Below are 40,582 nucleotides of genomic sequence, written 5' to 3'. Positions count from 1 at the left end.
CCACCCTCACCGGCCTCCACGTCTACGCAACCGCGCACGGCATCGCTCTCACGACAGAGACAAAACCACCGTGTTGATTCTTTACGAGCCCTTAGGGGCAGGCGCCCTTCGGGCTGCCCTGCCGGGAGGGCGGATTCTGGGTGCACGCGCGTCGTGGCTGGGCGCGCAGTTCCCCGCGCCCCTTGGGGGGCGGGCGTGCACGGTCGTCTGCGGGTGCGTCGTGGCTGGCCGCGCAGTTCCCCGCGCCCCCTGACGGGGCGCCCGGAGCCGCGCGCTACGCCAGTACCGCCGCGCCCGGGAGCGCGAGGTCCATTTCGATGGATCGGTTGTCGCCGGGGTGGCTCGCGCCGGAGGCGAGCGGGCCGTGGCCGCCCGCCGTGACGGCCAGGACGTACGCGCCTGCCGTCGGTACGGCGAGCGCGTACCCGCCGTCGGCCGCGGACAGTGTCGCCCCCGCCTGCCGCCCCCGTCGGTCGATCAGCGTCACCTTGGCCCGAGCGACCGGCTCACCGTCGGAGGTGAGGACCCGGCCGCGGAAACCGGTCGGCGCCGGGCCTGCGGGCGCAGGCTCGGACAGAGGGTCGCTGGAAGCGACCAGGTGCGGCTTCGCCGCGTTCGCCGCCGCCCGGCGCCCCGGCAGGAACGCCGCGAACACCAGCCCGAGCAGCACCGCACCCGTAGCGATCATGAACGACACCCGGAACCCGTGCATCGTGGGAACGGCGACGCCACCCACCTGGTTCGCGGTGTTCGCGAGGACCATGCCGATCACGGCGCTCGACACGGACGTACCGATGGAGCGCATCAACGTGTTGAGCCCGTTGGCCGCCCCGGTCTCGGACGCCGGAACGGCGCCGATGATCAGCGCGGGCAGCGAGGAGTACGCGAGACCGATGCCCGCGCCCAGCACCACCGCGATGATGATGGTCTGCCAGGCGGCACTCATCAGGCCGAGCCCGGCCCCGTACCCGACCGCGATGATCAGCATGCCGGTCATCAGGGTGACCTTGGGTCCGTACTTGGCGGAGATACGGGCGTACACCGGCGCCGTGAACATCATCGTCAGGCCGAGCGGCGCCACGCACAGACCCGCCACGACCATGGACTGGCCGAGGCCGTAACCGGTCGACGCGGGCAGCTGGAGCAGCTGGGGCAGGACGAGGGAGACGGCGTAGAAGGCGACACCGACCATGATCGAGGCGAGGTTGGTGAAGAGGACGGCAGGGCGGGCCGTGGTGCGCAGGTCCACCAGCGGGGCCTTGATGCGCAGCTCCATCACGCCCCACAGGAGCAGGACGGCCACCGCCGCGCCGAACAGGCCGAGGGTCGTGCCGGACGTCCAGCCCCAGTCGCTGCCCTTGGTGATCGGCAGGAGGAAGAGGACGAGACCGGCGGACAGGCCGAGCGCGCCGAGCACGTCGAAGGTGCCCACGGCACGCATCGGCGACTCGGGTACGAAGATCAGGGTGAGCGCGATCGAGACGACGCCGAGGCCCGCCGAGCCGAAGAACAGCGCGTGCCAGTCGGCGTGCTGTGCGACCAGTGCCGCGACCGGCAGCGCGAGTCCGCCGCCGACGCCGATCGAGGAGCTCATGAGGGCCATCGCCGAGCCGAGCTTCTCGCGCGGCAGTCCGTCGCGCATCAGGCCGATGCCGAGCGGGATGGCGCCCATCGCGAAGCCCTGCAGGGCCCGGCCGACGATCATCACGAGCAGTTCGCTGGTGAATCCGGCGACGAGGGAGCCCACGACCATGACGGCGAGGCTGGCTATCAGCATGCGCCGCTTGCCGTAGAGGTCACCGAGGCGGCCCATGATCGGCGTGGACACGGCGCCCGCGAGGAGGGTGGAGGTCATGACCCAGGTGGCGTTGCCGGGGGAGGTGCCCAGCAGCTCCGGCAGGTCCTTGATGACCGGCACGAGCAGGGTCTGCATCACCGCGACGACGATGCCCGCGAAGGCCAGTACCGGGACGATTCCGCTGCCGCTCGGCCTTCGGGTGTGCGGATCCGTCGTGGTCCGGGTCATACGTGCGGCCTCCAGAGGCATGGGACAGGCAGATGGGTACTGCTACAGGTAGGTGCAGGGTGAACCCCGTGCGCCTAGGCAACTATTCCGTTGCTTCGAGCCGCTAACGAATTCTTGACCTTCTCATTACATCCGGCCTTCGAACACCTCCCCGCGAGAAGCTTCCATCCGACTGGAACGTGTTCTAGTCTTCCGCGGCGTCGGAACCGGTCCCGGACCATGGGGAGAGCCATGAGGACGAAGGCGTACGTCGTCGGTGTGGGCATGACCAGGTTCGAGAAGCCCGAGACACGGGACTGGCAGTACTGGGACATGGCGCGGGAGGCGGGCACCGGCGCCCTCACCGACGCCGGCATCCCGTACGACGCGGTCGAGCAGGTCCCCGTCGGCCACTGCTTCCAGGCCTCCACGGCCGGACAGCGGGCCGCGTACGAACTCGGCCTGACCGGCGTGCCCGTCTACAACGTGAACAACAACTGCGCGACCGGCGCCACCGCGCTGATGCTCGCGCGGCAGTTCGTCGAGGGCGGCGCGAGCGACTGCGTACTGGCGCTGGGCTTCGAGAAGATGGCGCGCGGCGCGCTGGGCGGCGGCGCCGACGGGGGCGACTTCGCGACCTCACCCGTCGCCCGCCACTACGCCGTCATGGCGGCCCGGCACGGCTTCGAGATGACGCCGCCCACCGCCCAGATCTTCGGGAACGCGGCGCGCGAACACATGGAGAAGTACGGCACGACGGAGGCGCAGCTCGCGGCCGTGGGCGCCAAGAACCACCGGCACTCGGCGAACAATCCGTACGCGCAGTTCCAGGACGCGTACACGGTCGACGAGATCCTCGCCGCGCGTACCGTCCACTCCCCGCTGACCAAGCTCCAGTGCTCGCCCACCTCGGACGGGGCGGCGGCGGCCGTCGTCGTGTCGGAACGATTCGTCGAACGGCGCGGGCTGGGGGAGCGGGCCGTGGAGATCGTCGCGCAGGCGATGACGACGGACACGGAGGAGTCGTTCGCGTCCGGGTCGTGCATCGACGTCGTCGGCCGGCCGATGTCACGGGCCGCCGCCCGGCAGGTGTACGAGAGTGCCGGGCTCGGCATCGACGACGTGGACGTCGTGGAACTGCACGACTGCTTCTCGATCAACGAACTGCTGACCTACGAGGCGCTCGGCATGTGCGCGCCCGGGGAGTCCGGCAAGCTCGTCGAGTCGGGCGCCACGACGTACGGCGGGCGGTGGGTCGTGAACCCCTCGGGCGGGCTCATCTCCAAGGGGCATCCTCTCGGGGCCACCGGCATCGCCCAGATCGCCGAGCTGACCTGGCAGCTGCGGGGCGAGGCGGGGGCCCGGCAGGTGGGGGACGCCCGCGTGGGGCTCGCGCACAACATCGGGCTCGGGGGTGCGGCGGTGGTGACACTGCTCAGACGCGCCTGACCGGCCACCGGACCGGTAGGCACGGGAGCCTTTCGCCGGAGGCGCTGACGGAGGGGACGTTTTCGGGTGCGGGTCCGTGGGGGCTGGCCGCGCAGTTCCCCGCGCCCCTGAAGGCCTGACGGCCAAAAGATCGCGCCGTTCCCCGCGCCCCTAAAAGCCGAAAGCCGAAAGCCGTGCCGGTCCCGTGCCCCCGAGGGTGAAGGCAGGGGCGCAGCCCCGCTTTCAGGGGCGCGGGGAACTGCGCGGCCGGCCCCCACTCACCTGCACCCGAAAACCCGCCCCCCGGCCCCCCGCCCCCGCGGCACCCGTGCCAAAAGGACTACAGCCACCCCTGGTGGCGAGCCTCCCGCATCGCCTCCATGCGGTTGCGCGTCGCCGTCTTGCCGATCGCGGAGCTGAGATAGTTGCGCACGGTCGACTCCGACAGATGCAGCTTCGACGCGATGTCGGAGACCGTCGCACCGTCCACGGACGCCTTCAGCACATCGCACTCACGCGCCGTGAGCGGATTCGGCCCCGCCCCCAGCGCGGCCGCCGCGAGCGCCGGATCGATGACGGTCTCCCCGGTCAGCACCCGGCGAATCGCCTGCGCCAACTCCTCCACGGGCCCGTCCTTGACGAGGAACCCCGCGGCACCCGCCTCCATCGCCCGCCGCAGATAGCCGGGCCGCCCGAAGGTCGTGAGGATCAGCACCCGGCAGTCGGGCGTCTCGTCCCGCAGCAGCGCGGCGGCGTCGAGCCCGCTGATGCCGGGCAGTTCGATGTCGAGCAGTGCGACATCGGGCCGGGACTCCAGGGCCGCCCCCACGATGGCGTCCCCCGTCCCGACCTGCGCCACCACCTCGATGTCGGGCTCCAGCCCGAGGAGCAGCGCCAACGCGCCCCGCATCATCCCCTGATCCTCGGCGAGCAACACACGAATGGACTTGGCGGGCCGATGATCCCGGGGCATCTCGTTCACCCCCCAACATTAGGCCGCCCCGGCTCCAGAGTTCAGGGGGCGCGGCCCCGCAAGGGGCGGGGGGAGATTGCGCGGTCGGCCACGACGCACTCGCCACTCGAAAACCAACCCCCGACCCCCTCAGGCGGCAGCCACCTCCACCGGAAGCTCCGCCATCACCACGAACCCGCCCCGAACCCCGGGCCCCGCCTCCAGCAGACCCCCCGCCGCCGCAAGCCGCTCGGTCAGCCCCTTCAATCCGGTCCCGCCGATACCCGGCAGAACGGCCGGTGAGGCCCCGGTGGGCGCGGACACACCCCCGCCGTCGTCCGACACCCGCACCCGAACCTGCTCCGACCCCCCGTCCACCGTGATCGAACACCGGCGGGCGCCACTGTGCCGCACGGCGTTGGTGACGGCCTCCCGCACGACCCATCCCAGCAACGCCTCCGCCTGCGCGGACAACGGCGGCCCCGACTGCCGTACGACCGGTTCGATGCCCGCGGCCAGCAGTGCCGACCGCGCCCGGTCCAGATCCGTGGCCAGGCTGCCCTCGCGATAGCCCGTGACCGCCTCACGGATCTCGGTGAGCGCCTGCCGGCCGACCGACTCGATGTCGGAGACCTGGACGAGTGCCGCGTCCAGGTCCCGGTGGGCGAGGCGCCGGGCCGCCTCCGACTTCACGACGATGACGGAGAGTGTGTGGCCGAGCAGGTCGTGCAGGTCGCGGGAGAAGCGCAGACGCTCCTTCTCGACGGCCTGGTGCGCCAACTCCTCCCGCGCGGCCCGCAGTTCACGTACGGCGTCGGACAGGGACAGGATCGCGGCGGTCACCATGGTGGACAGGAACGTGCCGTACGCGACGTTCACCGCGCCCCAGCCGTCCCGCAGCCCCGCCACGACACCGGCGAGCACGCTCAGTCCGATACCGGTCCTGCCGAGCCACGGTCCCCGGACGATCGCGCCCGCGGCGAGCCCGAGCAGGGGGAAGAAGAGGAGCCAGCTGCCCCCGTACAGCCCGCCGAGGAGGCAGGTCACCACGCCCAGTGCGATCAGCGCGCCCCGGGTGGAACGGGCCTCGCGGGCCTCCTTGGTGAAGGCGCGGAACACCACGTGGATGTAGAGGGAGTTGAAGACGAGGAGTCCGATGCCGCCGATCCACGGGTTCGGGGTCCTGCCCTGGAAGAGGTTGGAGAACGCGCCCATTCCCATGAGGAGCCAGGGCAGCAGCGCGAATCCGCTGGGCGGCGGGCCCAGATGCTCGGGGAGCCTCCCGGTCCTCTGCCCGGCCCGCTCCTGCCGCCGGGCGGCCGTCCGGCACCTGACGCTCCGCAACCAGGACATCTCCCCAGCTCCTGTTCCCGTACCTGTGCCTGTGCCCGTGCCCGTGCCTGAACCTATGCCCGGTTCCGTTTCCGGTTCCGTTCCCGTTTCCATTCAGACGGTCCGTGCGGTCCTGCGGTACGAGACCACAGCGTACGAGCCGAAGAGCAGCAGCCAGCCGGTCAGTACCAGCACGGCCGCGAGCGCGGGTGCCCGTCCGTCGGCGACGGCCGTACCGAGCTGCGCGAAGCGGTTCGTGGGTGTGTAGGACGACAGCGACCGCAGCCAACCGGGGAAGAGGGCCAGGGGGAACCACAGTCCGCCGACCACCGCGAGCGTCAGGTTGCACACCATGTTGACCACGCCGGTGGCCTGCGCGGTCAGCCGGTAGCCGTTGCCGAGTCCGAGCAGGGTGAAGGGGACCGAGCCGAGCCACAGCGTCAGTGCGATCACCGCCCACTTCCAGGCGTCCAGCCGTACGCCGTTGACCAGGCCGCCCGCCGCGAGGACCGCCACGATCGCGGGCAGGACCGTCACCGCGCCCGTCAGCGCCCGCCCGGCGACCACCTGGCGCGGGCTCATCGGAGTGATCCGCAGCTGCCGCAGCCAGCCGATCGTGCGGTCCTCGGCGACGCCGCCACCGGTGTTCAGGGCCGAGCCCATCGCCCCGTACGCGGCCATACCGATCATGGAAGCGGTCTTCCAGTCGCCGTCGGCGCCGCCACCGAGGTTCGTGAACAGCAGGTACATCACCACCGGCATCACGACCCCGCCGATCATGAAACCGACGTCGCGCAGCGTCCGGCGCACTTCGAGCCGCAGATAGTCGAGCATCATCACACCGTCTCCAGGGAAGCGGGCCGGGCCACCGTGGCGGAGGCCGAGGCCGAGGCGGAGGTCGTGGCGGAGGTCAGGGCCAGGAACGCGTCGTCCAGTGAGGCCGGAGCGACCTCCAGGCCCCGTATCGCACCTCGTTCGGCCAGCGCGATCACCGTCGCGTCCGGGTCGTCGGTCCGCAGCCGGGCCCGGTCCCCGCGGATCTCCAGCGAGACCACGCCGGGCAGCAGCGACAGGCCTTCCGTACCGGCGCCCGCGAGGTCGAAGGCGACGAGGCTGCCGCCCGCGGCCCGCCTGAGCTGCTCGCCGGTGCCGTCGGCGACGATCCGCCCGTGGTCGACGACCACGATCCGGTCGGCGTTGGCGTCCGCCTCCTCCAGGTAGTGCGTGGAGAAGAGGACCGTGTGGCCGTGGCGCGCGTACGACCGCATCGAGTCCCAGAAGGCGTACCGGGCCTCCACGTCCAGTGCGGCGGTCGGTTCGTCGAGCACGATCAGCGCGGGGTTCCCGACGAGGGCGACCGCGAACCGCACCCGCTGCGTCTGGCCCCCGGAGAGCCGATCGACGCGCCGCCCGGCCAGTTCGGCGATGCCCGCCAGCGCCAGCGCCTCCGCGACGGGCATCGGCGCGGGATAGGTACGGGCCACGAACCCGACCAGCTCACCCACCGTCACCCGCGGCACGGGCCGCCCGTCCTGCAGCATGGCACCGACCCGGCCGGCGCGTACGGCGTGCTCCGGAGCGGCGCCGAAGAGGCGGACCGTGCCCTCGTCGGGCTCGTCCAGGCCCAGCAGGAGGGAGATCGCGGTGGACTTGCCCGCGCCGTTGCGGCCGAGCAGCGCGACCGTCTCGCCGCGGGCGATCTCCAGGTCGACCCCGTCGACGGCCCGTACCGCACCGAAGGCCTTGACCGCCCCCGCCATCCGCACAGCAGCCGCGTTCGTCCCCGCCATCGTTTCCGTCCCCGTCCCCGTCCCCGTTTTCTTCATGGGTACGACGCTACGGAGGCGTGGGCGGGGCACGGCAGATGCGCATGTACGGACTCGGGCAGGACAAATGTCACTGCCGGGGCGCTGCGGGGGCACTGTCGGGACCTTGCCGGGGCCCGGGAGTGTATGCGGCCCCGCCGCTATCTGACATGGCGTCAGGAGTCTTCACATGTGCCCGGGGCTCGGCTATACAGGGGATCGCCGGTACTGGAACGCGTTCTAGAACGGGCGGGTTCCAGGCCCCCGGCCCAGAGTCGACCTCGGTGCGACCGACGGTGCGGACGGCCGCACCGAGGTCTTCCCGTGTTCTCCCGTGCCCGTCCGTGTTCTCCGCGCGGCAGTCAGGAGCCCCATGCCCATCGACGTTGCCCAGGCCCTCGCGGCCGAGCCCCGGTCCGCCGGGATCGCCTGGGGTCACAAGGACGTCCAGCTCTACCACCTCGGCCTCGGCGCCGGCGCGAACCCCGACAGGGACACCCCCGCGACCGACCCCGACGAGCTGCGCTACACCCTGGAGTCCCGGCTGCACGTCCTGCCGAGCTTCGCGACCGTCGCGGGCGCGGGTTCCCCGGGCGTGATCAGCGGTCTCTCCATGCCGGGCGTCGACGTCAACCTCGCGCACGTCCTGCACGGCGGCCAGGCCGTCACACTGCACCGGCCGATCCCGGTCACGGGCGACGCGGTCGCCACCGCCCGGATCGCCGCCGTGTACGACAAGGGCAAGGCCGCCATCCTCGTCGTACGCACCGAGGTCGCCGACGCTGACGGGCCGCTCTGGACCAACGACGCCCAGATCTTCGTACGCGGCGAAGGCGGTTTCGGCGGCGACCGGGGCCCCTCCACACGCCCCGAACCGCCGACGGGCGCGCCGGACCGGACCGTCGAACGCCCGATCCGCGCGGACCAGGCCCTCCTGTACCGGCTCTCCGGCGACTGGAACCCGCTGCATGCCGACCCCGAGTTCGCCAAGCTCGCCGGCTTCGACCGCCCGATCCTGCACGGACTGTGCACGTACGGGATGACGCTGAAGGCGGTCGTGGACACCGTGCTCGGCGGCGATGTCACCCGGGTCCGCTCCTGCGCCACGCGCTTCGCCGGGGTGGTGTACCCGGGCGAGACCCTGCGCGTCCGCATGTGGGAGGAGGACGGCCGGGTCCGGGTGACGGTGGGCGCGGCCGAACGCGACGACGCGCCGGTCCTCACCGACACCGTCGTCGCACACACCTGAGCGTCCCGAGGACGAGGGGCGCGTGTCGTACGTACGTTCCGCACGTTTCCGAGGGGAGCCGCACCATGCGCGCAGCCGTACTGCACGAGATCGGCCAGGACAAGCTGGAGATATTCGACGACGTCGAGTCGACGGGCTTCGGACCGGGCCGGGTACGCATCCGGGTGCGGGCCACCGGGCTGTGCCACTCGGACCTCTCGGCGATGGCCGGGGTGCTGCCGCAGCCCGCGCCCTTCATCCCCGGGCACGAAGGGGCCGGCGAGGTCCTGGAGGTCGGCGAGGGCGTCACGAACGTCAAGGCCGGCGACCGGGTCGTCGTCTGCTGGCTGCCCGCGTGCGGCGCGTGTCCCGCCTGCAAGCGCGGCCAGACCGAACTGTGTCTCGCCGGATTCATGAACGCCGGCACGCCCAACTTCAAGCGCCCCGGCGGCGACGTGTTCGGCTTCGCGGGCACCGGGACCTTCACCGAGGAGGTCGTCGTCGACGCGGGCTGCGCCGTAGCGATTCCGGACGACGTGCCCTTCGACATCGCCGCGCTCATCGGCTGCGGGGTCACCACCGGGCTCGGCGCCGCGCTCAACACCGCCGACGTGGAAGCCGGTTCGTCGATCGCCGTCATCGGCTGCGGAGGCGTCGGCATCTCCGCGATCCAGGGCGCACGGCTCCGGGGCGCCGCCGAGATCGTCGCCGTCGACCCCGTGCTCTCGCGCCGGGAGGCCGCCCTGAAGTTCGGCGCCACCAGGGCCGTATCGCCCGACGAACTCCCCGACGCCAAGCAGTCGGTCACCGCGGGCGAGGGCTTCGACTACGTCTTCGAGGTCGTCGGCCGCTCCGCCACCGCCCGCACGGCGTACGAGAACACCCGCCGCGGCGGCACGCTGGTCGTCGTCGGCGCGGGCGCCATGGACGACTTCCTCCAGCTCAACATGTTCGAGCTGTTCTTCGACGAGAAGCGGATCCTGCCCTCCATGTACGGCGGAGGGGACGTCCTGCGGTCGTACGAGCGGACCATCGCGCTGTGGCGCGCCGGACGCATCGACCTGGAGGGCCTGATCACGCACCGGGTACCGCTCGGCGACATCAACGAGGCGCTCGACCAGATGCGTACGGGAGTTTCGCTGCGTACGTGCATCGAGATCTGACGCCGCCCCGCCCCGCCCCGAACCTCCGGTCACGGCCGGTCGAGCCGAAGGGACTTCCATGTCACTGCCACGTCTGCCGCACCCGCCACGTCCGCCGCTTGAGGGGCGGGTCGCGGTCGTCACGGGGGCCGGGCGCGGGCTCGGCCGGGCGGAGGCGCTGGAACTGGCCCGGCTGGGGGCCGCTGTCGTCGTCAACGACTACGGACAGCCCGGCCGGGACGGTTCCGGTGACGCGTCGGCCGGGCCCGCCGAGGAGGTCGCCGCGTCGATCCGGGCGGCGGGCGGCCGGGCGGTCGCGCACACCGGAGATGTGGCCGACCACGAACAGGCCCGGGAACTGGTGGAGTTGGCGATCGCCGAGTTCGGGCAGCTGGACATCCTCGTCAACAACGCGGGCATCCTGCGGGACCGGATGGTCTTCTCCATGTCCGAGGACGAGTGGGACTCGGTGATCCGCGTCCATCTGAAGGGCCACTTCAACACCACCCACTTCGCGTCCGCGCACTGGCGGGCCCGGTCCAAGGCGGCGGACTCGCCGGTGTACGGGCGGATCGTGAACACCTCCTCGGAGGCGTTCCTCGCGGGCTCCGCGGGACAGCCCAACTACGCCGCGGCTAAGGGTGGGATCGTCGGGCTGACGACCTCGACGGCGCTGGCGCTGTCCAAGTACGGCGTCACGGCGAACGTCATCTGCCCACGCGCCCGGACCCGTATGACGGCGGACGTCTTCGCGGGCTTCCAGCAGCCGGGGGAGCAGCCGGGGGAGGGGTCGGGGCAGGGGCAGGATGCCGGCGAGCGGCGCGGTCCGCTCGGCTCGCTCGGCCCGCTCGACGCACTCGATCCGCTCGCGCCCGAGCATGTCGCCCCGCTCGTCGGCTACTTGGCCTCGCCGGCCGCGGCACACGTCAACGGCCAGCTGCTCGTCGTGCACGGCGGGATGGTCGCCGTCGTCGAACGGCCCCGGGTGGCGGCGAAGTTCGACACCAAGCAGGACGCCTTCACCTACGACGAACTGGACGCGCTGCTCACGCCGTACTACGCGGACCGGCCGCGGACGGAGACGTTCGCGGCGGCGGAGGTGCTGGCCCTGAAGCACGAGTAGGCAAGGATTTCGTGCCCCCATGCGGAACGGCCCCGCCCGACGAGTGTCGGACGGGGCCGTGTCGTGTCGCGGCCCGAGGTCTGGTCAGACCCCCGTGTCGTACTGCTCGGCCGGCCTGCGGTGCCGGCCACGGGGGATCGCCCCGTCCTCCTGTGCGGAGACGGGCCCCCGGTGCCGGCCCTGGCCACCGTCGTCGTCGGCCTGCGCCGACGTTCCCCGCAGGTCGGTGGCCGTCGTCTCCATGGTGTTCGTTTCGCTCATCTGGAATTCACCCCGTCAGCAAGATCCTTCGGTACAGCGCCGGAGATTCTAACGGTCGGTCGTGACCGGCCTGAGGGGTGGTGGGGGCTACTCGGTGGTCACTTTGAGAGAACTCGGAGACGACCCGCCCCCGGCACCCACCCGAAGCCCCCGAAAGTCAGCCGGCGCCTCACAACTGACCCGCTCGACGCGTAGCGGCTGCATCGGCTCGGAGGGTGTCGGGGGAGGGGTGTGGTGCGTGCGGGGTGCAGGGGGTGTGGCCACCGGGAAGGGCCCGTCCCCGGCCCCGTCCCCGGCCCCGTCCCCGGAAAAACCGGCACCGAGGCGGAGCCCGTCACCGGCCCCGGAAGAACCGGCACCGAGGCGGAGCCCGTCACCGGTCCCCACGCCCGGGTCTCCGTCCGGCGCCCCACTGAGAACGCCCCCCGAAACCGCGCCCGGACTTCCCGCCCCCGCCAAGCCGAAAGCCCCACCCGGACCTTCACCCGGCGTCCCGCCACTGCCCGGACTGCCTTGGGCCGCAGCGACCGGCTCCTCGTCCGTGGTCCCGATCACCCTGCCCGGATTTCCTTCGGCTGTCCTGCTGGGGACCTCGTCCGGCGTTCCGCTGGGGTTCTCGTCCGGCGTTCCGCCGCGGACCAGACCCGTCACCCTGCCCGGACTTCCTCCGGTCGTCCCGCCGGGGACCTCGTCCGGTGTGCCGCTGGGGGTTGGGCCCGGAGCCGCACTGCGACCTCCCTCGGGGGCCGTGTCCGGGATTCGGCCCGGCATCCAGCTATCAGCGATGCCCGACGCCCGGCCCTGACTTCCCTCCGGCGATCCGCCAGAAGCCAGGCCCGGGGCCGCACCACGAGCCCCGTCGGGGGCCTTGTCCGGGATTCGGTCCGGCACCCAGCCGTCAGCGATGCCCGGCGCCCGGCCCTGACTTCCCTCCGGCGTTCCGCCAGAAGCCAGGCCCGGGGCCTCGGCCGGCGCCCTGTCGCGGGCCACGCCTTGACCGACCTCGGGAGCCCTGCCGAGAGTCCGGCCGGGGGCGCCGTCCGGCGTGCTGCCCGGGTCTCCTTCGGAAGCGCTGAGGGAAGCTCCGCCCGGAGCCACAGGGGCTGCCGCGCCGCGAGCCGGTCCCGGAGCCGCACCTCGACCGCCCTCCGGTGCCCAGTCGGGGATCTGGCCTTGGGCCGCGTCCGGCGTGCCGCCGAGTGTTCCGCCCTGGGCCTCGCGGCGGGCTAGCTCCGGAGTCGGAGCTTGGCCGTGTGCCGGTGCCCGGTCGGGTGTCGTGCGCGGGGTGCCGTCGAGCGCTGCGTCGCGAGCTAGGTGCGGCGCCCTGCCGCTACTTTCCTCCGGCTCCCAGCCGAGGGTCCTGCTCTGTGGCGTGTTCGGCGTCCTGTTCCGACTGCCTTCCGGCGTGCCAGCGGGTGTTCCGCCCTGCGCCTCGTGGTGGACCAGTTCCGGAGCCGGAGCTTGGCCGCTTGCCGGTGCCTGGTCGGGTGTCGTGCGCGGGGTGGCGTCGAGTGCTGCGTCGCGAGCTAGGTGTGCTGCCCTGCCGAGGTCTTCCTCCAGCTCCCAGCCGAGGGTCCTGTCTTGGGCCGCGTTCGGCGTTCCGCTCCGACTTTCTTCCGGCGTGCTAGGGGGTGTTTCGCCCTGAGCCTCGGGGCGGGCTAGTTCTGGCGCCGCAGCTTGGCCGTTTGCCGGTGCCTGGTCGGAGGTCGTGCCCGGGGTGCCGTCGAGCGCCGTGTCGTGGGCTGTGCCCGGGGCCGCGTTGCGAGCTAGGTGCGGCGCCCTGCCATGGCCTGCTTCCGGCCCCCACTCGGGGGTCTTGTTCTGGGGCGTGTTCGGCGTCCTGCTTTGACTGCCTTCCGGCGTTCCGCCGAGTGCTCCGCCTTGAGCTTCGCGACGGACCAGTTCCGGAGCCGCAGCTTGGCCGTTCGCCGGTGTCTGGTCGGGAGTCGTGCCCGGAGTGCCTTCAAGCGCCGCGTCGCGTGCTACGCGCCGCGCCCTGCCGCGGCCTGCCTCCGGCCCCCAGTCGGAGGTTCCGCTCCGAGCCTCATCCGGCGTGCTGCCGGGCGCTCCGCCCGCAGTCTCGCGGCGGGTTGGGCCCGGGGCCGTGCCTTGGCCTGCCTCCGGCCCCCAGCCGGGGAGGCCGCCCTGGGCCTCATCCGGCGCCCCGGCGCGGGCTGCGTCCGGCGTGCCGCCAGGCGCTCCGCTCTGCGTCTCGCCGCGGACTGGGGCCGGACCCGCAGTCCGGCCTTCCGCCGGGCCCCAGCCGATAGTCCTGCCCGCGGTTCCGTTCCGTGCCCTGCCGTGGGCGGCGCCCGCAGGTGCGTTCCGAGGTTTCTCCGGAGCGCGATCCGGACCCTCGCCCCGAGCCGTTCCCGGATTTGGCCTCCGGGGGGCCGGAGCCCCATCCGGGGCCCGGTACGGGGCCCCGCCCGGTCCTCGTCCCCGCCCCGCCGCCTGCGCCGCCCTGCGGCCCGCGAAGGCGTTGGCGAGGGCTTGGGCCGTCAAGGGGGCTTGTTGGAGCGGTACCGGGCGGGCCACCCCCACCGCCACCCCCGGTTTCGGCTCCGACGGCTCCCGGGGGGCCTCAGCCGTACCCGCCGCCGCGTCGCCCATCCCCGTCGATGCCTCGACCCGTGCCACCCCGCACGGCACCGCCCCCGTCGCGTACGGCAGTTGAAGGACTCCGTCCCTGGTCCAGCGGCCGGAGCCGGTGAGCCAGCCCTCCGGCGGGGGGAGCTGGTGGAGGTGGCGTTCCGTCGGGCGCCAGAGTCCCAGCCAGCTGCCCGAGCCACCGGCGCCGCCGCCGTCGATCCGCAGCGCCACCCCGCAGCTCTCCGGCGTCAGCACGAGACCCGGCTGGATCGCGAACGGCGTGACCGTGCAGCCGGCCGGCTGGAGGCACTCCGGGAAGCGGACCGGCAGCGTGCTCCCCAGCACACCCCAGCCGAGCCGCTCCTGCCCGGGCGAGGGCGCGTCCGAGCGGATCAGGAGCAGCCCGCTGTCCGCGTCAGCGAGCAGCAGCCGGTCGTTGCTCTCCTCGGAGATCTGCAGCAGCGGCGACATCTCGCCCCCGCGTTCCAGGTCGACCACCACCGTCTTGGTCCTGCCCTGCGACTCCCGGTCGAGCGCGAGCAGCCGGTCCCCGCCGCCCAGCCACACCCCGCCCGAGCAGCGTCCCGGGATCTCCGCGAGGTGCTCGGGCCCGAAGGCGCCGCCCGCCACCAGCCACACCGCGGTCGAACCCCGGCCCACGGCAAGCGCGTACGCCCGTGTGCCGCCCGGAGCCGGTGGCAGCAGCCGCAGCCCGGTGCCCGGCTCGGGGCACTCCACCGCGCCGAGCGGCACCTCGCCCGTGCCGGGACCCGTCGGGTACAGCAGGGAGAACGCGTGCCGCCCGTCGGTGAACCGGTGGATGAGCACCCGCCCGTCCGTCATCGGCAGCACCTCCGTACCGGGCTCCTCGGGCTGGTTGCCCGGCAGGGGTACGGCGTAGGGCTCAGGGCCGTCCAGCGTCCAGCGCTCCGGGAACCAGGACTCGCCGCTGCGGGCCAGCCGGGCCGCGTACGCCCCGTCGACGGTGATCACGCACCCCGCCCGCACGGCCCTTTCGTTCTCGGACGCCGCGGACTCGATCGCACAGGCCGCCATCGTTCGGTCACCTCCGGCGACGAAACTAGTTTTCGCACGCACAGACGTGGGACCTGCGGGCAGCCCCTTCACACATAAGAGTGGCCCCCTTCCGATTCACCTGAGGGAACGGGGGCGGGTGTGCTCGACGGGAGTGGAGGTGCTTATGGTGAGGGCTGCCTAAGTACGACCTGTGCCTCGGCTGAGTGATCACTGGAGTGTGTCTGATGCCCCCACGCCGCCGCGGCTCCGCCGCCGTCGCCCTCACCCTGGCCGCGGCGCTGTCGCTCGCCGCCTGTTCGTCGGGCGACGCGGACTCCGGTTCCGGCTCCGGGAAGTCCGACAACGGCAGCGGCAGCAAGTCCGTCGCCACGGGCGGCGAGGACTTCGCGAAGGCCGCCGTGGAGACGGCGAAGATGGGGACCACGGCCGGGGCGGGGGAGTTCCCCCGCACGATCGAGCACGCCATGGGCGAGACAAAGCTGACGGCCGAGCCGAAGCGGGTCGTCGTCCTGGACGTCGGCGAGCTCGACAACGTCGTCTCCCTGGGCGTGCAGCCCGTCGGCTGGGCGCCCACCGAGGGCTCGGCCGGCATTCCCTCGTACCTGAGGAAGGACGCGGGCACCCCCAAGAACGTGGGCACGATCAACGCCCTCAACCTGGAGGCCATCGCGGCCCTCAAGCCCGATCTGATCCTCGGCAGCGAACTGCGCGCGGCCAAGCTCTACCCGCAGCTCTCCAAGATCGCGCCGACCGTGTTCTCCATCCGCCCGGGCTTCACCTGGAAGGAGAACTACCTCCTCAACGCCGCCGCGCTGGACAGGACCGCCGAGGCGAAGGCCGAGATCGCGGCGTACGAGAAGAAGGCGAAGGCCCTCGGCGACGAGCTGGGCCCCGACAAGCCGACCGTCACCATGCTCCGGTATCTGCCGGGCATGATCCGCCTCTACGCGAAGGCGTCCTTCGTCGGCACGATCCTTCAGGACGTCGGCATCCCGCGGCCGAAGAACCAGCAGATCAACGACCTCGCGGCGGAGATCAGCCCCGAGAAGATCGACGAGGCGGACGCCGACTGGATCTTCACCGGCGTCTACGGCGACGCGAAGAAGACCGACCGCGCGAGCGCCGAGGACAACCCGCTCTGGAAGAAGCTCGGCGCGGTCGAGAAGGGGCAGGCCGAGGACGTACCCGACGAGACCTGGTACCTCGGCCTCGGCGTGACCGCGGCCGACGAGGTCCTCGACGACCTCAAGGGCCACCTCGCCAAGTAGGCCGGGAACGCGTAGGGAACGGGTAGGGGTCGCGTGGTCGCGGCTGGTCAAGTAAACCCGCGACCGGTAGGGCACGGACACAAGGCAGGTAGCCTTTTGTTCGTGCCCCGTCTGTCTGAAGCAATCGCCGCGCTCGACGCCCTCTGGCCCCCCGGGAGCGCGGAGGCATGGGACGCGGTCGGGACGGTCTGCGGAGACCCCGACCAGGAGGTCTCCCGTGTCCTGTTCGCCGTCGACCCGGTCCAGGAGATCGTGGACGAGGCGGTGAAGCTGGGCGCGGACCTGCTGGTCACCCACCACCCGCTCTATCTGCGCGGTACGACGACGGTGGCGGCCTCGACCTTCAAGGGCCGGGTCGTGCACACCCTCATCAAGAACGACATCGCGCTGCACGTCGCCCACACCAACGCCGACCGCGCCGACCCGGGGGTGAGCGACGCCCTCGCGGGCGCGCTGGACCTGCGGGTCGTACGCCCCCTGGTGCCGGACCCCGCCGACCCGATGGGCCGCCGCGGCCTCGGCCGGGTCTGCGAACTGGACCACCCGGTCACCGTCCGCGAGTTCGCCGCGCGCGCCGCCGAACGGCTGCCCGCCACCGCGCAGGGCATCCGGGTGGCCGGCGACCCGGACGCGCTCGTGCGGACCGTCGCGGTCAGCGGCGGCTCCGGCGACAGCCTCTTCGAGGACGTACGCGCCGCGGGCGTGGACGCCTTCCTCACCGCGGACCTGCGCCACCACCCGGCGTCCGAGGCCCGCGCCCACAGTCCTCTCGCGCTGCTCGACGCGGCGCACTGGGCCACCGAGTGGCCCTGGTGCGAGCTGGCCGCAGCCCAGCTCGACGAGATTTCCGACCGTCACGGCTGGGACCTGCGGGTCCATGTCTCGAAGACGGTCACCGATCCGTGGAACTCCCACTCCCCTTCACCTGGAGCCCCCAACTGAACGCCGCGCCCGCCGACCAGATCCGACTTCTCGACGTCCAGTCCCTCGACGCCCGCCTCCAGCAGCTCGCCCACAAGCGGCGTTCGCTGCCGGAGCACGACGAGATCGAGTCGCTGACCAAGGACCTCACGCAGCTGCGCGACCTGCTCGTCGCCGCCCAGACCGAGGAGAGCGACTGCTCCCGCGAGCAGACCAAGGCGGAGCAGGACGTCGACCAGGTGCGCCAGCGTGCCTCGCGCGACCAGCAGCGGCTGGACTCCGGTGCCGTCACGTCCCCGAAGGACCTGGAGAACCTCCAGCGCGAGATCACCTCGCTGGCCAAGCGGCAGGGTGACCTTGAGGACGTCGTCCTGGAGATCATGGAGCGCCGCGAGTCCGCGCAGGAGCGGGTCGGCGAGCTGACCGGGCGGGTCTCGTCCGTCCAGTCGAAGATCGACGACGCGACGAGCCGCCGGGACGCGTCCTACGAGTCCTTCGACGGCGAGAGCGCCACGCTGACCAAGGAGCGCGAGGTCGTGGCGGGCACCGTCCCCGCCGACCTCCTCAAGCTCTACGAGAAGCTCCGCGAGCAGCAGGGCGGCGTCGGCGCGGCCCGCCTCTACCAGCGCCGCTGCGAGGGCTGCCGCCTGGAGCTCAACATCACCGAGGTCAACGAGGTGAAGAAGGCGGCCCCGGACCAGGTCCTGCGCTGCGAGAACTGCCGCCGCATCCTGATCCGCACGTCGGAGTCGGGCCTGTAGGGCCCCGCGCCCCGGTCCGCGGGGCCCCGGGCGGGGCCCCGTAAGGGGCGCGGGGAACTGCGCGACCGGCCACGACGGGCGGTCAGCCGAATGCCAACCCCCGCCGCCCCCGCAGCACCAGGGCCGGGCCGGGCCCCGCAGGGGGCGCGGGGAACTGCGCGCTCAGCCACGACAGGCGGTCAGCCGATGGGCTACCTCCGCCGCCCCCGCAGTACTAAGGCCGGGCCCCGCAGGGGGGCGCGCTCAGCCACGACGGGCCGTCAGCCGAACGCCAACCCCCGCAACACCGACGTACAGGCAGCCAAAAACATGACCCGCCCCCCAGACCTGGGCACCCCCACCACCTTCGTACTCCTCCGCCACGGCGAAACCCCCCTCACCCCGCAGAAGCGCTTCTCCGGAAGCGGGGGTGGAGTCGGGAGCGGGGCCGGCGCCGCCACCGACCCACCCCTTTCGGACACCGGCCGCCACCAAGCGGAGCGCACCGCCACGGCCCTGGCCGCGCGCGGCACCGTACAGGCCATCGTGTCCTCGCCCCTGACCCGCTGCCGCGAAACCGCGGAGTTCGCGGCGGCCCGTCTGGACCTGGACGTACACATCGAGGACGGCCTCCGCGAGACGGAGTTCGGCGCGTGGGAAGGCCTGACCTTCGCGGAGGTACGGGATCGCCACCCCGACGACATGAACGCCTGGCTGGCCTCACCGGACGCCGAACCGACCGGCGGCGGCGAGAGTTTCGCGGCGGTCGCGCGGCGGGTGGAGGCCGCTCGTGACGGGCTGCTCGCGGCGTACGCGGGACGCACCGTGCTTGTCGTGTCGCATGTGACGCCGATCAAGACGTTGGTGCGGCTGGCGTTGGGTGCCCCGCCGGAGGCCATGTTCCGGATGGAACTGTCGGCGGCGTCGCTGTCGGAGGTGGCGTATTACGCGGACGGGAACGCGAGTGTGAGGTTGCTGAACGAGGTCACTGCGTTGGGCTGAGCGTGTTTTGGGTGCGGGCCGGTGGGGGTGTTCGCGCCGTTCCCCGCGCCCCTTCGCGCGGGCCGGTCGCTGGTCGGGTGCGAGGCGGTGGGGGCTGGTCGCGCAGTTCCTCGCGCCCCTTACGGGGTGGGCGGTTGTTTGTCGGGTGCGGGCCGGTGGGGGGCGTTCGCGCAGTTCCTCGCGCCCCTTCGTGGGGACCGGTCGTTCGTTGGGTGCGGGGCGGTGGGGGCTGGTCGCGCCGTTCCCCGCGCCCCTACGGGGGCGCCCCAGGGTTGCGCCCCCTACGGGCGCAGGCCCGCCGCCTCTCGGGCTAGTTTTTCCACTCGGGGCCAGTCGCCGGAGGCGGTTGCGTCCGGGGGGAGCATCCAGCTTCCGCCCACGCAGAGGACGTTCGGCAGGGCGAGGTACTCGGGGGCGACGGCGGGGCCGATCCCTCCCGTCGGGCAGAAGCGGGCCTGCGGCAGCGGCCCGGCCAGCGACTTGAGATACGCCGTGCCACCGGCCGCCTGCGCCGGGAAGAACTTCATCTCGCGCACCCCGCGCTCCAGCAGCGCCACGACCTCCGACGTCGTCGACACCCCCGGCAGGAACGGCACCCCGGACTCCTTCATCGCGTCGAGCAGCGTGTCCGTCCAGCCGGGGCTGACGAGAAAGCGCGCCCCGGCGGCGACGGACTCCGTCACCTGGGCGGGCGAGATGACCGTGCCCGCACCGACCACCGCCCCCGGCACCTCCTCCGCGATCGCCCGGATCGCGTCGAGCGCCACCGGCGTCCGCAGCGTCACCTCGATCGCGGGCAGCCCGCCCGCGACGAGCGCCCGTGCCAGCGGAACGGCGTCCGCGAGGTCCTCGACGACGACCACGGGCACGACGGGCGCGAGTTCGAGCACGGAGAGGGGCGACGGCGAAGACGAAGACGAAGACGAGGGCAGCGGCGAGGGCGACATGCCGTCATCCTGCCCGCAGCGCGCATCATGCGCAAAGGTCGTTGCGCATGCTGCAACACCCGGCAGTGTTCAACAACGCTCAGCAGCGCTCAGTGGACCTCGTCCACCAACACATCCAACATCCACGGCTTGCCCGCACCCGCGGTACCTACCGCCCCCGCAGAACCGCCCGCCACCTCCACCACATACCCGAGGTCCCGCAATGCCTCCACCAGTTCTGCCGGGCCCGACGGCGCGACCCCGGTCTCCATGAGGCTCCGTACGATCCGCCCCTTCGTCGCCTTGTTGAAGTGGCTGACGACCTTCCGGGTCGGCGCGTGCAGCACCCGTACGTTCGCCGTACGCCCCGCGACCTCGCCCTTCGGCTTCCACGCGGCCGCGTACGCCGCCGACCGCAGGTCCAGTACGAGCCCGCTCCCGGCGATCTCGGGCAGCACGGCGGCCATCGGCGCACGCCAGTGCGAGCCGAGCGCCCCGAGGCCGGGCAGCTTCACCCCCATCGAGCAGCGGTACGAGGGAATCCGGTCGGTCACCCGGGCCGCGCCCCACAGCCCCGAGAAGACGAGCAGCGAACGTGCCGCCCGCCGCTTGCCCGCGGCGTCGAGGGAGGCCAGGTCCAGGGCGTCGTACAGCACGCCCGTGTAGATCTCGCCGGCGGGCCGCGCCCCCGCGGTCCGCAGCTCCGTGTTCTTGGCGATCTCGCCGCGCAGGCCCTCGCTCAGCCCGAGCACCTCGCGCGCCTTCTCCTCGTCGGCCGCGCACAGCTCGACCAGTTCGTCGAGGACCGCCTGCCGCGCCTCGGCGAGCCCCGGCAGCGACAGCGACTCCGGCTTCAACGGCGCGCCCCGCCCGGAGGGAGCCTTTCCTTCGGACGGCGGCAACAACACGAGCACGGCGGATCTCCCTGGGGCTTTCGGTACGTACGCGGAGCACCCGCAAGCCTACGGGGTGCCGCCCGCCCCACCCCGTCCTACGCTCGTCGTGTGCCCCGCCGCCAGATACGTGTGACCGGCGCAGCCGAGGCCCCGTCGAGGGCCCCGCTGCGGACCGCGCTGCGCGCCCTGCGCACCGGACTCGGTGTCCCGGAGGACTTCCCGCCGGACGTGCTCGCCGAGGCCGAACGCGCCGCCCGCGAGCCGACGCCGCCGGACCGCGGCGCGACGGTCGACGCGATGATCGACGCGACGGACATCCCCCTCTTCACCATCGACCCGCCCACGTCCACCGACCTCGACCAGGCGATGCACCTCTCGCGCCGCCCGCACGGCTACCGGGTGCGGTACGCGATCGCCGACGTCGCCGCCTTCGTCGTGCCCGGCGCCGCCCTGGACGCCGAGGCCCACCGCCGGGTCACCACGCTCTACTTCCCGGACGGGAAGACCCCGCTGCACCCGCCGGTGCTGAGCGAGGGCGCCGCGAGCCTGCTCCCGGACGACACCCGCCCGGCCGTCCTGTGGACGATCGACCTGGACGCGGACGGCAGCCCGACCGCGACCGACGTACGCCGTGCCCTGGTCCGCAGCCGGGCCAAGCTCGACTACGAGGGCGTACAGCGGCAGATCGACGCGGGCACGGCCGAGGAACCCCTCGCCCTCCTCAAGGACATCGGGCTGCTGCGGGAGCAGCAGGAGGTGGACCGCGGCGGCATCTCCCTCGACGTCCCCGAACAGGAGATCATCGAGCGGGTCGCGCCGGGCAGCACCCGCGATCACGACGGCACGTACGAACTCGTCTACCGCGCCCCGCTCCCCGCCGAAGGCTGGAACGCGCAGATCTCGCTCCTCACCGGCATGGCCGCCGCCGAGCTGATGCTCGCGCACGGCACCGGCATCCTGCGGACGCTCCCGGCCGCCCCCGACGGCGCGGTCGGCCGGCTGCGGCGTACCGCGCAGGCGCTGCGCATCGACTGGCCGCACCACGTCTCGTACGCGCGTCTCATCCGTTCCCTCGACCCGCACCGACCGCACCACGCGGCCTTCCTCCAGGAGTGCACCACGCTGCTGCGCGGCGCCGGCTACACGCCCTTCCGCGACGGCGTGGTCCCCGACATCACCACGCACGCCGCCGTCGCCGCGCCCTACACCCACTGCACGGCCCCGCTGCGCCGCCTCGTCGACCGGTACGCCTCCGAACTGTCCCTGGCCGCCGCCGCGGACGCCGCCCCGCCCGAGTGGGTGCTCGCCGCCCTCGACGAACTGCCCGCGCGGATGGCCGAGGGCAACCGCAGGGCGGGCCAGGCCGAACGCGGCTGCGTGGACATCGTCGAGGCGGCCCTGCTCAAGGACCGCGTCGGCGAACTCTTCGACGGCACCGTCGTGGACGTACAGGAACGTGAACCCGGCGTGGGCACCGTCCAGTTGGAGACCCCCGCAGTCGTCGCCCGCATCGAGAGCGGGAACGGTACGACGCTGCCGCTGGGGGAGCGGCTGCGGGTACGCCTCACCCGGGCCGACCCGGGGACGGCGAAGGTGCTGTTCGCTCCTGCGTGAGCGCGGGTGTGGGCGCCGGCATGACGTCGCGTATCGCGCGTACCAGTACGTCGGACTCGTCCGCGTGGAAGCGGATCACTCGTACGTCTTGGCGGCGCCCCAGGAATGTGAAGTGCCTTACCGCGGATGCCAGTTCGAGGGTGACCGTGGTCTGCGCGGCCACCGCCAGATCCAGCCGGCCCTCGGTCCGCTCGTGCGTGGTGACCAACTCCCGTCGTACGGAGGTGATCGCGGAGAGCGGCACGCGCAGATCGACATGGGCGGCGCGGCGGACGCGCAGGACCGTGTCGCCGAGGACGTGCGGACGGGTCACGGACGCCGCGTGCAGACCGACGACGAGCAGCAGCGTGTAGACGTCGAGGGCGAGCACGACGCGGTGCACGGCGGGATGGTTCCGCAGCAGCACCGCCATGCAGGCGCTCTCCAGGACGCACACGAACCCGAAGCCGAACATCATCGCGCCCTGTCCCCGGGCGTACCCGAAGGCCCGCCCTCGCCCCGGTCCCGGCCCGACACCGTGCGGGCGCCGGGTCACCCACCGGACGATGCTCGCGAGCAGCCGCCCCTCGTGCGCGACGAGCCGCCGTACGCGTCCGGCCGTCATCGCCCACGCTCCGGGCGACCGTGTCCGGGGCGGGCACGGTCCACGAGGAGCTGGATCGTCCGCAGGACCGCCGCGGACTGCGCGGGCGGGAACTCGTCGAGGAAGGCGCTCAGGAACCCGCCGCCGTTCGTCTCGGGCCCGTCCGGGCCGAGGCCGTCCAGGTCCAGGCCGGTCAGGGCCTCGTCCGGGAGGCAGTCGGCGAGGGCGTGGGCGGCCTCCTCGACCCGCGGGTCGGCCGGGTCGGCGTCCGCGAGTTCGTCCAGCAGTGTGTAGGCCGCCTGCGTCCGCTCCAGCGCGCCCGGCACATCGGCGGTGGCGCGCAGCGCGGACAGCAGGCGCTCCCGGTCCTCCGGGGCGGCGACCGTTTCGAGGAGGGCGATCATCTCGCGGTCCTTCGCGGCGATCGCCGGTTCCGGATGCCGGGTCATCTCACCGAAGATGGCGGCGAGTTCGGGGGAGACGGGGCCTTCGGCAGGCATCCGGCCCCCGTCGAGCAGGGCGCGCAGCCGCAGCCGCCTCGCCCGGATCGCCGCCTCCTGGCGGGCCAGGTCGTCGTCGAGTTCCGCGAGCACCTCGGCGAGGTCGCGGCCGGCGTCGTCCGCGAGGACGTCCCGTACCTCGGTGAGCCCGAGCCCCAGCTCGGTCAGCCGTCTGATCCGGGCGAGCGCGACGGCGTGCCGCAGCCCGTAGTCGCGGTACCCGTTGGGGCGCCGCTCGGGTTCGGGCAGCAGCCCGAGGTGGTGGTAGTGCCGCACGGTCCGCGTCGTGACGCCGACGGCCGCGGCGAGCTCTCCGATCCGCATGCCCTCAGTAGAAACGTTGACGTTGCGGCAAGGTCAAGCGAGCCGCACGGCGGCGGGTCGCGGCGACGGGTCACGGCGACGGGGCATGGAAACGGGGGCCGAGGGTGTTGCACTCCGGAGGAAGTGTGTCCGGAAGAGGTGGGTCCATGGGGGAGACGGACGGGCGTGAACACGGTGAACACGGCGGACGCAGGCGGCCCGGGACGCGTGGGCGGGCGTGAGCAGGCCGTCTGGACGAGGGCGACCCTCGGCGGCACCGGCAGGCCGCTCGACCTGCTGACGGCCACATTCGACCGCCACAAGTACGCGCCCCACGCGCACGACGAGTTCACCGTCGGCGTCTGCGTCGCCGGCGCCGAGGTCATCGACTACCGCGGCGGCCGGATCCGTCCGGGCCCCGGTTCGATCGTGGTCCTGGGCCCCGGCGAGGTGCACACGGGCGGCCCGGCCACGACCGCCGGAGGGTACGCCTACCGCGCCCTGTACGCGGAGACACCCCTGCTCACCGAGGGCACCCTGGGCATCCCGAACTTCCGCGAACCGCTCCTCGACGACCCCGAGCTGGCCGCCGCCCTCCGCCTGACCCACACCGAACTCAGCGCCTGCCCGGACCCCCTGGAGGCGGAGTCCCGCATACCGTGGCTGCTCACGGCCCTGGCCCGCCGCCACTCCTCGGCCCGCCACGTGTGCGACACGATCCCGGGCGCGGGCCGGGTGGCGGAGGCGGTACGCGACCGCCTGGCCGACGAACTCCTCGCCCCGCCCTCCCTGGCTGCCCTGGCAGCGGACCTCGGCCTGTCCCGGTACCAGCTCCTGCGCGCCTTCCGTACGAGCATGGGGATGCCGCCGTACGCATGGCTGGCCCAGTACCGGGTGAACCGCGCCCGCTGCCTGCTGGAGTCGGGCCACCGCCCCGCCGAGGCCGCCGCGCTGGTGGGCTTCGCGGACCAGGCGCATCTGACGCGCTGGTTCCGGCGGGTGCTGGGGGTGACCCCGGCGGCGTACCGCAACAGCGTTCAAGACGCCCGCCGCTGACCTGGCCGAAACTGCGCGCATGACTGCACGCGGCTGGTTTCTCTTCTCCCTCATGGGAGTGCTCTGGGGCATCCCCTATCTCATGATCAAAGTGGCGGTGGACGGTGGCATGTCCGCGTCCATGGTGGTGTTCGCACGCTGTGCGGTGGGCGCGGCGCTGCTCCTGCCCTTCGCCGTCCGCCAGGGAAACCTGACCGGAGTCGTACGCTCCCACTGGCGCCCCATGCTCGCCTTCGCGTGCATAGAGATCATCGGCCCGTGGTGGACCCTGACCGACGCCGAACGCCACCTCTCCAGCTCCACGGCCGGCCTGCTGATCGCGGGCGTACCGATCGTGGGCGTCCTCCTGTCGCGCTTCTTCGGCGACACGGAACGCCTGGACACCCGCCGCACCCTCGGCCTCGCACTCGGCCTCGGCGGCGTGGCGGTCCTGACGATCCCGCACCTGACGGGCGGCGACGCCCGCTCGCTGACGGAGATGCTGATCACGGTGGTGGGCTACGCGACGGCCCCCTTGATCATGGCCCGCTACCTGCGCCAGATCCCGACCCTGCAACTGATAGCCCCGTGCCTGCTCCTGTCCGCCCTGGTGTACGCCCCGGCGGCGGCCCTCCAATGGCCCGCCACCCTCCCCTCCCTCCCGGTCCTGGCCTCCCTCGCGGGCCTGGGAGTGATCTGCACGGCGCTCGCGTTCGTCGCCTTCCTGGAACTGATCAGGGAGGTGGGACCGACCCGGGCGGTGGTCTTCACGTACGTCAACCCGGCGGTGGCGGTGACGGCGGGCGTGCTGCTGCTGGACGAGGAGCTGACCGGAGGCACGGTGGCGGCCTTCGCCCTGATCCTGCTGGGCTCCTTCCTGGCGACGGCGTCGTCGGCCGCGGGACGGCGGCGGGGCGAACGCCCGGTAGCATGGTCGACACGGCAGACGAGCCGGGCGGACGGCCGCGTGGAGTCCCCTTCGGGGGCGCTTCCCGAGGAACGTCCGGGCTCCACAGGGCAGGGTGATGGCTAACGGCCACCCGGGGTGACCCGCGGGACAGTGCCACAGAAAACAAACCGCCCGGGACCTCGGTCCCGGGTAAGGGTGAAACGGTGGTGTAAGAGACCACCAGCGCCTGAGGCGACTCAGGCGGCTAGGTAAACCCCACCCGGAGCAAGGTCAAAAGGAGCGCTGTGAAAGGCGCTCTGCGAGGACGTTCGAGGGCTGCCCGCCCGAGTCCCCGGGTAGACCGCACGAGGCCGGCGGCAACGCCGGCCCTAGATGGATGGCCGTCTCCCCGGCCGCCGCGAGGCAGCCGGGCGACAGAACCCGGCGTACAGCCCGACTCGTCTGCCGCCATGAGCCTCTGATCAGCGAACGTGCTGGTCGGGGGCCCTTTTTTGCCCAGTCGGAGGCGTCGCCGAAACCCGGTCCGTACCGGTTCAAACCGGACCGCGTAGCTACGTACGTAGCCACGTACGTAGCCATGAAGGTAGCCACGGGCCCGAGGGTGGAGCTTGGTGATGGGGGGTTCTGGCGCGCGCCAAGAAGCCTCTGCCCTTCCTCTTCGGGGTGCTCCGGTTGGGCAGCTTGGGCAGGATGCAAGGCTTCGTGGCCTGTACCTCTTCGACAGTCCCGCTTAGTGCGGATGGAGAAGGTGACGATCGCGGCGCGGGGGAGTCGAACGGGCGCTGACCGGGCCGGCCTTCTGCCTGACGGGTGTTAGGCGTGCATGTTCCTTCGCGGCTCCGGAGCAAACGGGGGATGGCCTGCCGATCCATGGATCGGCAGGCCATCCCCCGTTTGCTCCGGTTCGTCACGCCGCGTCGCGCACGACAAACAGCTTCGGTCGCGCCGTCAGGCTGGCAGCCACTGCCCCGTGAGTGTCGGCGTGGTCCTTCAAGAGGTGGCTGTATGTGCGCCGGAGCTCCTCGACGGAGTCGCCCACCCATGCAGCCACGGTGTGCTCTGGTATGCCGTTCTGGAGGCATGTGGAGATGAAGGTGTGCCGCAGGTCGTGGAAGGTCGGGAGGTTCCCATCCTTGTCCTTGATGCCCAGCTTCAGCAGTGCCGGCTTCCACAGGTCGTCGTTGAAGTAGTTGCGGCACATCAGGTTTCCGCGGGGCGTCCAGAAGAGCGCTCGTGCCGAGCCTCGCTTGCAGTCGTCGATCTTCTTCCTGTGTTCCCACAACACGGTCTCCGTGGCCCGGGGCGGGAAGCGTTCCAAGTACTCCGCCACAGCTTCCAGGAGGTACGGAGGCGTTGGCGCGACCTTCGAGTTGAGGCGGGGGCTCGTCTTGAGGCGATCTATCAGGAGCCGCTTGTGACGGGTCTCCTTGATCTTGAGTACCTGTCGACGAACTGTGAGCAGGCTTCGGCTGGGGTCGATCACGTCGTCGCACATGCCGAAGGCTTCAGCCTGCCGGGTGCCGCAGGCGAATCCGAACATGGGGATGAGGCGGTAGCGCTCAGGGAACGTGTCGTATATGGCCCAGCACTCGTCCTGGCTGAAGACGTACGACGTCGACTCGCCTACGTAGGGCCCGTCGACCTCGTAGGTTGGGTTGGAAGCGATCTTCCCGTTCTGAAGGGCATCCTTCATGATCATCTGAAAGACCTTCCAGTGGCCCTCTCCGGTGGAGTTGGCAACCTTGCTGTCCTCAATCTCTTGGATCCAGGCTTCGACCTGGGCCTTCTTAATGGATCTGAGGCGATGCCTGCCCCAGCGCGGATTGAGGTGCACGCGGATCGCGATTTCGTACTTCTCTAGGCTGGTTTCCTTCACTCGGCGCCTGCTGAGCCAGTCAGCTGCCCACTGCCGGAAGATGAGGTTTGCCTCGACGGGTTCCGGGACTGCTCCTGGAGCCATCCCGTCCAGTGCTGACTGCGCCTGAGCCTGGGTCAGGCCAACCGACTCGGGGATCGTCGCTCGTGTGCGCTTGCCCTGGCTGTTCGTGAGGTTGTATTCCCAGCCGTGGATGCATCCGTTCTTCTTCTTGGGCCTGATCCGGTCGGGGCAGTCGCACCGCTTGTACACCGTGGGCTTGCGTGGCACGGGACGCCTCTCGTGGTCTTGGTGATTCTCAGGTGACTCCCTGGCCAGGGGAGTTGGACTCTACGGAGGCGCAGTCGTGTCTGGTCAAGTGGTCGAACGGAGGGTGGGTCTGCAGTGATGCATCCGCTATTCGCGGCCGTAGGTCCCGTGCTGGTGTCGGGAATTCACTGCGTATGAGCATCGAGCCATGCCTCGAAATCGCGCTCGCGTACGCGCAGGATGCGTTCGCTGATGCGCACGACGGGGATATTCCAGCTCTTGTAATTGTCGAGCAGGGTGCGTTTTGGGAGTTCCATCCGTTCGGCGATTGTCTCGAAGCTCAGCAATGCGTTTGAACCGCCGCGAGGCATAGTCGTCCCTATCTATCCGTAGGTGCCCCCGGCGGACCGATCCGGCCGGATGGAGCCGGTTGCATGCAGTCCGGCACTGATAAGTACGTGGCTTGGCGGGATCTGTTACAGCCGGGGAGGTTGAACTCGACCCTGGCGCCGCGGAGTTGTGTCGGACGGCGACGACTCGGGTCTGTAGCTGAGGTTTCGACTGTTGCCGTCGTCGGCGGGGAGCTTCGGTGGGTCGTGGGGTTATTGGTGCGGTCATCGGCGAGTAGGGGCTCGTTGGGTGGATCTCACGGTGTGCTGGTTGCTGTCGCTGGAGGTCTGGGGAGGACGGATCGTTTGGCGTTGCCTTGCGGTGGGTGGGCAGGACGCCGTGGCGGCGAGCGGCGCAAAATATGCTGCGGGCATGCCGGTGGATTTTGTTGAAGGTTGGTTATGCTGCCTCAGCGCCGTATCGGAAGGTGATCGTCCGTTGGTGGGGAGACCGTGATGGTGTGCCCGAGTGCGGCGCTGTAGCTGACAAGCGCAGCACCGGCATGGGGGGATATCACACTGTGACCGATATGTTGGAAAGTCTGGTCGCGCGCGCCGCAGCGGGCGGGGAGGACGGGGCCGACGCCATCGCGGCGTTATACGACGAGCTCAATGACACCGTGTACCGCTGGGTGAGGTCCTGGATCCGTGACAGCCATGTCGCGGAGGATTTGAGCCAGGAGGTTTGGCTGAAGGTTGCCCAGAACATCAGCAAGTACCGGCCGGGCACGCACCTGTTGGGCTGGTTGCGGACGATCACGAAGAACACTGCGCTCGACTACCTGCGCTTGATGCAGCGGCGTCCGTCGGAAGCGCTGTGCGCTGATCATCTTGAACTTGACCGGCCGCGCGTTGGTCAGAGTCCAGAAGAGTACGCCGAGAGGCGTGTATTGGCCCAAGCTGTTGCTGTGCACTTGCAGAAGCTGCGGCCCGAGCAGCGGCAGGTCTTGATCCTGCGGTTCTTCGATGGGCTCAGCCCGGGGGAGGCTGCGCAGGTCATGGGGAAGTCGGATGGTGCTGTGCGTACGTTGACGCTGCGGTCACTGCGCAAGCTTGCCGAGGTCATGCCGGCGGGCGAGTCGTCGTCCCAGTTAATCGAGGAACTGCTGACGGCGGCAGTGAGTCGAAATAGAGTTGCCGGGACACGGGTAGAGACACGAGAAGCGAGGGCGCATGTCGCGACGCGCTGAGCAGAGCCAGAGCGTGGAGCGCGCGCTGGAAGGCGGAGCTGTGCCTCATGATGAGGCCACCCGTCAGATGCTGGCTGCCGCGGGAGCGTTGCAGCCCGGCTTTCGGCGCAGTCCTGCACGAGTGGAATCTTCCAAGGCTGCGATGCTTCGCGAGTTCACGCGGGCCCAGAATCCACCGGAGACCCGTGAGGGTGCGGGATCGGGGGATGGCCTCGAAGAGTCTGTGATCCATCGCGAGGAGATCGAGCTGCCTGGCGGTGGTCAAATCATCCTTACGGACATTGAGGACATCACGCCCGAGCGCGCGGAGGTGTCAGCGGCCCGCATCGCCCGGATCCTGAAGAGCAAGGAAGGGGAATGGCAGCGGTGATCGGCGCGTTACCTTGCGGCCCGCACTTCGAGGAGCGGCCGTGAGCGAGTCCCCGCCAGCCGTTCAGGTGCGCATCGTTCGCCCGGGAGACAAGGATTACGCCGACCTCACTGATGTGGGAGTGGTCAACCTCCCGGGCGAGCGTCACCTGCTCCTGAAGCCTCAGCCCTTCGATTCGGCCGTACGGCAGGTGAGGTCGGCGCTGCCAGATCTGTCGGTGGAACAGGTTGAGCGCCTGCTGCGTGAATACCCTGCAGACTTCGGGGATCTTGACGAGCTGTTGGGTTCGTCCGAGTCTGTTCGGCGCACGGATATTACGCCGTTGCCAGGTGAGCCTGTTGAGTCCGTGTGGCTGTATGGTCGCGTGAGGTGGTGGGTAGTCGGGGCTGGTCTCGCGCTTACGGCGAGTTGGGCGTTGGGGTATGCCGCCGCCACCGTCCCAGTGCGACTTTCAGTGAGCGCGTCGGACACGAATCAGAGTGATGTCCCGGATGCACGGCCTGTGGCGAAGCCATTCGTTGACCCGGAGTTCCTCGACTTCTCCAAGGCCGGGCGGATCGACTGCAAGCCGATCGCTGACTTGGAGGCGGAGTGCACGGGGGTAGACGGCATGGTGATGTCCACTGTCGCCGCTACCGGCGCGGAGTCGACGATCTTCATGTTCTCGTATGGGTCTGAGCGTATTGGGCTGCGGATTTTCTACGACTCCAAGTATGCGACTACCTGGGCTCGGCAGGAAGGGACACGGAGGTTGTACCCGGACGTGCGCGTGCATGGACGGTACGTCATGTGGGGCACTGATCGCGGGCGAATAGGCGAGTACATGGGGATGATCGAGAAAGAGGATCGGCAGGGCCGGTTGGTCGCGGTGGGCGAACTGCAGTACCGGCCTTCGTGATTGGCGGCAGCTCTGGCTGTGGCCACGCCGGCGTGAAGCGGTACGGGATGGATCCCTGTCGTGCTTGCCGCGAGCCCTGATCGGCTTTCAGCGTGTGCGTGGGCAATGGTCAGCGGCCAGTTCGGATTTCCCACGTACGGCCAGTTGTGATGTCACTCTTGGTTATGGCATGGGTTCGACGTCTGACCCGATCGGTCACATGCGGATGAACGCGACCGGTTGTCGGGCCACGTCAGTGCCAGGTATGGGCGATCAACTGTCCGCGGAGTGAGGGTTGGCGAGGGCCTCGCCGAAGAGCCGTCCGGCGAGTTCCACGCAGCGCATCCGGGCAGGAGAGAAGTCGTAAGGCATCTTGGTGATTGCTGCGGCGGCAGTCATCTCTGTGCCCTCCTCCCCTTTCAGGTCGGCGTCGTAGATCTCGAAGAGCTTCTCCTCGGCCACGTCGAGACCAGCTGCTTCGATGGCCTGATTCAGGACCATTTGGTGAGCGCATCGCTGTGCGGCGAGTTCTTCGACGCACGGGTCGTCGGGTTCAACACCGTCGTCGAGGGCAGCCTCGGCCGCCTCAAGACGGTCCTCCTCGGCCCGCAGGTCGGGATGGGTGGCCAGCAAGATGAACGTGCCGGCCTGGACGGCGGCGCCCAGCGGCCCGAAGATCCGTTCCGTGACCAGCAGGGCGTCCAGATCGGAGGGGCGCAACGCGCCCGGGGGCAGGTGGCTGAGCCGGTCCGTGACCAGTTCGGAGAGCAGCCCCAGCGGGCTGCCCACCGCCTGCAGGCGCTGGACACACGCGCGCCGACGTTTGATGGCGGCCTCCTGCGCCGCCAGGGTTTCCTCCAGCCTGCTCAGGACCGACTCGATATCCGGGGCGTGGTCCAGGGCTTCGTCTCCAGCTTCGTCCCGGGCTTCGCCGAAGGCGGCCCGTATGTCGTCCAGGCTGATGCCGGCATCAGCCATCCTGCGGATCCACAGCAGGCGGATCATGTCGTCATAGCCGTAGCGGCGGCGGCCGTCCCCACCGCGCTCGGGCTCCGGCAGCAGACCGATCTCGTGGTAATGGCGGATGGCGCGTGGAGTGATCCCGGCGAACGCAGCGGCATCACCGATCTTGATCTGCCGGGGAGGCGTGGGGGAGGGGTACATCGCAGACAGAGCCTCTCGTGTGTGATGCCCCGACCCCACCACATGCCGCTACGGCATGTGCAACAACCCCATCCAGATGCCACCGAAGCCAGGCCCTGGCTGCCGCCAGGATCGATCAAGAACGACGAACCATCCGGGAACGCAGAGTGACCACCGGTGGTCAGATAGCTCCCCGCCACGTGGCCGCCGCTGGGGAAGCCCCACTGACCGCCGACAGCAATCAGAGCGGCGGCACTGTAGACCATGGTTCATCGCCAGCTGGACAGCCTTGCGTGACGGGGGCCTGATGCTGCGCCGCGCGCACGCCGTGGACTTTAGTGACCTTCGCTGTGGCGTTCTTGAGGCTTGCGCCGACCTCCTCCACCTCCAGTTCGTACACGGTTCGCTTGACGCCCTCGCGGTCTTCGTACGAGCGCTGCCTGAGGCGGCCCTGAACGATGACTCGCATGCCGCGCTGTAGAGACTCAGCGGCGTTCTCAGCAGCCTGGCGCCATACGGCGCAGGTCAGGAACAGGCTGTCGCCGTCCTCCCACTCGTTGCTCTGCCGGTCGAAGGTGCGTGGGGTTGACGCGACGCGGAATTTGGACACCGGGGCGCCGGAGGGGGTGAAACGCAGTTCGGGGTCGTCGACCAGGTTGCCTACGACGGTGATGACGGTCTCGCCTGCCACTGACGGGCCTTTCAGGGAGCGAGCCGGCCCGCGGGGCGCGGGCCGGCGGGGAGGATCAGGAGAACAGGAGCTTCCAGGTCTGCGGGCCAGGGATGCCGTCCGCGTCGCGCGCGAGGGAGGTGTGCGCGAGCTGGAAGTCGCGGACGTTCATGCGGTCCGCGTCCGACCACTTCGGACCCGGGCCCGACGTGTAGTGCTTGCCGTAGCCCTTGCGGACGAGCTGCTGTCCCAGCAGCGTGATCGAGGGGTTGTTCTTGCCGGGGCCGAACTTGTCGGCCCCGGGAAACGGCGGCGCCGGCTTGGGAGCGAGGGCCTTCACCGGCAGGGTGTGCAGGAGCTTCTTCAGGGAGGTCTCGCCCGGGACGCCGTCGGCGTCCTTGCCGGAGTAGCCGAGCGACTTCTGGTAGGCCTGGTAGGCCAGGGTGTCGGCGTCGGTCCACACCGGGCCGGGCCCGCTGCTGTAGTACTTGCCGAACCCTGCCTTCACCAGGGCCTTGCCGACCTTGGTGACGTGGCTGCCGATGGCGCCGTACCCGTAGACCAGGCCCTTGATGGTGACCTGTGCGCGGGAGACCTCGGCGCCCGTGCCGCCGCCCGGGAGGGAGCCGCCCGGCTTCGTGCCTGGCGAGTATGCCCCGGCCGGCATGCCCGCCTTGACCCAGGCGTACAGCTTGGGGCCGGGGCAGGCGGTCGCGAACCCGTCCCGGTGGCCGCGCTTGGCCAGGGTGCGGCCGGTCTTCTGGCACGCCTCCTCGTACAGGGCGCGGGCAGTCGCGAGGGCCTTCGCGCTGGGCTCCTGGTCGCCGCCGATGGCGATCTGCACGGAGAGGCCGCTGATGTTGTGGTCGGGGCAGTGCGCGCCCTGCAGACCCCAGCCGCGGCCCTCGTAGGCGTTGCCGGCCTGGTCGACGACGAAGTTGTAGCCGACGCCGCTCCAGCCCTGCGAGAGGTGCACGGCCTCGATGGCGCGCATGATCGCGTAGCCGGTGCGGGTGATCGGGGAGCCGCCGTCGTAGTGGACGAAGCACTCCGTTCGCCGGCTGAGGGAGACGGCGGCCGGGGTGCCCTTCCAGGGCTTCGCGCCCCAGGTGGCGCGGGAGATGATCGTGACGGTCATGGGGTGGTGTCCTCCGGTGCTGGTGAGCAGGGAGGGGCACCGTGCAGGGTGCGCAGGCCTAACGTCGCCTTCTGACTTTCGGTGATCGTCTGTCAGCCGCAGGCTCCAGACGGTAGGTTCTGCCCCAGGCCCCTTCTCAAGCTCACCGGCCCCTGGTTCACCGGGGACTGGCCATGTAGAGAGGGATGTTCCTTGAACAGAGATAATCAGCAAAAGTGGACGCGCGTTCGTCGCGTGGTCGCAAGGGTCGTGGAGCACGCGGCGTCGGGTGTACTCGTCCATGTCATCGTGTGGTTGCTCGGCCTTAACTGAGAAGTGGGTCTAGGGGAACAACCCCGGGGAGTACACCGGGGCCCCCGCTTACCTCACCTGCTCGCTCTCTCAGACGCAGCGAGCTGTGGTCATCCGTCCATCACCTCGGCGTCAACGATGCTGCCGTCCTCAAGCTCCGGCGGGTACTGGACGGAGAAGAGGCTGCGGTCCAGGCGCTCGGCGAGCGCGGACAAGTCGACGGGCCCCTCGTCCGGGCTGGCGCCCATGTCGCCCAAGCCGGTGATCTCGACCGCGACAATGGCGTCTTTGCCGTAGTGCTCGCGGTGCTGCCGCTCCAGATACCAGGCATCGGCGCGCCAGTCGGGCGCCGTGCGGTCTTCCACGGTCTCCGTGACGATCTCGCCCGTCACGGAGTCCCGGAACTGACGGGTCGTGACCTTGGTGACGACGCCGCCGTCGGCGACCCGTCGAATGTTCATCATGGCGCGGGTGGCCGCCGTGGCTCGGGCCGTGCGGACCTTCTCGTACAGGGTCGCGTACTCCTCCTCGTCCGGGTCCGGTTTCCCGCCTGCCTCGCGGGCCTCGATCTCGGCGCGGCCGCGGGCCATCCACGCCAGGAAGGTCGAGCGGGAGACCCCGGCCATCTCGGCGGCCAGTTCGACAGCGACTCCGGTACGCGACGCGCCGACGAGGCGCGCCTCGACCTCGTCGGAGAGCAGGCGTGGGCGACCGGTACGGCTCTGCGGCCGGCGTGCCTTGCGTCGGGTGGACATGGCGTTCCTTGAGAGGGCGGGTCAGCGGCTGGGCGTGAAGGCGTGCCCGCAGGCCGGGCAGGTCGTGTGAGGTGCGCGCCCTTCGTCGTCGGGGCTGAGTTCGTTGCTGCGCTCGCCGTCGTCGGGCAGGTGCAGCAACGGTGTCTCGTCCTCGCGGCCGCCGCCGGGCAGGGTCTCGGGGTCGACCTTGCCGAGCATCGTGTCGATCTCGTCGTGGGGGATGGCCAGGGAGTCGAACAGCTCCGCCTCGTTCGTTGCCAGGTCCTCAAGGACCTCGGCGAGCTCGCGCGGGTCCCACCCGCCTTCGCCTGGCAGGCGGTTCAGCTTGATGGCCAGGGCCTCGGCGTCAGCGTCGTTTTTCGACGGCCAACCGCGGAGGATGGGAATGAGCCAGCCGCCGTCCTCGTCGATGACGATGCCGCTCGGTACGCGCATGCCGCGGGCCTGCATCTCGATCAGAGCCTCCCGGCGGCCGTGGCCGTGGAGAGTCTTCTGGGTGCGCTCGTCGACCACCGGGATCTCGACCAGTCCGTGCATGTTGATGGACGCGATGATGAGTTCGAGCTCGTGGCGCTTCGGGTTGCGAGGGGCCGGCTTCAGGTCGGTGAGCGGCACGTAGCCGATGTAGCGGGGCGGCCTGGCGATCGTCTCGGTCACGGCTGGTGCGGTCCTCTCCCAGGTGTCGGTGTCCCGACGGCGGGGGAGAGTTGCGAGCCCGCGGACTTCAACCGCGGCGCCCCGCCTCGCAAGCAGGGCGATGCCGTCATGGCCGACCCTCACCCACCGCCGGGCCGGATCCGCCCTCGTTCCGGTTGGAACGGACCCGGGGCCCCACCACTTCCAGCGACGTCGCCGGGAGCTGCAGAGCCGCGAGGAAGGTAGGTCAGCGGGCTGCTTGTGTCGCGCGCTCCACAATGCATTCCCCCCGGTGTACTATTCGGAGCGGCTGAGAGAGCAACTCAGCTACCTGGGTCTAGGTGTAACAAATTTCGGCCGGTGACGTACCTCCATACGGCGCCCCGAAGACACCCGCCCGGGACAACCAGAATCCTGGGCCACGGCGTCCCGGGACGAGAGGAACACTCAGATGTCGAACGACGTCGCCGAAGACCCCACCACGGGCGAGGAGTCCGCCGGGCCGTCCCTCCAGAAGCTAGGTGTGATCGGCGCGGTTGCGCGTGCCATGGCGGAGCACCAGAGAAGCACGATCAAGCCGCGTGAGGATGCTCCGCGGCAGGCCCTCACCACGGCCTTCGAGGGCTCCAAGCAGCCGACTCTGGTGGTGGATATCGACGGCGTGGAGATCGGCCAGTACACCGTCGGCCTCACGAAGGACACGTTCCAGATCGGCGACCAGGCCGCGTTCGAGAAGTTCGCGGAGGAGAACGACGAGCTCGACATCGTCATCGTGCCGAAGCCCTCGTTCGTGACGGCGATCCTTGCGCGTGCCCGCCGGAACTCGGAGACGGGAGCCATCTTCGACTCGCAGACCGGCGAGGAGATCCCGGGAGTCACGTTCGTGACGGGTGGAAAGCCCAGCGGCACCGTCCGCTGGACGTGGAAGACGTTCCGGGGGCAGGACACCGGCAAGGATGCGCTCATGGCGGCCTACCGCAGCGGTCGCCTCAACACCTATCTCAAGGAGACGCCGGAGTTGCTGCCCAAGGCGCAGCCCGACGCAAGCGCCGGGTAACACCGACCGCTTGGGTCCGGCCCCCTGCGGCTGGGTCCCTCTCCCTGGGGACCAGCACCATGACCGACACCGCGACCGCCACCCGGAAACTTTCCGACCGCGCGCACCGCATCGTCTTCAAGCTCGCCCTGTACAACGGCGAGTGGGTCGACGTTGAAGCCATCTACACCCACCTCGGGCTGAACTCGCACCAGGTGCGGAGTTCCCTCGGCGAACTGATCTCCGCGGGCATGGCCGAGAGAACCCGGCGCCCCGAGCGCTCCGACAGCGGTTGTCGCCGTACGCACTGAACCTACTTCCGGTTGACCGACGACATTCCGAACGAGGCCTCCGCATGAGCCGTCTGTCCATCCCTACGGGTGCCCGGATCGACCGGCCCAAATACGTCCTGATGGGGTCGCCCACCGTCCGAAACGCCCGCCTGAGCTATAGGGCGCTCGGCTTGCTGACGTACCTCGCGGATCAGAAAGAGGGGTGGGTGGTCCGCTCCGAACAGCTCTGCAAGGGCGAGGGACGCGAGGGACGCCAAGCCGTCCGTACAGCCCTTCGAGAGCTGGCTGCCGAGGGGCACTATCGCCTCGAACGGCGCCAATTGCTCAACGGGCAGATGGTCATGGGGACGGCCATCAGCGTGGATGCAAAGGCACAGTGGGCCAAGGACAACGAACTGTTCGGCAGCAAGAAGGACCCCGCGGTCCCCGTCGTCCAGCAGCCGGATGGCACGTTCCTCGTGCAGTACCCCGACGGCACGTTCGGCCCCGACGGATTCGATCCGGCCCCCGACGACGAGGCACCCCTCGCAGACTCAGAGCCGGAGTGGGAGGAGGCGCAGGAAGCGGAGCCGAAGGGCGAGAAGACGCCTGCCGCGCCCCCGAAGAAGGCCCCCGCCCGTCGTCCTCGCCGCACCGCGGTGCAGAAAGCGGCCGACGACGCAGAGAAGGAGGCGGCAGCCGCGAAGAAGGCAGAGGAGAAGGCCGCCCTGGACACCGCAGCCGAGGAGGTTGCGAGCTGGTGGTGGCGGGACGCCGAGGACAACCTCGGTAGGTACGTCGGCAGGAAGAACGGCTATCTGGCCATGCGCGGCATGGTCCGCAACGCCCTTGCTGCTGGCTATACGCAGCGCCAATGCGCGGATGCCCTCCGCAACGCGCGCAAGCACATCCCCAGCGCGCAGCAGTGGCAGATGGCCCTTGGCGTCGTCACGAACCACATCGTCCCGAGCCAGCCCAACGGGCGCGTCCCGTACAGCGACAAGGCCACATGGGGTGACTCGGGTGATGCCCCGTCGTCTAGGCCTGGTGACACCCCCAGCACAACCGTTGACGACTCAGACGACGCCACGTTCGGCGTCATCGCACGACCGTAAGGAGCGTCCCGATGCCGGTCACCACGCCTCGCGCACCGGAGCGAGGTATGAACCTCCTCGGTGCCCTGAGCGCGCACATCGTCGGAGTGCTGAAGAACAACGGCGCGGATATATCTCAGCTTGGCGTGGCGCCGCAGCCGGAACCGTCGGATGGACTATGGGAGGACGTCTCAGCGCCGCAGGCCCGCGCGCGCCGGAACATGTGGCGAAACAGCATTATCGACGCCGCCCATGATGAGTATCTGGCGTTCCGGTTCGCGCACCTCGACGAGAACCAGAAGCCGACCACCCTGCAACGCTGGCTTGATTCCCTGATCGAGGCGAAGAAGCTGGATGCGCGACCCGACACCCTGAACATGATCATTCCAGGGCGGATCGGGAGCGGGAAGACTGCCGCGGCGTGCACGCTCGGGAACGAAGCTGCGGAGCGGGGCTTGTGGACCCTGTTCGTGAAGCACGCGACGTACCTGACGTGGCGTCGGCCGGACTCCGCCCCGCACAATATGAAAGCCTGGGAGATCCGTAAGCGGTTCATAGAGTGTGACCTCCTGGTACTCGATGAGCTGTGCGGCGAGATGGACGTCACCGCGACCGAGTTCGCGCGGCGGGAGACCATCGATCTGGTTGACGCCCGCATCGCGGCCGGGCGGCCCACGGCGTACACCACGAACCTGCGCAGCCGACGGAAGCAGGGAAGTCCGGCGCTGGGCGTGGTCGACATCCTGGGGGAGCGGTTGCTGTCCCGGCTGGAGTCGTCGGCACACTTGGCGAAGATCGACGGCCCGGACCGGCGGAAGCCCGCGCGGCCGCTCGACTGGTGAACCCGCGACGTCGATCACTGTGTACGCCCGTGTTTCCGACCAGGCGTGGGCAACGCTGAAGGCGCAGGAGACGGAAAACGCTATATCGTCTAATCGACTCGGAAGGCCATGAGCATAAGCCGACCGGGGAAACCCGAACGAGAGGGAAATCGTCTTGAAGTTCACCCGTACCCGCGAGGGCGGCGAACCGCATACCCCCGTCGACTCCGAGCTGACGAACTCCACCAACTCCGGTGTCCCCCCGCTCAGCGCATGGGAGCGCCGCGGCGTCAAACTGATCGCACTGGGCGGCGCCGGCGTCGGAGGCCTCGGCTTCTGGGCATCGTTCGATGCCGTGTCTGCCAAAGCCTTGGAGTGGGGCTTTGACGAGCCGTGGGTTCTTCCCACCGCCATCGACTCTGCCATCCCCGTGTTCACGGGCGCGTACCTGCTCCTCATCCGCACGGACATGGAGCTGTGGTGGGCGCGGCTTGTCCCCTGGGCGCTGAGCCTGATCACCTGCGCCCTGAACGTCGCCGCCGGTGCCTCCCTGTGGGCGAAGGTCGCGCACGGCTCCATGTCTCTCCTATGGGTGGGCGTCTCCGAGATCGCCGCGCACGTCTACGCGGTCCGGATCGGCGCGGCGACCGGCCGCCGTAAGCGGATGGACAAGGTTCGCTGGGCGCGCTGGATGCTCTCCCCGCTCCCCACGTTCCTGTTGTGGCGGTGCATGAAGCTGTGGGAGCTGCGCTCGTACGACGAGGTCCTCACGCTCGAACAGGAACGGCTTATCTACCAGGCGCAACTCCGAGCGCGGTTCGGACGTGCCTGGCGTCGGAAGGCGCCCGTCCAGGCGCTGCTTCCGCTCCAGCTTGCCCGCAATGGCGTCCCCCTGAAGGAGACGGCCGCGGCTGGTCTAGTCGCTGCGGGCGCCGAGGAACTCGGTATCTTCGCCCTTACCTCGATCGAGCCAGTCAAGGAGCAGAAGGCGCTTCGTGCTCCCGTCATCCGGGCGCCTCGTCTTCCAGCGCAGGCCCTGGCCTCGGTGCCGGCGGCCCCTGCGACGGTCAGCACGCCTCGCCCGATCACGGCCACCGTGCCCTTGGCCGCGCTGCCGCAACCGAGTATCCCAAGCTGGAGTACCGAAGATGATCTGTACGTGATCATCAAGAGTGTTCTCGACGGCGGACATAGGGAGGTGTTCGAGCCGGGCGGGCCACTGACTGGCGCCCAGATCGCAAAGGTGATGGGGCAGAGCGAGGGCAATGGGCGCAAGGTACGTGGGCGCCTGATCAAAACGTACGCGGCCGAGCGTGGCGTCGCCCTCCCCATCCGAGCCACCATCGACCAGGTTTTTGCTGCATTCGGCCACGCACTGACGGCAGCCCCGTAAGGCATCCTGCCCTTACCCGTACCGAAACGGCGGGCCCCCGAACCTGGGTGCCCGCCGCCTGCATGATCGGACCCATTGATGACACCGGAGATCCTGGCCCGGATCGCCACCGCTCGCGCCGCCCGTGACCTGTCCGACCTCGCCCGGCAGTTCGTCGCGAGCACCGCACAGCCCATCACCGCCTCCGAGCGCATCCGTGCGGCCCGCGAGGTGCGCGAGTTGGTCAACCAACTCGTCGACCTGACCGTACTCGCCGAAGCCTTCGGCGGCGCAACCTGGCATGAGATCGCTGAAGCCCTCGGCCGGCGGGACGAGGACACCGTGAGGCAGGAGTTCGCTGACCACGTTGCCGAGTGGGGCGGGAAGTCGGAGGAGGAGCTGGAGCGAGGGGCCGCCGGGTACGAAGCCCTTGACGAGTGGTGGGCCCGGCATCGGGAGGAGGAGTTGGACCCCGAGGTCTCAACTCCCATCAGCGATCTATTCAACCGGCATTGAGCTACCCATCGAACGTATAAAATAGTAAGCCGATGGTAACGGCGAGAGGTTAAGGCCTCCGCCGTTGCATCCTCCGCGGGCGAGCAACCCGGGGAACCAACGAAGTAGAGGAACACCCAGATGCCTGGTATCACGGCGCCTCAGCGTGCGCGTAAATCCCGCAGGCCGTCCGGTCTGCCGAACCCTCCGATGATCCTGCTGTGCGGACCGGAGAAGTGCGGCAAGAGCTATGAGGCCGCTCTCGGCACGGCCACCGATTTGGTCGGCATGACGTACTGGATTG

36 protein-coding genes, 1 other RNA gene and 3 pseudogenes (1 of these 40 cut by a window edge) are annotated in these 40,582 nt (G+C 70.3%); 22 read left to right on the top strand and 18 right to left on the bottom strand.

Translation table 11 applies throughout. The annotated features are described in order from the left end of the window. Nucleotides 1–274: 274 nt before the first annotated feature. The gene (locus ACZ60E_RS33690; protein ID WP_469445398.1) at nucleotides 275–2,026 is read right to left on the bottom strand and encodes an MFS transporter; all 1,752 of its coding nucleotides are present in this window, start codon (nucleotides 2,024–2,026) and stop codon (nucleotides 275–277) included. Between the two features lie 231 nt (nucleotides 2,027–2,257). On the opposite strand from ACZ60E_RS33690, the gene ACZ60E_RS33685 reads away from it, so the two are divergent. Further along, on the top strand, nucleotides 2,258–3,454 hold the full coding sequence (locus ACZ60E_RS33685) for a lipid-transfer protein (protein ID WP_469445396.1): 1,197 nt from the start codon (nucleotides 2,258–2,260) through the stop codon (nucleotides 3,452–3,454). A 319-nt stretch (nucleotides 3,455–3,773) separates the two neighbouring features. On the opposite strand, the gene ACZ60E_RS33680 is transcribed toward ACZ60E_RS33685, so the two are convergent. The 4 genes from ACZ60E_RS33680 to ACZ60E_RS33665 all read right to left on the bottom strand — a co-directional run bounded on the left by ACZ60E_RS33680 (nucleotide 3,774) and on the right by ACZ60E_RS33665 (nucleotide 7,507). Next, a complete protein-coding gene (locus ACZ60E_RS33680; protein ID WP_384812625.1) occupies nucleotides 3,774–4,406 on the bottom strand; it encodes a response regulator in 633 nt (210 codons plus the stop codon). 129 nt (nucleotides 4,407–4,535) lie between these two features. Beyond that, nucleotides 4,536–5,738, bottom strand: a complete 1,203-nt coding sequence (locus ACZ60E_RS33675) for a sensor histidine kinase (protein WP_453794429.1) — start codon at nucleotides 5,736–5,738, stop codon at nucleotides 4,536–4,538. Nucleotides 5,739–5,831: 93 nt separating this feature from the next. Continuing rightward, entirely contained in the window at nucleotides 5,832–6,551 is a 720-nt protein-coding gene (locus ACZ60E_RS33670; RefSeq protein ID WP_384812627.1) for an ABC transporter permease, read from the bottom strand. A 2-nt stretch (nucleotides 6,552–6,553) separates the two neighbouring features. Continuing rightward, a complete protein-coding gene (locus ACZ60E_RS33665) occupies nucleotides 6,554–7,507 on the bottom strand; it encodes an ABC transporter ATP-binding protein (protein WP_469445406.1) in 954 nt (317 codons plus the stop codon). A gap of 388 nt (nucleotides 7,508–7,895) precedes the next feature. Between ACZ60E_RS33665 and ACZ60E_RS33660 the strand changes: the two genes are divergently transcribed. The 3 genes from ACZ60E_RS33660 to ACZ60E_RS33650 all read left to right on the top strand — a co-directional run bounded on the left by ACZ60E_RS33660 (nucleotide 7,896) and on the right by ACZ60E_RS33650 (nucleotide 11,015). Continuing rightward, a complete protein-coding gene (locus ACZ60E_RS33660) occupies nucleotides 7,896–8,771 on the top strand; it encodes a MaoC/PaaZ C-terminal domain-containing protein (protein WP_469445394.1) in 876 nt (291 codons plus the stop codon). 65 nt (nucleotides 8,772–8,836) lie between these two features. Then, the gene (locus ACZ60E_RS33655; protein ID WP_469445392.1) at nucleotides 8,837–9,913 is read left to right on the top strand and encodes a Zn-dependent alcohol dehydrogenase; all 1,077 of its coding nucleotides are present in this window, start codon (nucleotides 8,837–8,839) and stop codon (nucleotides 9,911–9,913) included. A 58-nt stretch (nucleotides 9,914–9,971) separates the two neighbouring features. Further along, entirely contained in the window at nucleotides 9,972–11,015 is a 1,044-nt protein-coding gene (locus ACZ60E_RS33650) for a 3-oxoacyl-ACP reductase (protein WP_469445390.1), read from the top strand. Nucleotides 11,016–11,099: 84 nt separating this feature from the next. Here the strand turns inward: ACZ60E_RS33650 and ACZ60E_RS33645 are convergent, their stop codons facing one another. Both ACZ60E_RS33645 and ACZ60E_RS33640 read right to left on the bottom strand, forming a co-directional pair. After that, the gene (locus ACZ60E_RS33645) at nucleotides 11,100–11,276 is read right to left on the bottom strand and encodes a hypothetical protein (protein ID WP_384812552.1); all 177 of its coding nucleotides are present in this window, start codon (nucleotides 11,274–11,276) and stop codon (nucleotides 11,100–11,102) included. A 2,502-nt stretch (nucleotides 11,277–13,778) separates the two neighbouring features. Beyond that, nucleotides 13,779–14,924, bottom strand: a pseudogene (locus ACZ60E_RS33640) (hypothetical protein); the annotation flags it as partial. Between the two features lie 206 nt (nucleotides 14,925–15,130). On the opposite strand from ACZ60E_RS33640, the gene ACZ60E_RS33635 reads away from it, so the two are divergent. The 4 genes and pseudogenes from ACZ60E_RS33635 to ACZ60E_RS33620 form a co-directional block, all read left to right on the top strand. After that, nucleotides 15,131–16,174, top strand: a complete 1,044-nt coding sequence (locus ACZ60E_RS33635) for an ABC transporter substrate-binding protein (RefSeq protein ID WP_469445389.1) — start codon at nucleotides 15,131–15,133, stop codon at nucleotides 16,172–16,174. Nucleotides 16,175–16,276: 102 nt separating this feature from the next. Next, nucleotides 16,277–17,116, top strand: a complete 840-nt coding sequence (locus ACZ60E_RS33630; protein ID WP_469445387.1) for a Nif3-like dinuclear metal center hexameric protein — start codon at nucleotides 16,277–16,279, stop codon at nucleotides 17,114–17,116. Further along, nucleotides 17,113–17,856 (top strand): zinc ribbon domain-containing protein, encoded by a 744-nt coding sequence (locus ACZ60E_RS33625; protein WP_384812631.1) that lies wholly within the window; start codon nucleotides 17,113–17,115, stop codon nucleotides 17,854–17,856. Before ACZ60E_RS33630 ends, ACZ60E_RS33625 begins: the two co-directional genes overlap by 4 nt. Before the next feature lie 318 nt (nucleotides 17,857–18,174). After that, a pseudogene (locus tag ACZ60E_RS33620) lies at nucleotides 18,175–18,837 on the top strand (histidine phosphatase family protein); the annotation flags it as partial. Nucleotides 18,838–19,118: 281 nt separating this feature from the next. Here ACZ60E_RS33620 and eda read toward each other — a convergent pair. Together eda and yaaA are read right to left on the bottom strand one after the other, a co-directional pair. Continuing rightward, nucleotides 19,119–19,784 (bottom strand): bifunctional 4-hydroxy-2-oxoglutarate aldolase/2-dehydro-3-deoxy-phosphogluconate aldolase, encoded by a 666-nt coding sequence (eda, locus tag ACZ60E_RS33615; RefSeq protein WP_469445386.1) that lies wholly within the window; start codon nucleotides 19,782–19,784, stop codon nucleotides 19,119–19,121. A gap of 89 nt (nucleotides 19,785–19,873) precedes the next feature. Next, the gene (gene yaaA / locus ACZ60E_RS33610; protein ID WP_469445385.1) at nucleotides 19,874–20,677 is read right to left on the bottom strand and encodes a peroxide stress protein YaaA; all 804 of its coding nucleotides are present in this window, start codon (nucleotides 20,675–20,677) and stop codon (nucleotides 19,874–19,876) included. Between the two features lie 90 nt (nucleotides 20,678–20,767). On the opposite strand from yaaA, the gene ACZ60E_RS33605 reads away from it, so the two are divergent. Further along, nucleotides 20,768–22,273, top strand: a complete 1,506-nt coding sequence (locus tag ACZ60E_RS33605) for an RNB domain-containing ribonuclease (RefSeq protein ID WP_469445383.1) — start codon at nucleotides 20,768–20,770, stop codon at nucleotides 22,271–22,273. On the opposite strand, the gene ACZ60E_RS33600 is transcribed toward ACZ60E_RS33605, so the two are convergent. Together ACZ60E_RS33600 and ACZ60E_RS33595 are read right to left on the bottom strand one after the other, a co-directional pair. Beyond that, on the bottom strand, nucleotides 22,224–22,877 hold the full coding sequence (locus tag ACZ60E_RS33600; protein WP_469445382.1) for a hypothetical protein: 654 nt from the start codon (nucleotides 22,875–22,877) through the stop codon (nucleotides 22,224–22,226). The two genes, ACZ60E_RS33605 and ACZ60E_RS33600, sit on opposite strands and share 50 nt — an antisense overlap. Beyond that, on the bottom strand, nucleotides 22,874–23,680 hold the full coding sequence (locus tag ACZ60E_RS33595; protein WP_469445381.1) for a MerR family transcriptional regulator: 807 nt from the start codon (nucleotides 23,678–23,680) through the stop codon (nucleotides 22,874–22,876). The genes ACZ60E_RS33600 and ACZ60E_RS33595 overlap by 4 nt, the downstream gene beginning before the upstream one ends. A 207-nt stretch (nucleotides 23,681–23,887) precedes the next feature. On the opposite strand from ACZ60E_RS33595, the gene ACZ60E_RS33590 reads away from it, so the two are divergent. The 3 genes and pseudogenes from ACZ60E_RS33590 (at nucleotide 23,888) to rnpB (ending at nucleotide 26,048) form a co-directional block, all read left to right on the top strand. Then, nucleotides 23,888–24,715: an AraC family transcriptional regulator gene (locus tag ACZ60E_RS33590; RefSeq protein WP_385834438.1), complete on the top strand. Its 828-nt coding sequence runs from the start codon at nucleotides 23,888–23,890 to the stop codon at nucleotides 24,713–24,715. Nucleotides 24,716–24,734: 19 nt separating this feature from the next. After that, nucleotides 24,735–25,565: pseudogene (locus ACZ60E_RS33585) on the top strand (DMT family transporter); the annotation flags it as partial. Nucleotides 25,566–25,641: 76 nt separating this feature from the next. Next, an RNA gene (rnpB, locus tag ACZ60E_RS33580) (RNase P RNA component class A) lies at nucleotides 25,642–26,048 on the top strand. 463 nt (nucleotides 26,049–26,511) lie between these two features. Here rnpB and ACZ60E_RS33575 read toward each other — a convergent pair. Both ACZ60E_RS33575 and ACZ60E_RS33570 read right to left on the bottom strand, forming a co-directional pair. Next, entirely contained in the window at nucleotides 26,512–27,750 is a 1,239-nt protein-coding gene (locus ACZ60E_RS33575) for a tyrosine-type recombinase/integrase (RefSeq protein WP_469445380.1), read from the bottom strand. Between the two features lie 164 nt (nucleotides 27,751–27,914). Then, nucleotides 27,915–28,100 (bottom strand): helix-turn-helix domain-containing protein, encoded by a 186-nt coding sequence (locus ACZ60E_RS33570; protein ID WP_469445378.1) that lies wholly within the window; start codon nucleotides 28,098–28,100, stop codon nucleotides 27,915–27,917. 548 nt (nucleotides 28,101–28,648) lie between these two features. On the opposite strand from ACZ60E_RS33570, the gene ACZ60E_RS33565 reads away from it, so the two are divergent. The 3 genes from ACZ60E_RS33565 to ACZ60E_RS33555 are packed head-to-tail and all read left to right on the top strand — an operon-like array spanning nucleotide 28,649 to nucleotide 30,576. Continuing rightward, nucleotides 28,649–29,308, top strand: coding sequence for an RNA polymerase sigma factor (locus ACZ60E_RS33565; RefSeq protein ID WP_469445403.1), 660 nt, complete (start codon nucleotides 28,649–28,651; stop codon nucleotides 29,306–29,308). A gap of 13 nt (nucleotides 29,309–29,321) precedes the next feature. Then, nucleotides 29,322–29,678, top strand: a complete 357-nt coding sequence (locus tag ACZ60E_RS33560; RefSeq protein WP_469445376.1) for a hypothetical protein — start codon at nucleotides 29,322–29,324, stop codon at nucleotides 29,676–29,678. 40 nt (nucleotides 29,679–29,718) lie between these two features. Next, complete coding sequence (locus ACZ60E_RS33555; RefSeq protein ID WP_469445374.1) at nucleotides 29,719–30,576, top strand: hypothetical protein; 858 nt, start codon at nucleotides 29,719–29,721, stop codon at nucleotides 30,574–30,576. Nucleotides 30,577–30,828: 252 nt separating this feature from the next. Here ACZ60E_RS33555 and ACZ60E_RS33550 read toward each other — a convergent pair whose 3' ends face one another. The 5 genes from ACZ60E_RS33550 to ACZ60E_RS33530 all read right to left on the bottom strand — a co-directional run bounded on the left by ACZ60E_RS33550 (nucleotide 30,829) and on the right by ACZ60E_RS33530 (nucleotide 35,209). Then, nucleotides 30,829–31,719, bottom strand: a complete 891-nt coding sequence (locus ACZ60E_RS33550; protein ID WP_469445372.1) for a MerR family transcriptional regulator — start codon at nucleotides 31,717–31,719, stop codon at nucleotides 30,829–30,831. A 220-nt stretch (nucleotides 31,720–31,939) separates the two neighbouring features. After that, nucleotides 31,940–32,389 carry a single-stranded DNA-binding protein gene (locus ACZ60E_RS33545; protein WP_469445370.1) on the bottom strand — a complete coding sequence of 150 codons (450 nt, stop codon included), beginning with the start codon at nucleotides 32,387–32,389 and terminating at the stop codon, nucleotides 31,940–31,942. A 55-nt stretch (nucleotides 32,390–32,444) separates the two neighbouring features. Continuing rightward, the gene (locus tag ACZ60E_RS33540) at nucleotides 32,445–33,506 is read right to left on the bottom strand and encodes a peptidoglycan-binding protein (RefSeq protein ID WP_469445368.1); all 1,062 of its coding nucleotides are present in this window, start codon (nucleotides 33,504–33,506) and stop codon (nucleotides 32,445–32,447) included. Between the two features lie 401 nt (nucleotides 33,507–33,907). After that, nucleotides 33,908–34,552, bottom strand: coding sequence for a hypothetical protein (locus ACZ60E_RS33535; RefSeq protein WP_469445367.1), 645 nt, complete (start codon nucleotides 34,550–34,552; stop codon nucleotides 33,908–33,910). A 21-nt stretch (nucleotides 34,553–34,573) separates the two neighbouring features. Next, the gene (locus ACZ60E_RS33530) at nucleotides 34,574–35,209 is read right to left on the bottom strand and encodes a ParB N-terminal domain-containing protein (protein WP_469445365.1); all 636 of its coding nucleotides are present in this window, start codon (nucleotides 35,207–35,209) and stop codon (nucleotides 34,574–34,576) included. Nucleotides 35,210–35,639: 430 nt separating this feature from the next. On the opposite strand from ACZ60E_RS33530, the gene ACZ60E_RS33525 reads away from it, so the two are divergent. The 7 genes from ACZ60E_RS33525 to ACZ60E_RS33495 all read left to right on the top strand — a co-directional run. Next, complete coding sequence (locus ACZ60E_RS33525) at nucleotides 35,640–36,245, top strand: hypothetical protein (protein ID WP_469445363.1); 606 nt, start codon at nucleotides 35,640–35,642, stop codon at nucleotides 36,243–36,245. Nucleotides 36,246–36,304: 59 nt separating this feature from the next. Further along, a complete protein-coding gene (locus tag ACZ60E_RS33520) occupies nucleotides 36,305–36,535 on the top strand; it encodes a hypothetical protein (protein WP_469445362.1) in 231 nt (76 codons plus the stop codon). Between the two features lie 44 nt (nucleotides 36,536–36,579). Beyond that, entirely contained in the window at nucleotides 36,580–37,611 is a 1,032-nt protein-coding gene (locus ACZ60E_RS33515; RefSeq protein ID WP_469445360.1) for a hypothetical protein, read from the top strand. A gap of 11 nt (nucleotides 37,612–37,622) precedes the next feature. Beyond that, on the top strand, nucleotides 37,623–38,432 hold the full coding sequence (locus ACZ60E_RS33510; RefSeq protein WP_469445359.1) for an ATP-binding protein: 810 nt from the start codon (nucleotides 37,623–37,625) through the stop codon (nucleotides 38,430–38,432). A 154-nt stretch (nucleotides 38,433–38,586) separates the two neighbouring features. After that, nucleotides 38,587–39,804, top strand: coding sequence for a DUF2637 domain-containing protein (locus ACZ60E_RS33505; protein WP_469445358.1), 1,218 nt, complete (start codon nucleotides 38,587–38,589; stop codon nucleotides 39,802–39,804). A gap of 78 nt (nucleotides 39,805–39,882) precedes the next feature. Further along, entirely contained in the window at nucleotides 39,883–40,299 is a 417-nt protein-coding gene (locus tag ACZ60E_RS33500; RefSeq protein WP_469445356.1) for a hypothetical protein, read from the top strand. A 120-nt stretch (nucleotides 40,300–40,419) separates the two neighbouring features. Continuing rightward, a protein-coding gene (locus ACZ60E_RS33495) for a DEAD/DEAH box helicase family protein (protein WP_469445355.1) crosses the window boundary here: on the top strand, nucleotides 40,420–40,582 show its start. It continues 1,544 nt past the right edge of the window; the window shows 163 of its 1,707 coding nt (coding positions 1–163); its start codon is at nucleotides 40,420–40,422; the stop codon falls past the right edge of the window.

Source organism: Streptomyces sp. NPDC102514, assembly GCF_055584525.1.
Note: the sequence above shows the minus strand (reverse complement) of the source record. Positions and strands in the feature narration are given on the sequence as shown.

What these genes read in the sequence shown, in the direction of transcription:
- ACZ60E_RS33690 (WP_469445398.1), bottom strand. Translation starts at nt 2,026, where the DNA reads ATGACCCGGACCACGACGGATCCGCACACCCGAAGGCCGAGCGGCAGC.
- ACZ60E_RS33685 (WP_469445396.1), top strand. Translation starts at nt 2,258, where the DNA reads ATGAGGACGAAGGCGTACGTCGTCGGTGTGGGCATGACCAGGTTCGAG.
- ACZ60E_RS33680 (WP_384812625.1), bottom strand. Translation starts at nt 4,406, where the DNA reads ATGCCCCGGGATCATCGGCCCGCCAAGTCCATTCGTGTGTTGCTCGCC.
- ACZ60E_RS33675 (WP_453794429.1), bottom strand. Translation starts at nt 5,738, where the DNA reads ATGTCCTGGTTGCGGAGCGTCAGGTGCCGGACGGCCGCCCGGCGGCAG.
- ACZ60E_RS33670 (WP_384812627.1), bottom strand. Translation starts at nt 6,551, where the DNA reads ATGCTCGACTATCTGCGGCTCGAAGTGCGCCGGACGCTGCGCGACGTC.
- ACZ60E_RS33665 (WP_469445406.1), bottom strand. Translation starts at nt 7,507, where the DNA reads ATGGCGGGGACGAACGCGGCTGCTGTGCGGATGGCGGGGGCGGTCAAG.
- ACZ60E_RS33660 (WP_469445394.1), top strand. Translation starts at nt 7,896, where the DNA reads ATGCCCATCGACGTTGCCCAGGCCCTCGCGGCCGAGCCCCGGTCCGCC.
- ACZ60E_RS33655 (WP_469445392.1), top strand. Translation starts at nt 8,837, where the DNA reads ATGCGCGCAGCCGTACTGCACGAGATCGGCCAGGACAAGCTGGAGATA.
- ACZ60E_RS33650 (WP_469445390.1), top strand. Translation starts at nt 9,972, where the DNA reads ATGTCACTGCCACGTCTGCCGCACCCGCCACGTCCGCCGCTTGAGGGG.
- ACZ60E_RS33645 (WP_384812552.1), bottom strand. Translation starts at nt 11,276, where the DNA reads ATGAGCGAAACGAACACCATGGAGACGACGGCCACCGACCTGCGGGGA.
- ACZ60E_RS33635 (WP_469445389.1), top strand. Translation starts at nt 15,131, where the DNA reads ATGCCCCCACGCCGCCGCGGCTCCGCCGCCGTCGCCCTCACCCTGGCC.
- eda (WP_469445386.1), bottom strand. Translation starts at nt 19,784, where the DNA reads ATGTCGCCCTCGCCGCTGCCCTCGTCTTCGTCTTCGTCTTCGCCGTCG.
- ACZ60E_RS33600 (WP_469445382.1), bottom strand. Translation starts at nt 22,877, where the DNA reads ATGACGGCCGGACGCGTACGGCGGCTCGTCGCGCACGAGGGGCGGCTG.
- ACZ60E_RS33595 (WP_469445381.1), bottom strand. Translation starts at nt 23,680, where the DNA reads ATGCGGATCGGAGAGCTCGCCGCGGCCGTCGGCGTCACGACGCGGACC.
- ACZ60E_RS33570 (WP_469445378.1), bottom strand. Translation starts at nt 28,100, where the DNA reads ATGCCTCGCGGCGGTTCAAACGCATTGCTGAGCTTCGAGACAATCGCC.
- ACZ60E_RS33565 (WP_469445403.1), top strand. Translation starts at nt 28,649, where the DNA reads ATGTTGGAAAGTCTGGTCGCGCGCGCCGCAGCGGGCGGGGAGGACGGG.
- ACZ60E_RS33550 (WP_469445372.1), bottom strand. Translation starts at nt 31,719, where the DNA reads ATGTACCCCTCCCCCACGCCTCCCCGGCAGATCAAGATCGGTGATGCC.
- ACZ60E_RS33540 (WP_469445368.1), bottom strand. Translation starts at nt 33,506, where the DNA reads ATGACCGTCACGATCATCTCCCGCGCCACCTGGGGCGCGAAGCCCTGG.
- ACZ60E_RS33535 (WP_469445367.1), bottom strand. Translation starts at nt 34,552, where the DNA reads ATGTCCACCCGACGCAAGGCACGCCGGCCGCAGAGCCGTACCGGTCGC.
- ACZ60E_RS33525 (WP_469445363.1), top strand. Translation starts at nt 35,640, where the DNA reads ATGTCGAACGACGTCGCCGAAGACCCCACCACGGGCGAGGAGTCCGCC.
- ACZ60E_RS33520 (WP_469445362.1), top strand. Translation starts at nt 36,305, where the DNA reads ATGACCGACACCGCGACCGCCACCCGGAAACTTTCCGACCGCGCGCAC.
- ACZ60E_RS33515 (WP_469445360.1), top strand. Translation starts at nt 36,580, where the DNA reads ATGAGCCGTCTGTCCATCCCTACGGGTGCCCGGATCGACCGGCCCAAA.
- ACZ60E_RS33510 (WP_469445359.1), top strand. Translation starts at nt 37,623, where the DNA reads ATGCCGGTCACCACGCCTCGCGCACCGGAGCGAGGTATGAACCTCCTC.
- ACZ60E_RS33500 (WP_469445356.1), top strand. Translation starts at nt 39,883, where the DNA reads ATGACACCGGAGATCCTGGCCCGGATCGCCACCGCTCGCGCCGCCCGT.